This is a genomic window from Pseudomonas sp. GW821-FHT02H06, assembly GCF_059421525.1.
Genome location: NZ_JBWKVD010000008.1, coordinates 57,672 through 109,907 on the forward strand (window position 1 = coordinate 57,672; position 52,236 = coordinate 109,907).

Consider the following 52,236-nt stretch of genomic DNA (forward strand, 5'->3'; position numbering starts at 1 on the left):
ACAGCACTCAACTGAGCAGCGCGAAGATCACGCTGACCGGTATTCAGGCCGAAGACCTGATCGTTTCCCAGTACTACAAAGGCGATAACAGCGGCGATACCGGTCTGGGCATCAAGTACACCCTGAGCAACGACGCCAACGGCAACATCGTTATCGATCTGGTTGGCAACGCTTCGGTCGCCAACTACGAAACCCTGATCAAGTCGATCACCTACGCCGACAACAGCAACAACCCGAGCACCACACCGCGCGGCGTGACCATTGCTGTGACCGACGTGGATGCCAATGGCACCAGCAACCTGACCGTCGTTCACGACAGTCAGATCAACGTGATTTCCGTCAACGATGCGCCGGTGACCAAGCCAGCGACGGCGACGGGCGACGAAGACAACACCGTGGCGGTCAAGCTGACCGGCACCGATGTCGACGGCACCATCGACCACTTCAACCTGGTCAACCTGGGTCAGCACGGCACGTTCTTCGCCGATGCCGCAGGCACTCAGGCACTGGACGGCACCAGCGTCATCAAGGCGACCGGCAACAGCGCCACCGTCTACTTCAAGCCGGTCGGCGACTGGAGCGGCAGCACCAACTTCACCTACACCGCCGTCGACAATCAGGGTCAGGCAGACACCACACCGGCCACCGGCACCATCAAGGTCAATCCGGTCACCGACACCCCTGCCCTGTCCCTCGTGGACGACCAGACCGTGGCTTCGCTGAATGTGAACGGCGCGACCACGACTGTGATCGGCAACATCGGCAGTGGCGCATGGCACACCGACAACAGCGGCGGCACCGTTGAGATCCACACCCCGGGTACCTACGGCGTTGCCGGCAACAGCAACAACAGCCAGGTGCTGGAGCTGGAGCGAAACAGCGGCGACCCGAGCAACCTGTACACCAACATCGACGCCAAAGCCGGCGCGACCTACACCGTTTCGCTCGATTATTCGGTCCGTGCAGGTGCGGTCGACAACTCGCTGATCAACGTCTTCTGGGGCGGCAAGCTGGTCGGCACGCTGACCAATACCGCGGTGGGTCTGAAGACCTACACCTTCGACGTGCCGGTCACCACCGACGGCAGCGCGAAGCTGGAATTCAAGGCTGGCGACGCGAACTCCCTCGGCGGCGTGATCAACAACATCAGCGTCACCGAGCACCTGAACAGCGGCCTGGAAGACAACGCGATTCTGCTGTCGACCATCAAGGCAGCGACCACCGACGTCGACGGTTCCGAAACCCTGACGGTCAGCATGAAGGGCATTCCGGTTGGCGCTTCCCTGAGCGACGGCACGCACACCTTCAACGCCACCGCCGGTGCAACCGCGACTGACGTGACGGATTGGGACCTGAGCAAACTCAAGCTCACCCCGCCGGCCAACTTCAGCGGCGACATCGCTCTGACCGTCACCGCTACCGCCCAAGACGGCGCAGCGGCTCCGGTCAGCAAAGACCTGACGTTCAACGTCCATGTGGCACCGGTGGCAGACGCCCCGACCGTGATCGCGCCTGCCGTCACCGGCCCGGAAGACACGGCCATCCACCTGAACATTGGCACCACGCTGGTCGATACCGATGGTTCCGAGAGCCTGACCCACCTGACCGTTTCCGGCGTTCCGGTCGGTGCCGTCGTCACCGATGGCACTCACAGCTACACGTCGACTGCCGGCGGCAACGGCACTGCGGCGCTCGACGGCTGGGACCTGACCAAGGTCACTATCACGCCACCGGAAAACTTCAACGGCCAGATCAACCTGACCGTCAACGCGACGTCCACCGAACTGAACGGGCCGTCCGCGACGACCCAACAGCCGCTGACCGTCAACGTGACGCCAGTGAACGACGCACCGGTCGTGAATTTCGGCAGTATCACCTACACCGAAAATGACGCCCCGATCGCGATCGTCAAAAACTTCAGCATCACCGACATCGACAGCACCCAGCTGAGCAGCGCGAAAATCACGCTGACCGGTATTCAGGCTGAAGACCTGATCGTGTCCCAGTACTACAAAGGCGATACCAGCGGCGATACGGGCCTGGGCATCAAGTACACGCTGAGCAACGACGCCAACGGCAACATCGTCATCGATTTGACCGGCAAGGCTTCGGTTGCCAACTACGAAACCCTGATCAAGTCGATCACCTACGCCGACAACAGCGATAACCCGAACACCGCGCCACGCGGCGTGACCATCGCTGTGACTGACGCCGATGCCAACGGCACTGACAACCTGACGGTGGTCCACAACAGCCAGATCAATGTGATCGCCGTGAACGACGCACCTGTCATCGGCCACACCGGAACGGGCAAAGAGTTCGGCAACACCTGGAACGAAACTGCCGTGGGTGGCGATGTCACCGCGCCGGGCAAAGGCCCAGGTCAGATCGCTCGCGATTTCACCCTGAACGACGCCGACAGCACCACGCTGAAAAGCGCGACCGTCACGCTGACCAACTTCAAAGACGGCGACGTCCTGAATGTCGGCAAACCGGGCGCCCTGACCTATACCCTGAGTGATGTAAAAGACGCTTCCGGCGCAGTGACCGGCAAAACCATCACCTTCGGTCCGGGCACAGCCGCCCAGTACCAGACGGCGATTCAGTCGATCACCTTCGACAGCACGTCCCATGATCCGTCGAAAGACAACCGCATCATCAACATCACTGTCGATGACGGCAGCGCGGTCAACAACATCGCGTCCACGACCTCGACGATCCACATCACCACGGTCAACGATGTACCAACCGTGAGCACTGCGTCGGTTGCCTTTACTGAAAACGACGCGGCGGTCTCGATCGTCAAGAACCTGAACCTGGCCGATGTCGACAACACCACCCTGAGCAAGGCCGTGGTGTCGGTCGATGTGAAGGCAGGCGACGTACTGACCTTCACCGGCACTGCGCCGAAAGGCGTCAGCGTGGTGGAAACCCACAACGATGCAGGCCTGGTGAACGGCTTCAAGATCAATGGCATCGCGACCATTGACCAGTACAAGGCGCTGATCCAGTCGATCACCTTCAACAGCCCGGGCGACAACCCTCAGGCGGGTGACCGTGCCGTGACGGTTCAAGTGACCGACTCCGGCGCGAAAGGCGACGGTACCGGTACGCAGGATTCGCTGGTTGCCGGCAGCAAGATCTCGGTCACCGCCGTGAACGACGCGCCAGTCATCGGCCACACCGGGACGGGCACAGAGTTCGGCAACACCTGGAACGAAACCCTGGTCGGCGGCGATGTCACCGCGCCGGGCAAAGGTCCAGGCCTGATTGCTGCAGACTTCACCCTGAAAGACGCCGACAGCCCGACGCTGCAAAGCGCCACTGTCACGCTGACCAACTACAAGGCGGGTGATCTGCTGGCGATCGGCAACACCGCTGGCCTGAGCGTCACCACCACCGACATCGTCACCAACAACGTGGTGACCGGCAAGGTCATCACGTTCGGTGCGGGCACGGCGGCTCAGTATCAGACGGCGATCTCGTCGATTACCTTCGACAGCACGTCCCACGACCCTGTCAAAGACGACCGCATCATCAACATCAGCGTCAACGACGGCAGCGCCACCAACAACATCGCCAACACCACGTCGACGATTCACATCACGACGGTCAACGATGTTCCGGTGGCCAACGCCACGACCGGCAGCGGTAACGAAGACAGCCCGGCCATCGCCGTGACGCTGAGCGCGACCGACGTGGACAGCAAAATCGACCACTTCAACCTGGTCGACATGGCTGCACACGGCACGTTCTACGCCGATGCGGCGGGCAAGGTCGCGTTGACCAGCCTGAGCAACATCGTCGCCGTCGGCAACGCTGCGACGGTGTACTTCAAGCCAGCCGCCGATTGGGCGGGCAGCACGTCGTTCACCTACAAGGCCGTCGATGATCAGGGTCTGGCGAGCTCGGTCAAAGCCACCGGCACCATCAATGTGGCGCCTGTCGCCGACCAACCAGTGGTGACGCTGGGCTCCGGCGTCGTTCAGTCGACCGGGCTGGTGAAAGACGTCTACGTCGGCACGCTGAAGAACATGGGCACCGACGGCAACGGCGCCAACGAAGCGACCATCAAGGCCGGCTTCAACACCACCGTTGCATCGACCGCGCACACCGTCGCCACCGCTGCCCAGGACTCTTCCGTCGCGGTCGGCACCGGCACCAAGCTGTCCGGCCTGATCTACATGGAAGCCGGCCACACCTACACCTTCTCCGGTACGGCAGACGACAGCCTGTTGATCACCGTGGCGGGCCAGACTGCGGCCAACGCCACATGGGGTGCGGGCGGCAAGATCCAGAGCGCGGGCTTCACGCCGACGGAGTCTGGTTACTACACCCTGGACATCTACCACTACAACCAGGCGGGCCCGGGCAGCTACAGCGTCAATCTGGTCGACAAGACCATCAGCACCGGCGCGACTCAGACCGTGGCCCTGAACGGCAGCAACGTGCTGCTGTTCGCAACGGTCGATGACCTCAAGGCTTCCGGCCTGAACGTCTCGCCGTTGCACGAAGGCACGGTTGGCAGCGGTGAGGGTTATTACACCGGCTACGAGCTGAACCACGGCACCGAAGGCGCCGCGATCAAGCTGAGCCCGGTCAAAGCGGTATTCGGTGACAGCCTCGACGGTTCGGAGACTCACGTCACGACCCTGAGCGGCGGCGCACCGGCCGGCTCGATCCTGACCGACGCCGCTGGCCACACGGCCACCGTGACGACCCACGTCGAAAACGGCAAAACCGTGATGGACACGATCGACGTCAGCCAATTCGACCTGTCGACGCTGAGCATCACCACGCCTGACTACTTCAGCGGCAAGTTCACGCTGAACGTCACGGCGACGGCGACCGAAGCGACTGTGCCAGGCGTCCCAAGCGCCGTGGCCAGCGCCAGCGACAGCAAGGCGATCACCGTTACCGTCGAGCCTCAGACCTACACTTCGAGTGAAGGCCTGGCCGGCACCGACCCGACGCCAATCAACGGCACCACCGGCGGCGACATCATCGTTGGCGACGTCAGCGGCACGACCATCGTGCAGGGCAAGAGCTACAACATCGCCTTCATCGTCGACAGCTCGGGCAGCATGGGCAAATCCCTCGATACGGCGAAGACGCAGCTGCAGTCGGTCTTCGAGAAACTGGCGAACGGTGCTCAGACGGCCAACGCCGGCAAGATCAACGTGCTGCTGGTGGATTTCGACACCAACGTGCGCTCGACCGTGTCGGTGGACATGTCCGACAAGGCCGCTGCGCTGAAAACATTGGCCGCTGCTCTGGCGACCATGACATCGGGCGGCACCACCAACTACGAAGATGCCTTCAAGACCACCGCAAACTGGTTTGCCGGCTTGAACAGCACCAACCCGACGGGCGAGAACCGCACGTACTTCATCACCGACGGCGAGCCTAACGTTTACCAGAACACCAGCACGGTGCTCGGTACGGTGAACGGCACGGCTGTCACACTGGCGATGGGCCTGGAAAGCTGGCATCTGGGCAGCACGTATTCGGTGAACGGCAAAGTCGCCATCGACACCGTGGGCCATGTTTACAGCTACGCCAGCAGCACGACCGGCAAGCTGATGGGCACCCTCGCCAGCCACGCCGACGGCAAGGGCGGTCAGGAATACAGCCTGAACTCACCTGAAACCAACGGCAGCAGCGTTGTGCTGGCTGAAGCGGACACCGGTTACGCGCTGTTGCTGAAGCAGTCGCCCACCATCGAAGCGATCGGTCTGAACTCGGCCGTCAAGGCGAGCACGCTCGATCACTACGACAGCGACGGTCATGCACTGAGCAACGTCAACGCCGATGACCTGGCGAAAGCGGTTCTGGGCGACCAGAAAGCAATCGCTCCGGGCAGCGACACCCTTAACGGTGGCGACGGCAATGACATCCTGTTCGGTGACCTGATTACCTACAACACCCAGGGCGGCATCACGGCGTTGAAGGCTTTCGCTGCAGATACTCTGCACGTGAACGTGTCGACCATCGATGACAAGACGCTGCACTCGTTCGTGACCAACAACCTTGACGCGGTGGCTCACCTGACCAATTCGTCGTCGACGTCCCAGGACGGCAACGACACGCTGCTGGGCGGCAATGGCAACGACATTCTGTTCGGCCAGGGTGGCGACGACATCCTCAACGGTGGCAACGGCAACGACATTCTGATCGGTGGTAAAGGCAACGACATCCTTACCGGTGGCGCAGGTGCCGATACATTCGCCTGGAAAGCAGGCGACACCAACAGCGGTGGCTTTGACGTGATCAAGGACTTCAACAAGGGCGAAGGCGACCGGATCGACTTGCGTGACCTGCTGCAAGGTGAAGACACCGACACCCTCAGCAAGTACCTGCAAATCACCAACGATGGTCATGACACCATTCTGCAAGTCAGCACCACCGGGCAGTTCGCGTCGAATGTCACTGCGGCTGCCGCGGCGACCACGGCCGATGTGCACATCAAGGTGGAAGGCGTGACCTGGAGCAATTCCATGGTCAACTCGCTGGTGAGCGGTGCGGATCCGACCATCAAAGTCGATCACCACTGATAGCTGAGTCGCGAGAGCTGTTGTACTGTGCTGGCAGCCGTCCCTGACGGTTGCCAGCACCGTTACTCCCTGAGGAATGAGCCATGTTTTACGTTCAGCGCGATGCCGATGGAACGCTAGTTCGCGTGGAAGCAACGCCGTTCGCCGAAGCGAGCGAGCAACTGCCGCCCGATGACCATCAGGTGCAAGCCTGGTTTGCCAACGAAGTGGTCGAGAAAAGCCTGATCCAGCTCAAGTCCAGCGACATGGACATGATCCGGGTACTGGACGACTTGATTCAGGTCCTGACCAGCAAAGGCATCCTCAACATCACCGACCTCCCCGCCGCCGCACAGGCGAAATTGATGGATCGAACCCAGGCCCGGGAAACACTGGGCGGCCTGAGTGACCTGATCAATGATGATGAACAACGGCTGATCTGAGGCCTCTCTTTCTCGCACGCACCGTTTGGCAACGGCGCGCTGTCGCGCGGCAAACCCCGATGCTTGTTTCTGACAGCCTGCTATCCCCCAGCAAATGGTGCACATGTGGGAGTGACCGGGGTGGCGCTCCACCTTGCTCACGAAGACGGCATTTCAGCCGCTGAAGATTTGGCGGATGTATTGACCTCTTCGCGAGCAAGCTTGCTCCCACAGGATCTGCGACGACTGATACATCTCTGGTGGTCATGATTGAGCAGAGCCCATCTTTCAGATGCGCTGCTACTCCGCGGCAAAAGATGCACTTGTGGGAGTGACCGAGGTGGCGCTCCACCTTGCTCACGAAGACGGTGTTTCAGCCGCTGTAGATTTGGCGGATGTACCGGCGCCTTCGCGAGCAAGCTCGCTCCCACAGAATTTGCGGCGACTGATACATCTCTAGTGGTCATGATTGAGCAGAGCCCATCTTTCAGATGCGCTGCTACTCCGCGGCAAACGGTGCACTTGTGGGAGTGAGCTTGCTCACGAAGCTTTCAACCCCAGGTGACGGCGCCGACTGATCAGTACTGTTTCCGTCGGACCTTGATATCGCCCTGCTGGTATTGCTGGTACCCGGTGTAGGGCAGCAGCACGGTATCGGCGACCGCAGAAAGGGCCATGTCCAGTGCAATGGTGGGCGCAGACCAGTGTGGGCCGGAAACCGGCGGGGCGTTCAAGGTGCAGAACTGGTAAACCGCACCGCTGTAGGCACGGGGGATGGACTGGCAATTGGAGCTGTGGCGCGCCAGTGTATCCGCGGCCCCTTTTTCGTCGTTGAGGGTCTTGATCGTGCCGCAACCTGAAAGGGTTGCCACAATTAATGCTGTCGTCCATAGCTTCATACAGGCGCTTCCATTGTTTGATTGATGCGAAAAGATCAGGAGTGCGCCGGCCAGCTTCATTACGTCTCACCGGCCGGCGCATTCCTCAGTCAGCTACCTCCACGGCGCAGGGTCACCGAACAGCCGCCCTTGCACCCCTTCGATGCCCATTTCCAGGATCACCCGGTGTTCGCCTTCGGTCTCAACCCGCTCGGCAATCAGCGGCAGGTCGATACTGTGTGCCGCGCGCTGGACCGCTTCGATAAACAAGCGCTTGTGGCTTTCCTGATCGATGGTGCGGATGTAGCTGCCATCGATCTTCAAATAGGCCAGCCCCAGATGCGCCAGGTTGCCGATCATGCTGAAACGTCCGCCGAAGCGTTGCAGCGCCAGGGAATAGCCGGCTTCCTGCAGACGGCGGGTCAACTTCTCCAGCACCGCCTGCTCGGGCACCTGTTCCTCGCCGATCTCGAAGGTCAGGCGTGCGCCGAGTTTCGGGTGCTGGCGCAGGGCGTTGAATACCTCATTCAGCGCTGACGGATCGTTAAGCGTGGCCGCCGACAAGTTCAGCGCCAGTCGCTCATTGTGCGTGCCCAGATGCGCCAGCACCTGCTGCAACATCAGCAAATCCAGCCGGCTCGACCAGCCGAAGCGTTCCAGCCACGGCAGAAAGCGCCCGGCCGGAATGGTCTCGCCGTCAGCATCGACCAGCCGTGACAGCACTTTGTAATGCAGCACTTTCGCCCCATCACAAGACTCGACCACCGGCTGAAAGAACAGCTGAAAACGCCCGTGCTCAAGGGCATGGTCCAGCGTCCTGTGCCACGCATGCTGATCTTCACCCAGATCGCCAATCGCCCCACGCTCGATGCAATACCACGACTGCTCGCCGCCGCTTTCGGCCTGGGACAGCGCCTGATCCGCCAACGCCAGCAAGGTCAGCGACGCATCGCCCGGGCTGTACGGTGCGAGCCCCATGTGCGCGACAGGCGAGACATCGGAGGCGCCGGTGGCTTCCAGACTTTGCAGCGCCGCCTCAAGATTCTGCACCCACTGCACGGCTTCATCGTGAACCATGCCCGGCGCCAGCACCGCGAACTCCCCGCCACGGCTGCGGCTGATGAGGTTGCGGGTTTCAGGGTACTTCTCACAGTGACGCACCAACTGCTCCGCCACCGCCACCAGCAAGGCATCGGTGCGCTTGCCGCCCAGACGCTGGTTCAAGCCGGCCAGGTCGTTGACGCGCAACATCATCAGATACCCCGCACGGCCGTCTTCCAGATGGCTGACGTGGGCGTTGAGCTGCATGTCGAAATAACGGCGGTTGGACAGCCCGGTCAGGCTGTCCTGATACGACTCGATGCGCAGCTTCTCGCTGCGCTCGGTGCTTTCCTGAAACAGCGCCTTGAGTTTCTCGACCATCTGGTTCATCGCCTGCACCACCCGGCGCAGCTCCGGCGTGCGCGGCAGTTCGGGCAGAACGAGGAACTCGCGACGACCAATGGCCTGGGACTGCGCGACCATGTAATCCAGCGGCTTGAGCTGCCGGCGCAACAACATCGCGCCCAGAATCGCACTGACCACGCCACACACCAGCAACCAGCCGAGGCTGCCCAGCGCGCTCTGCCACAACTTCGCGAGCGCGAACATCGGATGGCTGACCACCTCGACCCGCGCCGTCTGCTGCCAGCCGCGGCTGACAATCGCCTCGCCGCCCGCCGGCTCAAGCCCGATGGCGTTGATGAACCACTGCGGCACACCCTGATTGTCCGGGGTCGCACTGCGCTCGACGATCGCGTCGCCACTCGCCAGATCCACCACCCGGATGCTCGCGTAGTAACCGCTGTCGAAGATCGACGCCACCATCAGTTCGACCATCGCCGGGTCGTCGATATTGGACGTCAGCGACAGCGCCAGCGACGTCGCAGCGTCCTGGGCGTGGGAGCGAAGCTGATTGACGTACTGCGCCCGGGAGCTTTCCAGGCTGACGACAAAACTTCCCGCAAAGGCAACCACCATGAACAGACAGATCGCGATCAACAGTTGTTTGAACAGAGACATCAGTACTCCTAATTCTCGGGCTCGGTGGGGAAGCCTTCTGCGGTCATCTTTTTCAGCACGTCCTGCCACCGGGACAGACGTTTGGTGTCGCTCACTTTCTTGTTGCCCTGCGCACCCGGCAGCCACAGTCCTTCAGCGTTGAAGGCGTACACCGGCAACAGGTCCGTGCGTTCGCTGGCGGGTTTGATGTCGTCGATCAGGCTGTCGAGCACCAGCGGCATCGCGTTCGGGCTCGAGTAATAGGTCAGCACCATGTGCGCGCGGTTCAGGCGCAGCGCCTTGACGTAGGTGATCAGCAGCTTCTCGCTGGGCACGCCCAAGCGGCGCAGGCTGAAATACTTGGCGATCGCATAATCCTCACAATCCCCCGCGCCCTTGATCAGCGACTCGATCGGCGTCGCCCAGTAATCGACTTCATGCCACAGGTCGATGTCCTCGGCGTAGCGCATCTGCTTGTTGAAGAACAGGTTCACGACCTTGAGCTTTTCCATTTCGCTGACCTGCTTCTCGGTCGCCAGCAAGTTCTGCCAGGCATCGATGCGCTGCTTGCCCGCGCCCAACGGTCCGTACAGCGCTTCGGCGCGGCGGCTGATCAGGGAGAAATCCCAATCCGCGCTCAGATAGCCGACACACGCCGTGCACGTCAGTGCAAGCGCCAGAAGCATCCATAATCCAGGGCGCTTTTGAGCCGGGCGTGTCGCCAATTTGTCTAGTCCATCAGGCCATGGATAACGGAAAGCGATGGTGAGGGGTTGAGGGAGGAAACGCAATGGCGCGGTGAGATCATGCGCAGAAGCAAATGCCCGCAAACGCGACTCATGATAGGCTCGCGCCCCTTGATTTCATGACTGGCTGGGATGGTTTGGAAGCGCGTATGGATATTGGTTTGAGCTGCAGTGTTTGGGCTGAGGGTGAGCGCACGGGACATCTGGACGGAATAGGCGTTTACACCCGCTCACTCTGGCAGGCCATGGACGATCTCAAACTGACCGAAGCCGGCGGAATTAACTTCAAGCCCTACGCATTTGGACGTCAGCTCCCGACCCTGGAATGCGGTACGCCTGAAGTACTAGCTGAACGATTCAAACTTCACGCTCTTCTCAGCGGGCTGTTCAATCTTTCCTTACCCAACTCAGCCGCCATTCGAAACGACGTGTCTCTGCTGCATGCCACCGATCACCAGATTCCGAATATTGCAGGCCTTCCCGTGGTGGCAACGGTCATGGACGCCATACCGCTTATCCATCCCGAGTGGATGAGGAAAAGCTTCAGAGGCCTGAAGAGCGCTCTCTTTGCGAGAAGCGTCAGCAAGGCCGACCACGTGATCACTATTTCAGAACACAGCAGACAGGATCTGATACGTCTGCTGGGCATTCCTCCCGCCAAGATCAGCGTTACCCCACTTGGGGTGAACCCTGTTTATTTCGAGCGTATTTCCGGGCCCCGTAAAGAATCGGTCATCAGCAAACACGGCCTCAAGCCGGGCTTTTTCCTTTTTGTCGGGACGCTGCAACCGCGCAAAAATCTTCACCGCGTGCTGGAAGCGTTTCAAGCCTTGCCGGCTTCGGTGCGAAAAGATCACCCGCTTGTCGTTGTTGGCCGCGAAGGTTGGGCAAGCGAGGACCTCATCCCCCAACTGAAAAAGCTGGAGGAGCACGGCGAGGGCAAATGGCTGTGCTATTTGCCCCAAGACGAAGTCATGGCGCTGCTGCAAAGCGCGAGCGCCATGGTGTTTGCGTCTTTGTATGAAGGGTTTGGCTTGCCGGTCATCGAAGCATTTGCGGCACAGTGCCCGGTCATTGCGTCGAACACCACGTCCCTGCCGGAAGTGACCGGCAATGCCGCCTGGGCGGTCGACCCGCTGGACGCTTCAAGTATTTCAGCTGCGATGCTCGACGTGTTGAGTAACGAAGCACTCAGGACCGAACGGGTTGAAATAGGGCTGGAACGCGCCCGTCAGTTCACTTGGCAGGAATGCGCGCGGCAGACGCTGGCGGTGTACCGCAAAGTGTTGGCGGCACCCCCCAAGGCGTAAGTCGCTGCAGGCTACTTAGGGGTTACTTTGGTGTTACTGGGGGCTGAATTATTCAAGTCCTTTAGCGCTTCCGAATCATCGCCGCCCAGCCAAACGTTCACGCTGGCAACACTCTCTTGCGACAGCTTGCCGGCCCAGCGATTCAAGATGAACAGATTGGTGATGAAGTCGTACTGCGATTTCAGCAGATCGCTGCGCGCCTTGAATTCGTTCTGCACAGCGGTCAGCACGTCGACGGCGTTAACCACACCATAGGTAAACGCCTTCTGCGCCGCGATGCTCGACTGTTTGGCCGAGGACAATGCGTTTTGCCCCGCGCGGATCTTGTCTACGGCAGATTGAGCAGTGAGATAGGCGTTAGTGGTTTCCTTCACCACTTGCCGGCGAACCCCTTCAAGATCCTGCTCGGCCGCATATTGCTCGTCATACAGCCCACGCACTCGTGCTGAGGTCGAGCCGCCGCTGTAGATCGGCACTTTCAGGCCAATGGTTGCGACATAGCTGTCGCTTCGAGGGGTCAGCGTGTTGTCGTAACCGACGTCACTCTGTTGAGCGCCCAAGTTTAGACTCAGAGAAGGGTAGTGACCGCCCTTCCCCTCACGAACCGCTGCATCGGCCGCCGCCAGGTTGCTTTCATAGGCTTTCAGGCGGGGATTGCTGTCGAGCGCCTGGGCGATCCAGGCATCGAGCGGCAGCGTAGGTGCCTGCAGCGCGATGTCGTTCCGGATCCGGCTCAAGCGCTCGTTGATCGGGCGACCGACAATTTCCGACAACCCTTCCCGCGACAGACGCACCTGATTGCGCGCTTCAATTTCCTGGGCCAGCAATGAGTCGACCCGTGCCTTGAGATCCAGCATGTCGGTGATCTTGGCCATCTGCTTGGCGTACATCGCATTGACGCGATCAAGGCTGCCCTGGGTGGCGCGGCGCTCGGCCGAGACCAGCTCCAGCGCATCATCGGCAGCGAGCGCCGCGAAGTATCGCTTGGCCAGATCCACCGTTGCTTCGGCCTGCGAGTCCTCGGACTGCGACGCCTTCTGCAATGTGACGCTCTTGGCCTTCTGATAACGCTCCCACGCTTCCTTGTTGTAGATGAACTGGCTGAGGTTCAGCCCATAGCTTTTGTTGTCATAGATTTCCCGCGACTCAGCGTCTTTGCGCAAGATCCTGTTGAAGTTGCTGTCCACCGACACCTGGGGCAACAACCCGCCAAACGCTTCGCGCTCCTGCTGTTCGGCAGAGCGCGCGTGGGCATAGGCCGACAGAATGCGCGGGTCTTCAAGCCGTGACTCTTTGTACAGCGTCATCAGATCAAGGGAATAGGTTGAAGCGCTGACCTGTTGCGGGGCTGCGGGCTGCGCCGCATTGGCGTTAAGTGCAAACAAACCAAACAGCAAACCGGGAAGAAAACGTACCACTGTCATTCCTCGATCATCGACTTGGCGAACATGTTGCGCGCAGGCTTGAGCAGGTATTGCAGCATCGTGCGTTCGCCGGCATTGATCAGCACTTCCGCTGGCATACCCGGCTGCAGCTTGCGATCACCCAGACGCTTCAGACCTTCATCGGTGATTTTCACCCGCACAAGGTAATAGCCCTCTCCGGTTTTCTCGTCGGTAAGACGGTCCGCCGAGATTCGCGTGACCTCCCCCTGAATGACCGGCGTAGTGGCAGCGTTGAACGCGCTGAAGCGGACGTCGGTGAGTTTGCCAAGGGTGATGCGGTCGATGTCATTCGTCGAGACGTGCGCTTCGACTACCAGGTCCGACGATTCCGGCACGATGTCCAGCAACGGTGTTCCCGCGCTGACAACACCGCCGATGGTGTGCACTTTCATGTCCAGCACCATGCCGTCTTCCGGCGCGCGGATCACGATGCGCGACAGCCTGTCCTTGAGCGCGCTCGCCTTCTCCTGCAAGTCGAAGACCTGCGCCTGCACGTCACTCAAGTCCTTGGCGACATCGGAGCTGAATTTCTGGTTGGTCTGGACAATCTGCATTTCGGTTTCGTTGATCTGCAGGCGCGTCTTGGTGATGGTCGACTGGTGGTCGGCGACCTCGGACTTGAGCATGTCCAGCTTGCGCTCTTGCTCCAGCAGACGCTGGTTATCGACGAAACCCTGGCGCAGCAGATCCTTAAGCTCGGTAATCTCGCGGGTGTAGGATTTCTCGAGATTGACCTTGGTACCGATCATGTCGTTGAGGCCAATGATTTGCTGCTTCAACTGGCCGATGCGCTCTTGCTGCACCGAGATTTCACCCAACCGCGCGTCGTGCCGCGACCGGAAAACCTGGGCCTCACCGTCGATGGCCTCGCGGGCACGATCGCTTTCGACACCGTCAATTTTCAATGCCGGGATAGCGGGCAGGTTGTCACGTTCGGCACGAAGACGCGCCTCTTTGGCGCGCGCGGTGATGAGCTGGTTGCGGGTGGATTCGTACTCTGAACTGAGCTGCCCGTCGTCAAGGATGATCAACGGATCGCCCTTGTGCACCGTGTCGCCGTCACGAGCGCGCAGTTCTTTTACGATCCCGCCTTCCAGATGCTGAACGGTTTTGCGGTAGCTCTGTACGGTGACAACGCCGGTGCCGTAGACCGCGTTGCCCAGCGGAGCAAAAGCTGCCCAGGTGCCGAACAAGCCGAAGGTCACCAGAACAATCGTCATCCCGACCCGGCGGATGCCGCGGTCAGAAGTCGGCATATCATCAGACGGCTCGTCGAGCACGGTAATCGCGTTACTGGTCATTCAAGAATTCCTTTCAGGCGCTGGGCTGAATTGCGCCGGTCGCAGCTGGAGCTGGAGCTGGAGCAACACGAGGCGGGGTTTGACCCTGCGTCTGGGCTTGAGCTTTGGCCTGTTGCTGAGCCAGTTCGGCGATCACTTGATCACGCGGGCCATACATCGTCATCGCGCCGCTGTTCAGGACCATGATCCGGTCCAGGCGTGAAAGGACATTGGGACGGTGCGAAATAATGAAAACCGTCGCCCCTGTCTCTTTCATCTTCTGCAGTGCCACGCCCAATGCACGCTCACCGACCTCATCGAGGTTGGAGTTGGGCTCATCCAGCACGATCAACCGAGGGTTGCCATATACCGCACGCGCCAGACCAATGCGCTGCCGCTGGCCGCCGGACAGGTTGACGCCTTCGCTGCCGATCACCGTGTCGTAGCCGTCCGGCAATTGCAGGATCATTTCATGGACGCCGGCAATGCGTGCCGCCAACACGGTTTTCTCGGGATCGACCTTGGTGAAGCGAGCGATGTTATCGCTGATGCTGCCTTCGAACAGCTCGATGTCCTGCGGGAGGTAACCCAGATGCGGACCCAGCTTTTGCTTGTCCCACGTACTGATGTCGGCGCCGTCGAGCCTGACCACGCCGTGCTGCGGCGGCCAGATGCCGAGCAACGCACGGGCCAGCGTCGACTTGCCTGCCGCGCTTGGCCCGACAATCCCGACGATGCTGCCGGCGGGCGTCACGAAACTGATGTTTCTGATGACCGCCGCTTTCGCACCAGGTGGCGCCACAACCAGGTTTTCGACCTGAAGATGGCCTTCCGGGTCCGGCAGAGACATGCGCTCCGGTTCGGCGTTAAGTTTGTCCAGCGTGTCGTTCAAGCGCTGGTACTGCACGCGGGCGGCGACAAAGCCCTTCCAGCTGCCGATCATCAGATCGATAGGTGCAAGTGCGCGGCCCAGCAAGAGGGAACCGGCCATCATCAAGCCAGGGTTAATTTCGTGAGTGATCACCAGGTACGCGCCGGCCGCCAGCATCATCGACTGCGCCCAGTTGCGGAACGTCTTGGAAATGGACGTGATGACGCCGCTTTTGTCGCTGGCATCGGACTGCAGCACCAGGACGCGTCGCTGCCTGACCGCCCACTTGCCCATCAGCGTGTCGAGCATGCCCATGGATTCGATCACTTCAGCATTGCGCAGGCTTTTGGTGGTGTGCAGATTGGCGGTAAGACTTTGCTTGTTGGCCTCTGTCAGCGCCTTGCCGGTGTAGCGGTGATTGAGGTAAGCCAATACCACCAGCACCACAGCAGCTATGACCGTCATCCATCCAAACCAGGGGTGAAACATAAACATCACAGCGGTGTACGCCGGGAGCCACGGCGCATCGAAGAATGCAAACAGCCCGTTACCGGTGAGAAATTGGCGTAACGAGGTCAGGTCATTGAGCGACTGCGCCGAAGCGTCCATACCACCGCTGTTCAACGCCTTCTTGAAACTCGCGCGATACACGTCGCGACTGAGCAGGACGTCCAGCCGATTACTGATGCGCACCATGATGCGCGACCTCACCCATTCGAGGGAGCCCATCGTGATCATCAGGATGGTAAGAATCAGGGTAAGCATGATCAGGGTGGAGGTGCTGCTGCTGGGCACCACCCGACCTGAAATCTGAATCATGTAGAAGGTAGGAACCAGCATTAACGTATTGACGAAAAAACTGAAGAACCCGACGGAGAGGAAGCTTCCGCGACAAGCCTTGAGCGCTGCTTGCAGGTTGTTTTCGTGTGAACGACTCATAGAATCCATTACTGATGAGAAAAAGGCTGCATAGCCGGAGAGTGTACCAGCGGCAGATCAGACAGACAGCATTAAAAGGCCATCAACTGCTGCAAGGGTGGTCGTTTCAGATTAAGTTTTCTTAATGTTTCAATACTGGACAATTTCAGTAGCTCCAGAGCGGTACGTACAATTCAAAAAGTTCAAAGATTCGATACTCAACCGGATGACATGGCATGAATATGAGGGGGCAATGTTGCAGGCATTGCTCACATCCCGCCACTACCGTTGCTCGATTTACCCCGCACTGGCCACTCCTCGATTTGCATGCAGCATCAACGGTCGCAAAGCCGGCGAGAACGAATCGGGCAAAGCGCTGGAACTACCGTTGCAGGTTCGCCAGGAGCGAGGAGTTGAGCGGGCGCCCCAGTCATGCCCATACACAGCGTGCAACATAACCCCGAAGAATTCACCACCCTGACCGTCACATCGCTCAAATGCGCGCGCTAGAGCGGTCGAAATTTTTCATACTTCCAGACGCGCGCTCTGACGCCTCCGTAAAATTGCTACGCGACGGCCCGCTGTTGCTTCCCGCGGCTGCTCTCGCGACGCGCTTCAAGCGCCATGCCCCGGCAGCCGTTGCTCTCAAGATAATGAGAGCCCTGCCGACACACTCTACCTGGACGCATCGGACCAACGGTTCCCACAAACGGGTGAATCCGGATCACTATGTTCCGCACTCGTTTCGCACTGGCAATCCGGAAGATTCCTACATTCCGAATTGACATTTCTGAGGGATCGATTAACCTCGGCCCTCGGCAGATGCCACCAGTGCGCCACTAAGTTAGGCAATACGATTGCAGCGTTGATGGACCAATATTGTTGCTATCAACGGCTGTGGGCTCGGGATAAGAAGGAAACTTATTGAGTGCAGTCGCAAACATTAGATGGCTTGAAGATTAGTTCCCGCGTCACATTGCTAGAACCGGGAATGTATATCTTTCGTTACGCCTCACAGTCCTCCGCAGACAAGCCCGTCTGCATTGCGTTGCAGCAAGCTCCGCTTGGCAAAGGCGCCATCGATTTCTTCCCGGCTGAAGGCATCAGCAAGAATATGCTGGCCAAGCTGGGCGACACCATTGTGGCCCGGGTCAAGGGCGGCATCGCGACAGTCCTGATTACCGAATATCACATGTTCGATGAAAGCATTGATCCCATTGATCTGCGCATCGACCGTATCGACACGTCCCCCGCCATCATGCGCGACTACAGCGTGATCAGCGCTGCTGAACCCAGTCCCGCCATCATATCGAATACTGCACCTGCTTCTTTGACATTGATCGCCCACCTGCAAGGTATCGGCGATGTAAAGTCGCACGAAGGCTGGGCCGGGATGCATGACAGCAAAAAGCGCCTCGAAGGCTTCGAAGTCATCTGGAATGACAAGCCCGTGGGTGTCGACCTGGTTTACACCTCTACAGTGGCAGGCTCCGGCCCGAGTTCAAACGTGCCTGCGGGGACCTTCACCGGTACCCGTGGCAAGCGTCTCCCGTTGGTGTCAGCAGGCTTCAGCCTCGTAGGCCCGAACCGACATCTATACGAATTATCTGGCCACATTGTGTTTACCGGCTCTGCGCCGCGATCCATTGTGCCCAATCAGATGATGCATGGCCCCACCGGCACCGAGCCCTTGGTGGCGCTGCACGTCTGCATTACACCCGTGACGAAGATGAACGCTGCCCGCTATAAGTCTCCGTGGGAAAACTCTGCATTGACGCAGAAACTTAGTAATACAAGCCAGATGGCTTGAAGTAACAGGACTTCCCCATGCAATACGACAGCCCGGTTTCAGCTGCAAATATTCAAGCATTCCTGGACGCTCCAGCGTTCTCCGATACAACAGCGGCCACCATCAGCAGCTTGCTGAGCCTGGACACTGCTCAGACTGTCAACGTTGGCACGTGGGACGGCGTTAACGCTCCTCAGGTACCAGCTGGTCAGACTGCAGACGTTGTAGTAGCCAATATCGCAGGCGCCCAGGGTGACCTGGTTGTTCTGGACGTCCCAGCTTCGTTGAGCTCGGCCAAAGCGTTCGTGTTCCAGAGCGACGCCAACCTGTCCGTGACCATCGATGCCCCAGCCGTTGCCGAGACTGCATCCCTGGCTCGCGCCTTTGTTGCCGCTGATACCACCATCGCACTGGCCGTTACCACCGGCAATGGCGATGACATCATCAACGTCAAAGGCGATCAGAACACCTACATCGACGGCGGCAATGGTAACGACACCATCACCACTGGCAACGGCAACAACACCGTTGTGGCTGGTGCTGGCAACAACACCATCACCACCGGTACCGGTAACGACACCATCATCTTGAGCGGCATTGCTCACGCTGACATCGTCAACGCTGGCGGCGGTTACGACGTTGTTCAACTGGACGGTTCGTCTGCTGACTACACCGTTACTGCTGGCAACAGCAACAATGTGACCCTGACCTCTGCCGCAGTTGGCGTTGGCCAGACCGCAGCAATCACTGATGCCGAGTTCCTGAGCTTCGCCGACGGCAGCACCATTGCACTCGCTTCAAGCGACGCTGAAGCTTCTGCTCTGCGTCTGTACGAAGGCATCCTGGGTCGTGACGCTGATCTGGGCGGCACTCAACACTTCATCAACCAGGTTGACGCGGGTACGTCGCTGACTGATATCGCTAACCAGTTCCTGAACTCTGCTGAGTTTGGTGGCGTGGCGACTGAAGCTCAGATCAACAACCTGTACACCACGTTGTTGGGTCGCGGTGCTGACGCTGGTGGTTCGGACTCGTGGGAAGCCCTCATTGCCAATGGCGGCAGCCTGGCAGACGTAGCCGCGGGTATCGCTGGCTCCACTGAAGCTCAAGCGCTCGACCAGTCGAACGGCACCTTCGTTCGTGACCTGTACACCAACGTGCTGGGTCGCGCTGTTGACGACGGCGGTCTGGATAACTGGGTATCCCAGCTGTTCAACGGCACCAGCCGTGGCGACGTAGCTGCTGCAATTGTTGGTTCGGCCGAGGCAACCGCTAAAGTCGACAGCAACTTCATCGACTCGCTGTATCAGACCGCTACCGGTCGCGCAGCTGATGAAGGTGGCAAAGCCACTTGGACCGAAGTACTGGCTAACGGCGGCACTCACGCTGACGTCGCTATCGGCATCGTTGGTTCCGCAGAAGCAATCGCACACAACGACAACGTTGTTGTACTGCACGGCGCAGTCTAACTAGCCCTGTAGTAGCGATGGATACTCCCGGCCGCGAGGCCGGGTAGTGTGCAAAAAAAGGGGCGACTTTCGGGTCGCCCCTCTTTTATTTTTTTAGTGATCCCGCCAGCTTATGTCCAGACAACCTGACCGTGAGCAAGAAACGCTCATGGACATTTTTCATCGTCACCGGCAAACCGGTGAAGGTGGGCTTGCCGCTTCAGCACTTGAGCGCGCATTGCAGACGCCCGAATACTACCCAGAGGCTTGCATCTGGAAAGGTATAGAAGCGCTGCCCCTGGATCCCAAGCTTGCATTTGTTTTTTTAAACAACGCCGCCCACGCCTTTCCCTTGCGCGCGGATGTTCAGGCGTTGGTCGGGCGCAGCATTCTGGCGCAAGGGCAACCTGCCCTGGCCAGCCGCTTTATAAGCGGTGCCTGGCAAAAACTCCCTGATGAATCTGCGCTGCGAATGATGCTCTGGCAGTCACGCAGTCAAAGTGAACCCCCTGAGCAGCTCAGGCGCCTGATACTCGCGCAATTGCCTGACATCACCGCGCCAGCTGAACTGTCTTTCGTACTTAAACTGTTGGCGGCTCAGAAAGAGCAGGCGGGCTGCGTCGGGGTGGTGAGTTACCTGCCTGACCAGCAGGAAATCCAGGGTTGGGCGGTCAATCTGCATGACCTGCAAAATCCAGTTCAGCTCCTGCTGGAGGCGAACGGGCATCAGATTGAGATGGTCGCCAACTCGCCCAGTGCTGTTCTCGCTGCCGCCGGTCTGCCAATAGCCCATGGCGGCGTGCGTATCAAAGTGCCGAACGCTACAGCTGCCGTAAATGTCCGCTTCGCGACAGGCGAAGCGCTGCAAGGCAGTCCGGTGTATGCGATGCCCGCTTTCAGCCCGCCAACGGCCTCAGCCACTGTGGGCGAGAAGCAGCCAGTGGATGTGCTGATTCCTGTGTTTGACGGACTGGAAGAAACGCTGGCGTGCATTCAAAGCGCAATCGACGCCCGCAAGTCGAACCGTACGCCTCATCGTCTTGTGGTGATCGAAGACATGACGCCAGTGGCGGCGCTGCGCAAGGCGCTCAAGGTCCTGGCAGGCAAAGGCAAAATAACCCTCATTCACAATCCGGTGAATCTGGGCTTCATTCGCAGCATGAACCGTGCGATGGCCCTCAGCCCCAGGCAGGACGTCGTCTGGCTGAATGCCGACACGCGGGTGCACGGCAACTGGCTTGATCGCTTGCGTGACGTCGCCTACAGCGATGCATCTATTGCCTCAGTGACGCCGTTTACCAACAACGGCGAGCTGATGAGCTTTCCCGAAAGTCGCTTCAGCCACCCTATGCCCAGTGCGTTGGAACAGAGCCGGCTAGATGATTTGGCTCGGCTCGCCAATAGCCCTGCGATGGAAATCGAGACCGGATGCGGCTTTTGTCTGTATATCAAGCGCGAAGCCATCGACGAAGTCGGTTATCTCGATGAAGTGGGACTGTCACGGGGTTACGGAGAAGAAACCGACTGGTGCATGCGTGCACGGGCTCTGGGCTGGCGCCACATGGGCGCGCCCTCCGTGTTTGTCGCGCATCAGGGTGGAATCTCCTTCGGTGAAGAGAAAACCCTGCGCGTCGCACACAACAACGCGATCCTCAGGCGACGCTACCCGGACGCCTCTGCGCGGTTTGACGATTTTTGCCTGCGTGATCCCATCAAGCCTGCCCGCCAGGCGCTGCAGCGCACGCGTCTCGAAGACGTGGCGGCGCAGATAGCGGAAAGCCCTCTGCGCAGCTGGCCCGAGCCTGGACTCAAGCAACTGCACATAGGGAAAGCGGGCGCATTCGACGCCCCGCTTAGCATGACTTGGCGCTACCAGAACTCGCGCACGATAGTGACGCTGCAAGCCCAAGTGAAGCCGCTGCTATTCAGCCTTGAATACGAACTGCCCGCACAAACCGAGCAACTGTTCAACGATCTGGCCAGGTTTGCAGTAGATGAATTGGTCTTTCAGAACCTCGCGGGCGGACCCGAGTGGCTGTGCACCTTGCCTGCCCGGCTCGACAAACCGTACCGGGTTGTCTGCCGCGATGACGCACTGTTGCGCCAGGCAGGCGTCGAGAGTTGGGCCACATTTGCGGTTCAGGCAAACAGCATTCATCTGCCGTGGCAGGCAATGCAGCCGCATTACGCCAACGCGTTCCCTGCTGCCAAACTGGCTGTTGAATCCAGGCGACACGTTCAACGCGTCCATGCATCACGCCCTTCATGCTTACTGATTGGCGATGCGCTGCATGATCAAGACATCGGCAATGAGTGGCTGGCACTCGCCAAACGCATCCGGCGCGACCAGCTCCCGATCAAATTGCTGACCCACGTCGACAGCCCCTGGCGTAAAGCGCTGCTGACCTCTGGCGTGGTTCATGCACTGCCCCTGCTGTTCGGCCTGACACTCGAAGACTGCGCGCTGCTGGCAGGTTGCGAAGGTGTGCTCAGCCTGGACACAAACCCTGGCGCCGACTGGACCGCCCCTGATCTCGCTGACTCGCTTGGGATCGGGCTTTACGCGGCCCCGAGCGCGCTCGCCGTGGAAGCAGGTGCATTGCCCCTAGCCCTTTTACCCCTTACCTGAGCCGAGTCTGATGTCTCTTGAAGTTTTAACCACCCTCGCGCTCAACGATCCAACGCAGATTGACGCCCCGATCCAAGGCGCAATCGTCGGGCTGTATGGCGACGTGCTTCAAGGCTGGGCGCTGGACAGCACGCGGCCGGAACAGACGCTGGTCGTGGAGATTCTTGTCGACGGCGCCTGCGTCGCACTCGCCCGCGCCGATCAGTTTTACCCCGATGCAAATGCCGGGGATGATTTTCACGGGTTCACCGTGCAGCTCAGGCAGAGATGGCTGGACGAAGCGCGGCACATCAGCGCCCGTGTCGCCAACACCGATCACAGCCTGGCGGGTGAGATAACTCTGCCTGCTACACCCAATAAAGCGCCGTTGCCTGTAGCCACTCAAGTCTGGCACAGCGGTGGTCTGCGCCTGGGTGGCTGGGCCTGGGATCCTGACGCACCACAACGTCACGTTCAGGTGATTGCCCGCGAGAACGATCGGGTGCTGGCGCAGATTTCTTGCGAGGAACACCACCAGGCACTGGTTTACCGGGCCACCAGCAACCACGGTTTTACCCTTGATCTCCCATGGGAACTGGCCGACGGCAAGCCCCACGTGGTTCACATCGAAAACGACCTCGGCCACCCGCTATCCGGTAGCCCGATACACCTGTGCTGCTGGCCGGAGGGTCTTGAAGGCCTGCTCAGGAATCACGAGCAACAAAGTCCGGATAAAAAGACCTTGGCGTTGCTCAGCGAGGTCGCCAAAGATCATGGAATGCGCCTGCCGAAAAGTGCAGGCTTTCACCACTACCCTCAGTGGTTCGAGGCATTCCAGCGCGACGTTTCCCCGGCAGGTGACACGACGAGCACCAAGGTCGGTCTGCTGCTGATAGCGGAGGGTGAGGCCGATCTCGGCGGGTCAATCGGGACGAGCCGAAACGTCCGTGGTTTACAGCCTTTCCATACCGTAGAGACGCAAAGTGCTGACGTGCTGTCTGCGTTGAAAGAACTGCTTGAGACCGGTTGCGAAGCCATTGTCCCGATCAAGGCTGGCGATCACTTGGCCAGTTTCGCGCTGGATCACTTGAGCCAATTGCTTAGTGACGGAGCTGCGTGGGGTTATGGTGACTGCGACCGCGATGGGCCGCAGGGTGAACGCGCCCTTCCGTGGCTGAAGCCCGTGTGGGACATCGATCTTTTCATCGGCGCAGACATTTTCACGCCAGGGGCGATCTTCAGCGCCGGAATCATCAACGAAGCGATATCACTCCATGCAGCCGCCAACGCGCTGCATTCGCTCAGTTGGGATCAACTGATCGCCGGCGTCGCGCTCGCCACAGAGAAACTGAACGCTCGTGTTGTCCATTTGCCCCACGTGGTTTATCACCGGGATCACCTGGCGCCAGCGAGCCCGGAACAGGCTTCGCCGTCAGATGCTCGTCAGCACGCCATTGCCTGGCTTTGCGACGCGTTGACGCCAGGGTCAACGGTGAGCGCAGTTCCTCGGTTTCCAGCCTTGCTGCGTGCACACTGGCCCCTTCCGTCCACCCTCCCCCGCGTCAGCCTGATCGTCCCGACTCGGGATCAGGTCGGTCTGTTGAGGAGGTGCATTGAAGGCCTGCTGAATGATACGGATTACCCCGACCTCGAAATCATCGTGGTCGACAACCAGTCAAGCGATCCGGAGACACTCGCCTATCTGAGTGAGCTGCCGAAGCGTGGCGTGCAAGTGCTGCCGCATCCGTTTCCGTTCAACTACTCGACGATCAACAACCGGGCAGTCGAACACTCGACGGGAGACATCATTGGTCTGGTTAACAACGACATCGAAATCATAGAACCCGGCTGGTTGAAGGAAATGCTCAGCCAGCTGTTGCGTGAAAAGGTGGGCGCCGTGGGTGCCAAACTTCTATGGCCCAACCGCATGGTGCAGCACGGCGGCGTTGTGGTGGGCATTAACGGTTTGGCAGCACACACAGGCAACAACCTGGAAGAACAGGATGCGGGCTATCTCGCGACGAACCAGATCACCCGTCGGCAGAGCGCAGTGACCGCAGCTTGCCTGTTGGTGCACAGAGCTGTTTTTGATGAAATCGGTGGGCTGGACGAAGAGGCGTTTCCCGTTGCCTTCAACGATGTCGACTTTTGCCTTCGCGTTCAGGCAACCGGACGGAACCTGATCTGGACTGCTTTTGCCAAGTTAATTCATGCTGAATCGGCGAGCCGCGGGAAGGACATCAGCGCCGAAAAGCGAGCGCGGGCGCACCGGGAGCAGCAGGGGTTTATTGAGCGGTGGTCACTTGATGGGCAGGTTGATCCGCATTATCACCCAGGTTTGAGTAATGACTACTTGAGCGGATGCTATGGGGGTTTGGCTTTGCCTCCCAAACATGTCGCTACGCGAACCGGCTAACAGAGGATGATTTCCGTTTTTATGAATGGGTCACAAAAATGCTTACAGTGGTGGGACGGTAGACCGGATGTTGATAGCGCTGCAGCCCAGCCGCTTGTCACACCGGTCACGCTAGAACCGCTTCGTGCAGCCAAAGCCAGCGGATACGCTGGCGTCTATCAATCAAGCGTTCATGGCAGAGCAATAGCGAAAATATGAGAAGTTCCTATCAAGCGCTATACGAGTTTGGCTACAGTTTTTTATCACCGATGCTCAATCACTACACTCGACGACTGATTGACAGATCCAATGATCATAAAGTGGTGTGCCTTGCAAGAGAGGGCTGGGTTTTTTACAAGCTGATCAAACATCTCCAAGACTGTGACCTGATGGATCTGCAGCACGAACCGTTGTATCTGAAGGTATCAAGAACCGTGCTATTTCGCAGCCAGCTTGGCGGTGAACTGGGATGGAAGTTAGGGCTGACAAATAAATTTGAAGGCACCGTTCTGGATTTAATGATTAAACGCTTCGGGCTCAAGCTTTATGAAGCCTACAGCGCGCTGCCGGCAGAATTGCTCGGTTTCGACCTGAAATTGCCCGAAGATGCTGAAAAGGTCAAAAGCTGGCTGAATCCACACAGCCTAAGGCTCGCTGAAGTGGTCGCCCCCACCAGACTTGCGCTGGAAGGCTACTTGGTCAACGTCGGCCTTATCGACGGTCCCAAGCCGCTTATGCTTGACCTCGGTTATGCAGGAACCATACAAAAAATCCTCACAGAGATGATCGGAAGGGACACCTCGGGTTTATATTTTATTGCCACGGACGCGGGCGACACGAAAGTCGAAGAGCACATTGCCTCCATGTCTGGGGTGTTCAGAGAGAACACCAAATGGCAGGAAGGCTATGTGATGCTGGAGAAATCCTTACTGCTGGAAAGCCTGATGACTGCGCCGCACGGAAGCGTAGTGGACCTACGTATCAGAACGGACGGCGATATCGACTTCTTTTATGGCAGAACTGCGGCCCCCCAACGCTTTTACCAAGATTTGGACGCTGTGCTGGAAGGCGCCATAAAAGGGGTTGAGGAGAGTCTAAGATTTAACGTTGAATATTCGATTGAGGAAATTGAGTCTATGTACGCTGCTTTTGCCACACCGCCCAGCGCGATACCAAGGGCCGTCAGGCATTTGTTCAGCATTGATGATGACTTTTCCGGTGGTGGCGAGATAAATCCTATGTTGCTTTTCGGGCTATAGATTTCTGAACTCACCGGCATCCAGCGAATACTCAATATGAAAACCAAACATAAGCTCCAAGAAAAGAAACTCAAGACCCTGACAGCAATCATTAACGCCTGCGGTGCATTCGACAAAATATTCTATAGATCCCAGCTGAATGGCGCCGCCAAAAAACACAGCGATCCAATAGCGCACTATCTCAAAGAAGGCTGGAAAATCGGATTCAATCCTCACCCCTGCTTCGATACAGATTATTACCTGAAAAACAATGAAGACGTTCAGAAACTGAACGTACACCCCTTTTTGCATTTTATTATATTCGGCCATCTTGAAGATCGCAGCACTAGCGAGAACTTCAACCTCACGGACTACCGCAGACTTCATCCAGAAGTGCAATTTGACAAGATCAATCCGCTCAAGCACTTCACCCTGAACTATGGCCAAACAAAACCCACGAGTATAAAGCGGCCGGTGTCCACGCCTGAGTTCGCCACACTTCCAGATGCGTGCGATCTCGACGATGCTCACCTGCTCGAACAGGCTCAACAGACAGGGCTTTTCAATTTCGAGTGGTACAGGGAAATGTACGGCGCTCATTTCCTCACGCCACTTTCAGCGTTTAAAGATTACCTGCACAAGTCTAGATTTTCTCCGGTCAATCCGTCACCCAGCTTCAACAATGAAACTTATCATCGGATGTACTCAGACGTCTACCATGCTCAGATGAGTCCTTTGACTCATTATCTGCTGTGTGGAGAAGCTGAAGGCAGGGAATATCAGCCCGCACACATAAAATGGCAACCTGGGAGTACTGTGGAATGTACGACACAGCTAACGGGAAAAGCGAAAAAGCTGAAAATTGCAATCTGCCTTCATATTTTCTATGAGGATTACATTGAGCGATTCGCCCGAGCCCTCGACAACTTCCCAATGCCGGTAGATGTGCTGGTAACGGTATCAAGCGCTAGCTTTGAGGCCGCTGTCAAAAAGCAATTTTCCTCTCATCCCGCTGTTAAGGATTTGAAGATACGGCCCGTGCCGAATAGAGGAAGAAATTTTGGCCCGTTGCTCGTCGAGTATGGAGACCAGTTAGCAAACTACGATCTTTTCTGCCATCTACACTCGAAGAAATCCTTGTACTCAGGCCGTGAGCAGAACCAGTGGGCGGAGTACTTAACCGAGTACCTGCTCCGCGACACATCTGTCACTACCAGGCTGTTAAATACATTCGCGGAAGACAGTAGCATAGGACTTTACTACCCGACTACGTTCTGGATGATGCCATCTTGGGTCAACCATGTAACGATGAACAAAGGATTCATGAGGGAGTGGCTTGAAAAGTTTGAAATCAACACTAAAACCAGCGATTTTCTAGCCTATCCAGCTGGAGGGATGTTCTGGGCAAGGCCTAACTCCGTCCGTAAATTGCTCGACCTTAGTCTGACTTACGATGACTTCCCAGCGGAACCATTACCCAACGATGGCTCATCTCTGCACGCGCTTGAACGCGTCATAGGGACGCTTGTCGAGGCAAACGGTCAGCGACAGTTATTTTACTACCCTGCCTCGGACACGTTCACCACAGACCAGTCATTCATTACGATGAATTACCACAATGCACTGCAGTCCGTACAGAATGACCTCAAGACATATAGTCACATCAGCTTCGATGCATTCGACACATTAATGAGACGGAAGTACACCGTGTCCGACCATGCCAAGTTAAAGCTTGGAAAAGAACTTACGCAGGCAGGCCTGGTCAGCAGCGCTCACGAGTTTGTCGCTCTGAGAAATAAGGCGGAATTTACGCTGCGTCAGAGAATGAGTTTTCAAGGCGACGTAAAAATCAGCGGAATTTACTCTGAAATCGCCACAGTGCTGGACATCGACGAAACGTACGCCGATAGGCTCATGCGACGGGAGTTTGAACTCGACCTGGATTTGATCCAATCCAAAAACGAGATGGTCGATATCTTCAATGGCCTAGGAGCTGCCGGCCATATACTCTGGGTCATCTCGGACTCTTATTACACCGGCGCTCAAGTAAGCCTTATGTTGCGAAAAGCTGGCATCGCCGCACCTTATCGACTCTTGGTCTCTAGCGAAGAGCAAAAGCGTAAAGATAACGGCAGTATGTGGCACATGATTAAAGCAGACTTGCAGAACGAAGGCATCACTAACCATGTACATGTAGGCGACAACGTTGTCGCGGATTCTCAGATTCCCGGGGACCTCGGCTTGTCAACTATTCACATCCTCCATCCTATGGATAAGTGGCGAGCGCTAGGATTCGCGGACGTCCTTAGTGGTGAATCGGCTTTAGATGAGGGACATATTCATAAGTGGGGCGCTTTGGTAAGCGGTGTTGGCCGTATTCCGTTTTTGGGCGAGTAACACGCTTGAAGACATTGTAGGCGAAACCACTTCAGCGAGTGGTTTCGCCATCGGGTCGACGTTAGCAGGCTGCTGGCAGTCTTGCGCTACTATGGACGAGGGTCCGAAGCCTGAACGATTAAAAGGTTCTGTCCTCGGCCTTTCCATAAAGGATGTAGTGCAGAAGAGGGTTTATGCCGGAGTCGCGAACATCTTGGAAAGCTTTTAAATAAGCGGCCGAATTAAAATCCGCGCAAGGATTTCGACCCTCGTATCCGCCATGCAATAGATAGTGAGCCAGCGGGTCCTGTGAAAAAGCCGGGTCACTCGCAACGTCTTCGTAAAATGCGAGATACCAGTTCTCATCAAACATTCCGCTGTGTCTGATCGCATCTACATAGGGATCAAGAACGCCACTTAAAAATGAAGATGGCAAGCTCTCTTTTCTTACCAGGTTGATAAGCGCGTCAAGATGGGCGGGATCATGTCTAATGCGAACCGACCTCAATAAATAAGAGGCCGCCAGCATGGGGTTTTCGTATTTTATTTCCTCGTACGCAATTTCTGCACACCAGTAGGAACTTTCGTATTGACTAAAGTCCACTGACATCAAGACGTCGTGATTAACGATGCTGAGAAAAAACTCTTTCAACAGGCCGATTTCTAGCAATGCCTCTGCGATCAAGTGACCTGCGTAATTCATTTCCTGCAGGCGAACGTCCGGATAAGCCGGCACGATATAACGATGAATAAATTCGCGATCTACGGATTGCATTGGATCGAAGACCACAATGGGCGTAAACCTAGATCGCTTTGTATCGGCAATATCTGAATGAGCAAACGTAACATGTGCAAAGAACTCATCATTTATCGATGGATGAGCCGAGTTCCTTGGACTTAGCGCAATTGCTCGTGCATCAATCCCACCAGCATAATAAATTGCGCAATAACCTCCCAAACTTGAGCCATAGGTATAGACCTCATAACCTTCGAGCAAGGGCTCAACAAAACCCTTAAACGCATCAAGGCTTAAAAGTTGATACTGACTGTGCAGAAGATGGGATACGAAGATATGATCAAAGCCCGCGTCAATACAGACATCCGTAGCAAACCCAGCGTCACGAAGATCATGCCCGTGCGCATCAAACGTGATGATAAGTTTCTTCGACTTTTCCGCGTGGCTGTAGTGAACTATCCTGAAGCCTACCTCGTCTGCAATTAGGTTCTTAACAACACTTTCTTCATGACATTGCATCAGATGAACCGTCTGCGCCTAATTCAAATCTGACGACACAGTGACGTCGTCTTCGAGCCCCAGTAGAGCACAACTCAGGTCCATCCGTGAAGCTGTAGGCCAAACGTGAATGTCGTGTGCTACATCGCCCGCTGATTCCGTGGACGTCCGACCCCGGTAGTACCCATTCGGACATGGGAATCGTTAGCCGCAAGGCCGCACGCTGAAAAGACGCCTTTGCACGATAACCTTGGCTTTGGGCGGATTCCTGTTCTCTGGTAATCTTGCGACCGCAGCCGCTCCTTCACCTCGTCCTGGCTTCCCTCAACCTGCACCCTCTTCACTCGTTAGCGTTTGTATGATGGATCTGAGAGCTGGATGATTTCCCCGAGCGGCATATTCCGTCTGACAGCATTTTGTATGAGTGAGGATAGCCAGAAATGGATTTAATACCCGTAATTTTGTCAGGCGGCGTCGGCAGCCGGTTGTGGCCCGTGTCCCGCGAGGCCCATCCGAAGCCGTTCATGACGCTTCCCGACGGCCAGAATTTGATCCAGAAGACGTTCCTCCGGGCCGCGGCACTGGAAGGCGTTTCGCAAATCCTCACTGTCACCAACCGTGAGCTGCTCTTCAAAACCGAAGACGAATACCGGACCGTTAACAAGGCGGAGCTGGCTCAAGCTTTCATTCTTGAGCCGTTCGGCCGCAACACCGCGGCTGCCGTTGCGATGGCGGCACTGCAGATCAAAGAACTCAATGGCGCTGACGCCCACATGCTGGTCCTGGCCGCTGATCATCTGATCCAGAATGAGCGCGCGTTCGCGGCAGCCGTTGAAAATGCGGTGCGCCTTTCCGAAAAGGGCTGGTTGGTCACTTTTGGCATCCAGCCGCAATATCCTGAGACAGGCTTCGGCTATATCGAGGCCGGTGGCTCCGCAGGCGAGGCAGGCGGCTTGAAGGTCTCCCGCTTCGTTGAAAAGCCGGACCTCAAGACCGCCGAGACGTACGTTGCCGCCGGCAACTACTTTTGGAACTCGGGCATGTTCTGCTTCAAAGTGGGCACTGTGCTCGAAGAGTTCGCCAAACATGCACCCGACGTTCTAAACGCGGCGGTCGAGTCGATTGCAAGCTCTCGCCTGACCCAGTCGGCGGGCTACCACTGCCTGGCACTGGACGCTGACTCGTTCGCCAAAGTGCCGGATATCTCCATCGACTACGCCCTGATGGAACGCTCTGATCGCGTCGCCACTGTCCCATGCGACATTGGCTGGAGCGATATCGGCTCGTGGAACGCGGTGAGCGAACTGACCCCTCAGGATGACCACGGCAATCGCTGCGAAGGTGAAGTGCTTTCTCACGGCGCTCGCAACAACTACGTCCACAGCGAAGAGCGTCTCACCGCGCTGGTTGGCGTTGAAGATCTGCTTGTGATTGATACCGCAGACGCGCTGCTGATCGCGCACAAGGATCATGCTCAGGACGTGAAACACATCGTCACTCAGTTGAAAAAATCCGGGCACACGCTTCACCAGTTGCACCAGACGGTTCATCGCCCGTGGGGTACATACACCACGCTCGAGAACGGTGAGCGTTTCAAGATCAAGCGCATCGTGGTCAAGCCGAAAGCCTCTCTGTCCCTGCAGATGCACCACCACCGCAGTGAACACTGGATTGTGGTGAGCGGCATGGCGGTCGTGGTCAACGATGATCAGGAGCTGATGCTCAACACCAATGAATCGACCTTCATCCGCGCCGGTCACCGGCATCGCCTGAGCAATCCAGGCGTTATCGATCTGGTGCTGATCGAAGTCCAGAGCGGTGATTATCTGGGCGAGGACGATATCGTGCGCTTTGAAGACGTCTATGGTCGGGCCGGTAGCTGAAGCGTAGCCTTTCGCCCGCGTCTGCGGGCCTGGTTGCGGGGTCGCCTCGAGCGTCTCCGCAACCGGCAAAAGCGCATGGATCATCCGGGCGTATCTACCCTCGATCCCGCACCATCATCAACTCCCTTTTGCTCAATGCAAGCTGCCTCCGCGCGGGCGGCGATTCGTCGCTTCTGGTATGGTGCCGCCACCCCCATGACGTCATCGGGCGCTGGTGGAGGGGAGGCGGTCATCTGCGACAAGGTCTTGTGCATCAGCATAGGGTCGCAAGCGGTGTAAGAGCCAAGACGCCCCACCGATTTCGCACAACTCAGGCGTTACAGAACAGGTCATTGAGGTTTTAGAATGTACGGTATGTTGCAAGGGCTTTGGGAATACCGAAGCTTCATCATCACATCCATCCGCAATGAATTCATCGCACGCTTTGCAAGGAGCAAACTTGGCGGGCTCTGGATGATCATCCACCCACTCTCCCAAGTCGCGATCTACGCCCTTATCCTGTCCAACGTCCTCGCCGCCAAACTGCCAGGCATTGACAACAAATATGCGTACGCCCTCTACCTGATGGCGGGCATCCTGGCATGGAACCTGTTCGCCGAGATTGTCGGACGATGCCTGACTGTATTCATCGAGCAAGGCAATTTGATGAAGAAGATGCGCTTCCCGAGGATCGCGCTGCCGGTGATCGTCGTGGGTTCGTGCCTGCTCAATAACCTGCTGCTGTTCGTCGCAGTTTTCATCGTATTCGCACTGCTGGGTCATATGCCCACCCTTCAGATGCTCTGGTTGATCCCGTTGACGTTGACTGTCACCGCCCTGGCAGTCGGCCTTGGCCTGGTGCTGGGCGTGCTTAACGTCTTTGTCCGGGACATCGGGCAGGTGGTGCCGATCGTGCTGCAGGTCTGGTTCTGGTTTACGCCTATCGTTTATTCGCTGAACATCATTCCAGAAAACATGCGGGGAGCGCTGGAGTTTAACCCCATGTTCCCAGTGGTCACGGCCTACCACGATGTACTGGTTTATCAGGTTGCGCCTAACCTCGCTCACCTCGGCATGGCGATTGGCCTCTCCGCAGCTTTGCTGGTCCTGGGACTGTTTCTGTTCCGACGCGCCGCTCCTGAAATGGTGGACTCACTATGACCCTGCTATCCATCAGCCATGTGGGTAAGGCCTACCGCACGTACACATCAGAATGGCAACGCTTCGCGAACTGGTTTTATCTGCCTGTCAAACCCAGCCATGAACACTGGGTGCTGCGCCATATCGACTTTTCTATCGAGGCAGGGGAAGCAATCGGTATCGTGGGTCAGAACGGGGCTGGCAAGTCGACGCTTCTGAAAATGATCACCGGCACACTCCGCCCGACAGAAGGCAAGATCCAGGTCAACGGTCGGATTGCCGCCATTCTTGAGCTTGGGATGGGTTTCAGTCCAGAGCTGACAGGGCGCCAGAACGTCTACCATGCAGCCGGTCTCATGGGCTTCAACACCCCCCAGATCGATGAGGTTATCGAAGACATCGAAGCATTTGCCGAGATCGGTGAGTATTTCAACGAGCCTGTCAGGACGTACTCCAGCGGCATGCAGATGCGAGTCGCGTTCGCAGTCGCCACTGCGTTCCGCCCCGACATTCTGATCGTCGATGAAGCCCTGTCGGTTGGCGACAGTTATTTCCAGCACAAAAGCTTCAGCCGCATCAAAGAATTTCAACAAGCGGGAACGACGCTATTGATCGTGTCCCACGATCGAGCCTCGATCCAGGCGCTGTGTAACCGTGCCATCCTGATCGACAACGGCACAGTCATCAAAGACGGTCCTCCCGAACAGGTGATGGACTACTACAACGCAATCATCGCCCAGAAAGAAAACAGCACCGTAGAAGTGGTCTCCCTCGAAGGGAAAGGGGTGCAGACGCGATCGGGGACAGGCGAAGCGTCAATAGAAAGCGTGACGCTGTACGAGCGTGGCGCCCCCGTTGAATACGTCGGCGTCGGCGCAGAGGTTTGCCTGACGATCAACGTACAGGCCAACGTCGACCTCCCTGAACTGGTCGTGGGGTACGTGATCAAGGACCGGCTGGGCCAGGATGTATTCGGGACCAACACCCATCATCTTGAGTGCAAGTTGCACGCTGTCAAAGCAGGCACCCGTCTCTCGTACAAGTTTAGCTTTACGGCAAATCTTGGGATTGGATCGTACTCAGTTGCAGTCGCCCTCCACTCCTCCGATACGCACATTGCTGAAAACTTTGAATGGCGGGACCTGGCGCTGGTGTTCAACGTTGTGAACATTTCAGAACATAAATTTATCGGTATGGCATGGATACCCCCTACCGTGGAGTGTGATTGATGGTTGCTCGTTTTTACAGGGCCTTTGAGGATCGTCATCGTGGTTCAAGGGAACTGATACTCGAACGTCTCCAGGCTTACATGCCGTTTCTTGAACCGTTTCTCACATTGGAAAACGGTCCGGTCGCGATTGACCTCGGCTGTGGTCGAGGTGAGTGGCTGGAGATGGTCATCGGCGCCGGGTTTGCTGCGCGCGGAGTAGACCTGGATGAGGGGATGCTTGAAGGTTGCCGATCCCGAGGTCTGCCGGCCGACCTGGGTGATGCCGTAGGCGCGCTTAAAGCGCGTGCTGCCGAGAGCGTGTCTGTCATCAGCGCATTTCATCTGGTGGAACACATACCGTTCCCGGCGTTGCAAGAGCTGGTGAGCGAGGCTCTTCGGGTGCTGAAGCCCGGCGGGCTATTGATTCTTGAGACCCCTAACGCAGAAAACCTTTTCGTCGGATCCAACGGCTTTTACATGGATCCGACCCACGAACGACCGATTCCCCACTTGTTACTGTCCTTCCTGACCGAGTTCTCCGGTTTCGAACGGAGCAAGCTGCTGCGCCTTCAGGAAGAAGCTCGCCTGCATGACCCCGCCACATCGATTGACCTGATCACAGCGCTCGGCAGTTCAAGCCCTGATTACGCAATTGTCGCTCAGAAAAAAGCGGCTGATTCCGTGATGTCACTTTTTGACGAACCCTTCGCCCAGATCTTCGGGATTACCCCTGGCGAGCTGGCTGCCCGTTACGATCAAAGTATCGAGACGCGATTTCAGGCGGTAGGAGCACAAGTGGCGGAACTAACATCGACCTCTGAAAAATTTCTGGAAACCATCGCGGAAATAACGGCGGAGCTAGGTGACACGAAATATAAGAATGGATATCTGGAATACCATAATGGCCTGCTAACTTCGCGCAATGAAGCGCTGGAGCAGCAAAACTTTGCGCTGGTTGAAGAACATCTTACCGTCAGCGATGAGAATAAAAAGCTTATAGCCGAGCACGCGGATCTTGAGGCGGAGATCCAGGATCTTCGTTCTGTCGTGCAGAACCTTCAGGACGGCACGCATCATCTACAGGCGCAATTGGACGGTATCGCCTTGGACAGGCACAACATGGCTGCCAATTTGAACGCGGTTGTGCAGAGCACCTCGTGGAAAATTACGCAACCGCTCAGAAAGCTTTCAAGTCTTGTCTCGCGCAGCAAACCGGTAACTCGAAAGGCAAGCAAGAAGAGAGCGCTGGCCCTGAAGGCAATCAACTTTGTCTCTGCCCGCCCGTTTCTAAAGCGTCATGCGCGGACCGGCATCAAATTTCTACCAGCCTCATTGAGAGCAAAGCTCTGGGCGCTATCTGTTCACTCGGTAGCACCTGTTGCCACAGGCCAAGCGACACCTGCCAACTCCTCATCTCTAAGCTTGCGGGAGGCCGAAATTTATATGGAGCTCAAACAGGCTTTTGAGCGCAAGGAAAGTAAGTGATGCGAATAGTAATAGACCTGCAAGGCGCGCAATCTGAGAGCCGGTTTCGTGGAATAGGCAGATATTCGCTTTCTCTGAGCCTGGCAATTGCCAAACTCGCGCAGGATCATGAGATCTGGATCGCACTCAATGGAAAGCTGACGGAGAGTATTGCCAGCATCAAAGCAGCCTTTGCTCCGCTGATCCCCGCAAACCGCATTCGCATATTCGACGTGCCCGATGACCGCGCGCCGGGACCCTGGACGGCTCAAGCATCCGAAGTCCTCCGCGAACGCTTTCTTGATGCACTGGAGCCAGACGTCGTCTTGGTGAGCAGCGTTTTCGAAGGGCCTTGGGCTGGCGCTGTGACGTCTATCGGCGCCTGTGAGACCCGGCACAAAACGGCGGTCATTTTCTATGACCTGATCCCATTGCTGGATCCGGACGTCTATCTGCCGAATCCGGCATTGCGTGACTATTACTTCAGAAAAATCCAGTGGCTCAAAAATGCTGACATGCTGCTGGCAATCTCTAATTCGTCCAGCAATGAAGGCGCCGAGCACCTCTCGATACCTGAAGCCAAGATTGCGAATATTTCCGCGGCCATTGGCGACCAGTTCACGCCGACGCAGCTTGATGCTGCTGCGTCTGCACTGCTATTTGGTCGGCTCGGAATCACCGGCAAATACATTCTGTTTGCGCCAGGCGGCTTTGATCCGAGGAAGAATTTTGCCAGGCTGATAGAAGCGTACAGCACGCTCTCGCCTGAGTTGAAGTTTTCTCACCAACTCGTAATTGCCAGCAAACTTCATCCGCCTCAGCGCGCCGAACTCGAGCAATACGCACAGGCCTTCGACCTCCAGGAAAACCAGCTGGTACTGACTGGATATGTCGAAGATGACGAGCTCGTTGCCCTTTATTCGATGGCAACGCTTTTTGTTTTCCCGTCGACCCACGAGGGCTTCGGCCTGCCAGTGCTGGAAGCCATGGCGTGCGGTGCCGCCGTCATCGGGTCCAATTGCAGCAGCGTCCCTGAAGTCATCGGGATGGAAGAAGCGCTGTTCGATCCCTTCTCGATCAGCTCCATCGCCGAAAAGATCGAACAAGGCCTTCAGGACCACTCATTCCGCGAGCGCCTGCTTGAGAACGCTCTCGAGCAGTCCAAACGTTTCTCGTGGGACGCGTCGGCAACCAAAGCAATCGCGGCTATCGAGTCCCTTGGCCTAAGGTCTCCGGTAGGTTCCTCCGGTATCGACAAGCACTCGCTGATTGCTGAGCTGGTCGCCATTGACGCTGCTCCGGAGTCTGACGAGGCGGTGCTAAGGGTCGCGAAAAGCATCGCCTATAACTTCAAAGGCAGTGAGGGAAACCAACTGCTGCTGGATGTCTCCAGCATTGTGCATTCGGATGCCAAGTCCGGCATTCAGCGGGTCGTGCGAAGCTTGCTGCACGAGTTCTTGAACTCCGCACCTGCCGGCTACGACGTGCGTCCGATTTACTATCAGGAAGGCTCCTACTACTACGCAGAGAAATTCACTTCAGCGGTGACATCCGACCAAGTCGTCTCCATAGATTCGCTTATCGATGTCACTCAAGGGGATATCTACTTATCCCTTGATCTGAATATGCACCTCGCCAGTCAGCTACTGCCATTACACACCCACATGCAGAACGTGGGTGTGCAGATCAACTACCTGGTTTACGACTTGCTATTGATTCACCGCCCAGACTGGTGGCATGCGCCGAACCCCGATTTTTTCAGAAACTGGCTTGAGAAGATCTGCCTTGTCGGGGACAGACTGATCTGTATCTCTGAGGCGGTAGCGGTAGAACTGCGCAGCTGGCTCGCGGAGAACCCTCCGGCCCGAATCGACAGCGGCCCCGTTATTGAAAGCTTCCACCTTGGTGCCGACATCGATAACAGTTTGCCAAGTGGAGGCATGCCTGATGAAGCGGCCCAGACGCTGGATCTGATTTCTCAGCGCCCTTCCTTCCTGATGGTCAGCACCATCGAGCCTCGCAAAGGCCACGCACAGACACTCTCGGCATTTGAGCTGCTGTGGGAGCAAGGCCATGAGATCAATCTGGTTATCGTCGGCAAGCGCGGGTGGCTGGTGGATGAGCTTGTTGCTCGACTGGAAACCCACCCGCAGATGCACAAAAAGCTGTTTTGGCTGGAAGGCATCAGTGACGAATATCTGGAGCAGGTGTATTCAACGTGCTCGTGCCTGATAGCGGCGTCCGAGGGTGAGGGGTTTGGTTTGCCGCTGATTGAAGCGGCGCAGCACAAAGTCCCGATGATCATTCGTGACATACCTGTTTTCCGGGAAGTGGCAGGAATGCATGCTGCGTACTTCAGTGGATTGGAACCTGTCGCACTTGCCCATGCAGTCGAAAGCTGGCTTACGCAGATGGCTGCAGGAAACCATCCGACATCAGACTCAATGCCTTGGCTGACATGGAGGCAAAGCGCTGAACAACTGAAAAAAGTGCTGATTGACTAAAGTGAACCGGAGTGCGGCGGCAAGGGGCGCTGCCGCACCCGCAAGCGGGCAAGGAGGTAATGCCTGCCCGGCAACGACAGTCCAGCGACCTGACCCCAGCGCCGCGCAAAAAAATCCCGCACGTTAGCGGGCCGATTGCTAAGCTAGCCCCCTTAGCAAGGAGGCCTCATGAAATACACATTGATCATTACCGCAATTGCACTGTTGGGCGGCTGCAATTCCTACTCCAACAGAGGGACCAATGAGGGGGGCAGGGAGGTCACCCACAAGGGATTCACCGTTAGGTGTGACGCATACCCTCCCAACCAGCCTGACTGTTACACGCCTCCACCTAGCTGGAGCTGGTGGGGACAGGACCATATAAAGTTCAGTATGGAAGCCCGGTGAGCAGAGCATCAGATGCCGCGCGTGTCGCCGTGGCTAATAGTCGCGCCACTTTTCTATAACTAAAAAAGATCGGGAGCGGAGCTACCCCGCTGTACTTCGGTCTATCACATTCAATCACGGTGTTTCATGACCCTACCTGGCCCTTTTACGGAACCGACCAGTCGTTCATCTGCGTCACAACCTCCACGCACTCCCATCCACGACGTCTCGCTGGACGCGCTTCGAATCGTCGCGACGCTGATGGTCCTGCTTATCCATATTTCGGGGAAAGGGTTTGCGGGTATTCATCTACCTCACTGGTGGGCAATCAATACCTGGGAAAGCGTTTCAAGGGTATGCGTACCACTGTTCTTCATGATCACGGGTGCGCTGCTATTGCCTCGGGAACACAGTGTGAAGAGCATCTTGAAACGCGCATGGCGTATTCTGTATGTGCTGGTGGCGTGGTCCATCATCTTCTTTACCTATCTGCATTTCAGGCACGGTACCGCGCCTGTTGATACATGGCTTGACTCCATAGCGAAGGGGCCTGTGATTGGCCATCTCTGGTACCTCTATGCTTTGATCCCTGCCTATTTCGTCATCCCGGTACTTTCAAGCTTTCACCGAAATACCGCGCTGCCGATGCAGATTCTGGTGCTGGTGGTATGGGTGCTTGGGTCGAGCATGATCCCGTTCCTTGACCGCTTTACCGGCACTGTCCGACTAGGGCTGGATTTTCACTTTTTCTATATCTACCCCGCTTACATACTCGCGGGTGCGATATTTTACCGGCATGTCCGGATGACACCCGCTCGCGCCGCCCTCGCCTTCCTTGTATGGATTGCAGCGACCGGCTGCACGGCGTTTTGCACATGGTTCTACTCAAAAGACCTTCCGGTAAACACTGAGCTTTTTTACGAGTATTTCGCACCGCTGGTAGTGATTGCTACCTTTGCGCTTTTCTATTCGCTCCGCTGGTTCGCGAGCTTCCTGGCCGATCGCTGCCCGAAATCCAGCCGCGCGCTGACGTTCTTCGGCAGCCTCAGCTTCGGGGTCTACCTCATCCACCCTGCGATCATCTGGGAATTCGAAGGCCAAGGCTACGCATGGAACTTCACCAATCCATGGATCGCGGTCCCCGCGCTCTTACTCGGAGTATCGATAGTTTCCGGCGCAATCACTTGGGCCGTGCGTCGAACGGTCGGTCTACGCTGGCTCATTCCTGGCTAAAGCCACCATTCGCGCCAGTTCACGCTCGGCATGCGCCAGACCATAAGCCGGGCGTGTCACACGCTGACTGCGCCTTTCCCCCGAATCCATAGGTTCCTATCGAGGAAAAGGCCAGAAGGCGCAAGTCTTATTCAGGACGGGACACCTCCCAAAATTAAGCCGGTACAGGTATGATCGGGCTTTTTTTACGCTTGAGTGGCTTGGATTTGGAAGCGTCAGGCTATTGATCGGCACGCGATCTTCTTTGAGCAATATCCGGGGTTAATTGTGATTCTTAGCGAACCAAAAATCGGGGTCGTTATCCCTAGCTACAAAGTCAAAGCCCATATCCTGGGCGTGATAGCGAGCATAGGGGACGAAGTTCATACGATTTACGTGGTAGACGACTGCTGCCCGGAACAGTCCGGAGAGTTTGTTACCCTAAATTGCGTCGACCCTCGCGTCCGCGTTCTCAAAAACCCCGAGAACCAAGGGGTCGGCGGCGCAGTCATGACCGGTTATCAAGCAGCTATCGAGGATGGCATCGACGTCATTGTCAAAATCGATGGCGACGGCCAGATGGACCCTAGTCTGATTCCAGACTTTATCTCGCCCATCTTGCTTGGTTACGCAGACTACACCAAAGGCAACAGATTCTTTGATTTGGAAAAAATCACCGAAATGCCTAAGGTCAGGCTTTTTGGCAATGCCGTATTGTCGTTCATGACAAAACTTTCCTCGGGGTATTGGGATCTGTTCGACCCTACAAATGGCTACACTGCAATTCATATTGACGTAGTCAAACATTTGCCCTTCAAAAAAATAAGTAAGCGTTACTTTTTTGAAACGGACATGCTGTTCAGACTTAACACCTTGCGGGCGGTTGTGCTGGACATACCAATGGACGCCAAGTATGAAGATGAAGTCAGCAATCTAAAGATCTCGGATGTTGTCGGCGAATTCCTAATCAAACATTGCAGGAACTTCGGCAAGCGCATTTTTTACAACTATTACCTACGCGGCATGTCGCTGGCGTCGCTGGAGCTTCCTCTGGGCCTCGCCCTGCTCGTATGGGGAAGCGTTTTCGGCATGTCCCACTGGATTGAATCCATCAGAACAGACATACCAACCCCTGCGGGAACCGTGATGTTGTCTGCCGTGCCCGTCATCATTGGCACGCAGTTTCTGCTCGCGTTCATAGGCCACGACATTGCTTCAGCCCCACAGAGAGCGTTTCATCAAGTACGAAGAAAATTCAAAATAGCCAAGCGGGCAGATGACAAATGATTTACTTCGTAGCCGTACTCTGTGTGCTGGGCATTGCTGGCGGTCAGATTCTATTCAAGTTGTCCGCGGCCTCTCTGCAGCGCTCTGGCACGCTGTTTGACACCCAGACGTTAACGACCCTTTTCATCGCATTCGCGCTGTATGGCGTCACCACGATTGCGTGGGTGTGGGTGCTGCAAAAAATAGACTTGGGAAAAGCCTACCCGCTTATGGCGATGGCGTTCATCATCGTTCCCATCGGCAGCCACTTCGTTTTCGGTGAGAAGTTCAGCGTTCAATACTTCGCCGGGGTCGCTTTGATCATGGGCGGAATCGTCCTGTCTTTACGCGCGTAACTGGACGCTGAAACCACATGGAAAGTAGAAGACCACAATGATACTGACACCCAAGCAGACCAACGTTTTCAGACTTAGCATAAAGACCCTTATTTTTATAAGCGGCATGTTGTTTTTTCTGTTTCTCCAGTTTCGGGTACAGGTCCTGAACGGCTTCACCACCCTTTATGGCGACAGCTACGATGCAGCAATCGTTGTCGCCATTATGGAACACTGGTTAAGCTTCTGGCATGGCAACGCGGTCTGGTCTGAGCTTTATTATTTCTACCCCTACAAGAATACGCTTGCCCAGACCGACGGTTACTTCATCATCGGAATGATTTACTCTGTCATTCGGGTGTTTGATTTCGACCCTTTTATCTCCTCCGAACTCTCAAATGCCGTCATCAAATGCATCGGGTTTAGCGGTTTTTTCTGGATGATGCGCAAGGTCTTCAGCGTTAACTTCCTGTGGTCAGTTCTTGCCGCAGGATTGTTCATGATTGCTAACAATCTGACGTCGCACGGCACCCGGGTACAACTCGCCACACTGGCTTTTGCACCGATAGTCACCACTCTCCTGTGGTCAGCTTGCAATCATCTGCTGGCTAACAACCGGCGACAAGTGGTGATCAACGGAGGCGCTGCCGGCATTCTTCTGGGTGCCTGGGCCATCACGTGCTTCTACATGACCTGGTTTTATATATTTTTTACGATATTTTTCAGCCTGGCGCTGTTGATCGTCAACAATCGCCACAGCACTTACCTGTTCTTCCGCGCAATCATTACCCACTGGGTAGCGGTATTGATCGTGGCTGTTATCACCGGCCTGTCATTTGTGCCGTTACTGATCATTTATTTGCCGAAGGCCGCTGAAACAGGGTTCAGGTTGTATGAGACCGCCCTTCACTACACCGTCCCCCCCATTGGAATTCTTCAAGTCGGACAGCAAAACCTGCTGTTTGGCGATTTATACAATAAAGTAGTGAAGATACTCACATCGAACTACTCAGTTGAGGGTGAGTACTACAACACCGGCATCGCGCCGATCTTGTTTTTAATATTTATCTTTGCAACGCTCACCTTGTTTTCGAAGAATACGCAACCCAGGAACAAAGCACTGCTACGAGCGGCGGGGCTGGCCACGCTGGTGACATGGAGTTTGATCATCCAGATCAATGGGGTGAGCCTTTGGTATTACGTATTCACCTACTTCCCAGGCGCCCAAGCGCTTAATGTTGTGACTGCGTACCAACTATTCCTCACCTTTCCCATCGTGACACTGTCCTTGGTTTATCTCTCACGGATGTCGCCACGGCTTCCTGTTTCTATTTTACTCATTCTGATTGGATTACTCATTTTGGAAGAGCTGAACAGGGCTTATATCAGCCTTGACAGGCAGGCAGAACTTGGCAAGATCGCAAATATTCCTCCCGCTCCGAACACGTGTGACGTGTTCTACGTGAGCGGATGGAAGACCCAAACCACGATGATCGACAAAATCTACGCGCACAACGTCAGTGCGATGTTGATCGCCGAGCTAATTAAAAAACCAACGATCAACGGTTTCGCGTCATTTAACCCGCCCGACTGGAATCTCGCTGATCCTAATGCCGCCGATTATGATGCTCGGGTTGCTGCGTACTTGGCGAGCCACAAAATAGTAAACACATGCAAGCTCGACCTGGACACCAAAACTTGGCGGACCATCGGTCAATGACAGATGCATGACGCACAAAGTCAAGCAGGACGCGGGTTCGCCCACCCTACGTGGGCCCTGCGATACGGCTTAAGCTTTGTGCGTTTACGACCCTCATAGTAAGATTCCGCGTCTGCCCATATCATCTACCCAACACGTGCGGTAAAGCACTAAGACGGAGTTCAAAGGATTCGCATGAAAGCAATCGTTACCGGCATCACTGGTCAAGACGGCGCCTACCTGGCTGAACTGCTGCTTGGCAAGGGCTACACCGTCTACGGCACCTATCGTCGTACCAGTTCTGTCAATTTCTGGCGGATCGAAGAACTGGGCATCCAGAACAATCCAAACCTGCACCTGGTCGAGTACGACCTGACCGACCTGTCGGCCAGCATCCGCCTGCTGCAGACCACCGAAGCCACCGAGGTGTACAACCTCGCCGCGCAGAGCTTCGTGGGCGTTTCCTTCGAACAGCCGATCACCACCGCCGAAATCACCGGCCTGGGCGCTGTGAATCTGCTGGAAGCCATCCGTATCGTTAACCCGAAAGTCCGCTTCTACCAGGCGTCGACTTCCGAGATGTTCGGTAAGGTTCAGGCCATTCCTCAGGTTGAAGACACCCCGTTCTATCCGCGCAGCCCATACGGCGTCGCCAAGCTGTACGCTCACTGGATGACCATCAACTACCGCGAGTCGTACGGCATTTTTGCGACCAGCGGCATTCTGTTCAACCACGAGTCGCCACTGCGCGGCCGTGAGTTCGTCACGCGCAAAATCACTGACACCGTTGCCAAGATCAAGCTGGGTCTGCAGGACTCGCTGGTACTGGGCAACATGGACGCCAAGCGCGACTGGGGCTTCGCCAAAGAGTACGTCGAAGGTATGTGGCGCATGCTGCAGGCTGATCAGCCGGACACTTTCGTCCTGGCCACCAACCGCACTGAAACCGTTCGTGACTTCGTCGCCATGGCATTCAAGGCTGTCGACATCACCATCAACTGGAGTGGCGAAGCGGAAGAAGAAATCGGTACCTGCGCTGCCACTGGCAAGGTCCTGGTCTCGGTCAATCCGAAGTTCTACCGCCCGACCGAAGTTGAGCTGTTGATCGGCAACCCGGCCAAAGCCAAGGAAGTCCTGGGCTGGGAGCCTAAGACCAACCTGGAAGAGCTGTGCCGCATGATGGTCGAAGCAGACCTGCGTCGTAACGAAAAAGGGTTCTCGTTCTGATGAGTATCGCCGGCAAGCGAGCGCTGATAACGGGTATTCATGGATTTACGGGGCGCTACATGGCGGCCGAGCTCACAGCCCAAGGCTGCGAGGTTGTGGGTCTGGGCAGCAATCCGTCCGATGAAGCCAATTATTATCAGGCTGATCTCACCGATCTGGTGGGTCTGAGCAAGCTGCTGGCGGACCTTCAGCCGGACATCGTCGTTCATCTCGCGGCATTGGCCTTTGTCGGACATGGCGCGGCGGATGCGTTTTACCAGGTCAACCTGATTGGTACGCGCAACCTGCTCGAAGCCATCGCCAACTGCGGCAAGGCGCCGGAAAGCGTTTTGCTCTCCAGCAGTGCCAACGTGTATGGCAATGCGTCGGAAGGATTGCTTGATGAGAGCACCACGCCGGCGCCGGCCAACGATTACGCCGTGAGCAAGCTGGCCATGGAATACATGGCCAGTCTGTGGTTCGGGCGGTTGCCGATCATCATCGCGCGCCCGTTCAACTACACCGGCGTCGGCCAGGCGGATAACTTCCTGCTGCCGAAGATCGTCAAACACTTCCGCGAGAAGGCCGGGAAGATCGAGCTGGGCAACCTGGATGTCTGGCGCGATTTCAGCGACGTCCGTTCGCTGGTGGCCGCTTATCGCGGGCTGCTGGAAGCCAAGCCGTTCGGTCAGTACGTGAACGTCAGTTCGGGCAAGACTCACTCGCTGCGTGAAGTGATCGACATGTGCCGCGCCATCACCGGCCACGACCTCACCGTCGAAGTGAATCCTGCTTTCGTGCGAGCCAACGAGGTCAAGACCTTGTGTGGCGACAACAGCAAGCTGAAGTCGCTGGTCCCTGGCTGGCAAACTCCGGAGCTGAGCGAAACGCTTGGCTGGATGCTGGCAGACGCGTAACGCCGCAGTACTCGACCCGAAGCGCTGTGAGGCGCTTCGGGTTTTCCTATATCTTCCGCTCCACACATCCCCGCTCTGCCCGCAACGCACCTATCGCGAGAACAGCGGACGTTATCGTTTCGTCAGAGAATCCTGATGATCAAAGTTTTGCACTTCTTCAAAACCTACTTCCCGGAAAGCAAGGGCGGTGGCGTCGAGCAAGTCATCTTTCAGCTGGCACAGGGTTGCAAGGCCCACGGGATCGAGTCCGAAGTGCTGTCGCTGAGCACACAAGGCGCGGCGCGTAACGAGACGGTCGGCAATCACATCGCACACCGCTCAAAGCAGGATCTGTACGTCGCGTCGACGGGCTTTTCTTTGTCAGGCCTTCGGGACTTTAAAGAGCTCGCGCGCGAAGCTGACATCGTGCACTACCACTTCCCGTGGCCGTATATGGACGTCGCGCACTTCGCCGCGCAGATCAAAAAGCCAACAGTGGTGAGTTACCACTCGGACATCATCAAACAGAAGACGCTGCTCAAACTGTATGCGCCGCTGATGAACCGTTTTCTGGGGAGCGTTGATCGGATCGTCGTATCGTCGCCGAACTATGCCGCCAGCAGTGAAGTGCTAACCCGGTTCAGGGATAAGGTTGAGATCATTCCGTTTGGGCTGGATCGAGCCACCTACCCTGCTCCGTCTCAGGCAAAACTTGAGCAGTGGAAGCAGCAATTGGGCGAACGCTTCTTTCTGTTCGTCGGTGCGCTGCGTTACTACAAGGGCCTGGATTTCCTCCTCGAAGCGGCGCACAAAAATCGCCTGCCGGTGGTGATCATGGGCGGCGGGCACCAAGAGCTGGAGCTCAAGGCGAAAGCCAAGGCGCTCGGGCTTAGTAACGTCGTGTTTGTGGGCAGCCTGCCGGACGAGGACAAGAACGCGCTGCTGATGCTCTGCGAAGCCTTTGTCTTCCCGTCTCACCAGCGCTCGGAATCGTTCGGCATCTCGCTGCTGGAAGCGGCGATGTATGGCAAGCCAATGATCTCGTGCGAGATGGGCACTGGCACCACCTTCATCAACATCGCGGACGAGACGGGGCTGGTTGTTTCGCCACGGGATCCGGACGCGCTGGCGGCCGCGATGAATACGCTTTGGAATGACCGAGAGCGGGCGAAGCAGATGGGGCTGAAGGCGGCGCAGCGATTTGAGTCGATGTTTACGTCGGAGAAGATGGTGCAGGGGTATGCGGATCTTTATCAGGATGTGCTGCGCGGGCGTTAGGCCCTTTTGGGTGTGTCGTTGGGACGTGGACTGGCGAGCCATCTTTCGCGAGCAAGCTCGCTCCCACAATTGATTGCGTCGACCGGGCACTATGGATTGAACGCAGAACCTGTGGGAGCGAGCTTGCTCGCGAATAGGCCGGTCCATCCGGTGGATTTTCTGCGCCGGACAAACAGCTTTGCGAGCAAGCTCGCTCCCACAATAAGCTCGCTGGTCCGGGCAATGGGATTGGCCGGACCGTACTGCAGTTCTTCCTCTTACGGCTTGCGCTTACGCGGTCCGGTGTTGAATACCGGCACTTTGCGCACTGGCTTGATGGACGGCACTTCTGCCGCCGCTTCGCCGCTATCGACCCACTTGCCCAGATTGCGTTTGCCGCCTCCGCCGCTGGTTTTGGGTTTCTTTGGCTTTTTCGGTTTCTTCAGAATCTGCCCGGTCGCGTCGGTGGCCGGCACGCGGTGCTCTGGAATGAAGTCGGGCTCTTCGCGCCGCTGCAGGGTCTGGCGGGTGAGCATTTCGATGGCGCTGAGCAAGTCGACTTCGTCGGCGCACACCAGGGAGATCGCTTCACCGGTTTGCCCCGCACGCCCGGTGCGGCCAATGCGGTGGATGTAGTCTTCGGCAACGATCGGCAGGTCAAGGTTGACCACGGTCGGCAGGTCGTCGATGTCCAGGCCGCGAGCCGCAACGTCGGTCGCGACGAGGATCTGCACGTCACCGCTCTTGAACCGATCCAGCGCGCGCTGGCGAGTGGCCTGGGGTTTGTCGCCGTGAATGCCGTCTGCGTTGAGACTCAGGCCTTGCAGGCGCTCCACCAATTGGTCGACGCCGACGCGGGTTTTCGCGAACACCAGCACCTGCCCCCAGCGATGCTTCTTGAGCAGATGAATGAACAGCTCGCTCTTGCGCTTCTTGTCGACGGTGACGATCCACTGCTTGACCGACGAGGCCGCGACATTGCGCGGGCTGACTTCGATGGTCAGCGGGTTGTCGAGCATCTGCCCGGCCAGCGCGCGGATCGCATCGGAGAAGGTCGCGGAGAACAGCAGCGTCTGGCGGCGCTTCGGCAGCGCGGCGTAGATGTCGCGCAGCTCTTCGGAAAAGCCTAGATCAAGCATGCGATCGGCTTCGTCGAGGATCAGGGTCTGCAGCTGCGAGAACTTCACGGCGTTCTGGCGATACAAGTCGAGCAAACGGCCAGGGGTGGCGACCAGCACGTCTACGCCGCGGCGCAGTTTCATCATCTGCGGGTTGATGCTGACGCCGCCGTAAGCCGCGTACGTGGTCAGCGGCAGGTGCTCGGCGTATTGCGCGATGGCTTCGTGAACCTGCTCGGCCAGTTCGCGGGTCGGCACCAGCACCAGCGCGCGCACAGAGTTGGCAGCGACCTTCGGGCCTTCCATGGTCAGGCGTTGCAGCAGTGGCAACGCGAAACCTGCGGTCTTGCCGGTGCCGGTCTGGGCGGCGGCCATCAGGTCGCGGCCTTCGAGCACGGGCGGAATCGCCTGGGCCTGAACGGGGGTGGGAGTCTGGTAGCCCAGTGTTTCGAGGGCACGCAGCAGGGGTTCGATCAGGCCGAGGGAGGCGAATGTCATTTCAGTACCGTTGGAAAAAGGTCAGCGCACAAGAGTCTGTAGAAGACAATGGCGCGCAGTTTACCCTTTCTCCACCGGTTTCTGCTTGCGCCACTGCGGCAGGCCGATGAGCACGACGGCGCTGATGATCACCGCCATCGCCGCACCTTCGGCCCAGCCGATGTGTTCGCCGGCGAACAACACGCCCAGCAACACCGCCACCGCCGGGTTGACGTAGCAATAGCTGGTCGCGGCGGCGGGTCGCACGTTCTTCAGCAAGTACATGTAGGAGCTGAACGCGACGATGGAGCCGAACACCACCAGATACGCCATCACCAACCAGCCGGACAGGCCCGGGGATTGGGTCATGCGTTCGCCGCTCACGAAGCTGCCGAGCAACAGCACCGCGCCGGCCACCAGCATTTCGCAGGCGCTGGCCATCGGCCCGGCGGGCAAGGGCAGGTAGCGGCTCCACACCGAGCCGAACGCCCAGGTCGCGGCGGCGAAGATCACCAGCGCGGCGCCCATGGGGCTGGCCTGCAGGTTCGAGCCCAGGTTAAGCAAGGAGATGCCGACGAGGCCGAGCAAAATGCCGGCCCACTCCAGCCCGGTATTGCGATGCCCCCAGAACAGGCCGAACAACAAGGTGAACAACGGCACCACGGCCACGGCCAACGCGGCGACACCCGAAGCGACGCCTGCATGTTCCGCCAGGGTCACGCCGCCATTGCCGCAGGCGAGCAGCAGAAAGCCGATCATCCCTGCGGATTTCCACTGCTTCCAGGTCGGCATCGGCGCGCCTCGATAGCGCATGAAGGCAAACAGGATGGAGCCGGCGATGGTGAAGCGCACCCCGGCCATCATCAGCGGAGGCCAGGTTTCGATACCGATGCGGATGGCGAGATAGGTCGAGCCCCAGATCACATAAAGCGCGAAAAAGGCCCCGATAAGCAGCAGGGGGAAACGGCGGACAGCAGGCATGAAGGGCTCTAGTACAGTCGGTTATTGTGGGACTGATTCTAGAAATGTCCGGGCCGCAGGCGTCAGTTACAAATGTGGTTTATTCGACCCGTACAATTTTTGCTGGCCGGTGTTTGCCGCCGCTGACGCGGGAGCGGCGAGATGATCGGGAAAAGTACGCAAAGCGCTCCAAAGCAGCCTTCCCAACCAGAACGCCTCCTCCAGCCTATTCCAGCTGTATTTCATCGACTCCAGGAAAAACCGCCTTAAGTCGCCTGAAAGCATGCCGACAACTTCATCAGGAATGGGCATCGAGAGTCTTCGACCATGCCCTGCCGTACCTTCTCGAAGAGCCTCACCATCGTCAAGACCAAGGCGGGTCAAACGCGCGTGAAGGTCATGCCGCCAGTTTCCAAAACCGGCTCAGTGGCTTGAACTCATCACCGGTCCGTACCCGATTTATGCGTCATTGACCTGGCCAGGCCGGCCTTGCCCCGGAGTTTCTACATGTGTTCGATGTGCGATTCACTCACCCAACTCTGGGCTGACGGAGCGACCAGCCAGGGTGTGAGCCAACAGACGGCCACCAGCCAAGCGACGCTTGAGCACCTGACGTTGGACCAGCAAGCCAACTACCTGACTGATGGCTATTGGCACGACGCCTATGGCGGTTCCCAGCACCACTTTGACGTGCGCGCCGGGGGCTCGCTCACCGTCAACCTGGCAAGCTTGAGCGCCAACGCTCAGGCTGTTGCCAGATACGCGCTGCAAACCTGGACTAACGTCAGTGGCATCCACTTTGTGGAAACCACCGCTGCCGGGGCGATCAATTTCAGCGAAAACAAGAGCGGTGCGTACACCAGCTCCAATTACGCAGGCAGCGTGATCTCGGACAGCAGCGTCAACATCGCTTCCAATTGGGTGAATTACGGTTGGTATTATCAGCAGACCTACATTCATGAAATCGGCCACGCGCTGGGGTTGGGCCATGCGGGCAATTACAACGGCAGCGCGACCTTCCCCAACAATGCCTTCTACCAAGAGGACAGCTGGAAATATTCGATAATGTCCTACTTCAGTCAGGACCAGAATACCTATTCCAATGCCTCTTTCGGCTATGTCGCTACCCCCATGCTGGCGGACATCGTCGCCATCCAGGCACTGTACGGCACCGCCGTCACCCGCACGGGTGACGACACCTACAGTTTTAACAAGGCTTCCATAAACACCGGAACCGACTTCGTGACCGGCCTGGTGGCCACGCTCTATGATTCGGGCGGCAACGACACGATTAACGTCAGCACCTATGTCGGCGCTCAGACAGTCGATCTAAGAAGTGAAGCTTTTTCCAGCGTATACGGCGGTCTATCGAATATCGCCATCGCGCGCGGTACGGTTATCGAGAACGCCATAACGGGTGCAGGCGCGGATACGCTGATCGGCAACGCCAGTGACAACTTTCTCAATGCAAGCGCGGGCAATGACCAGCTGTTAGGCGGCGATGGCAACGATCGGCTGATGGGTGGGGCCGGCTCGGACGTACTCGATGGCGGCAACGGCTTCGACACCGCTTTGTATACCGAGGCCGGTGCTCGCTACTTTGCAACCTACGATGCCGCGCTTGTGAGCAATGCCACCCTCAGGGTTCATGATGCGCAAACGTCCGATGTGGACACGCTTTTAGGCGTCGAAAAGCTGGCTTTCAGCGACCACGATGCCGGTCTTGACGAACTGCTCATGGCTTTTCGCAGCCAGTATGGCGCCTTCAACGCCCAGAGTGATGCCACTGTTTCGTTGAGCTTTGGCAGGGATCTTCATCACATTGCGCTCACCGAGGATCAGGCTTACGTTGCCAGGCTCTACTCACTGTTCGGTCGGACGCCCGATTATCAGGGCTTGGATTACTGGCTGACGCATCAAGCGATGGGCAGCTCGGATGCAGAGATTCGCGATGGCTTTCTGAATTCCGCTGAAGGGATACAGCGCTACAGCGTGCTGGGTAGTCGGGACTTTGTCCTTGAGCTCTATCAGACCGTACTGCATCGCACAGGCGATGATTCAGGTGTGTCGTACTGGAGCACGCTGCTGCAGGAGGGTTTGAGTCGAACGGCGGTTGCTGATGGCTTCCTGAATTCGCGTGAGAGCCATGACCTCTCGGAGGGCGAGACAGGCTACGTCAGGATCGTGGATCATAACGCCTGGAACAATCTGGATATGGTGGTGGGCAACGGCGTGGCCACCGGCACGGCTGGCGACGATCAGATCAGTGAGCAGGAAGTCAGGCTTGACGGCAATGGGGCTTCGCATCTGGCGGGCAACGCCGGTATCGACACCTTTATGTTCAACGACGCTGCATCCGCCTACACGATCAACGCCCTCGATACCGACACGCTGTCAGTCAGTCGTTCCACGGGAGCTGCGGCGACATTCGAACTGAGTGGCTTCAATCTGCTTGATTTCGCAGATCGCGAGCTGTTCGTCCTCGACGCGGCGCAGGCAAACATCGGGCGTCTGTATACCATTCTGGATCGTGCGCCCGATATCGAAGGCCTGAAGTTCTGGCTGTCTCACGCCGCAGCAGGCGAAACCGGTGCCCAGATTGCGGATGGTTTTGTGCAATCTGCGGAATTTTCCCAACGCCTGCCCGATGGCGGCAACGCAGCCTTTGTAGAAAATCTTTATCAAAACGTCCTGGGCCGAGGCAACGACGCTGCCGGCCTTGCCTATTGGGTCCAATCGCTGGACGGCGGCACAAGCCGTGGGCAGGTCGCATTCAATATCGCCAACTCCGCGGAGTCTGCTGCCCTGACTCAAGGCGATGCCGGCTTCATTCATTTGATCGGGCATGCTGATTGGGCTTGAGGCACCTGCGCCAAAGACTGACTAGAGCCCCCGGTGCTTGCTGATCGCATCCGCAATCTTCTTCGCCGGGACTTTTTGCAGGGTGCACAGCAACTGATGGGAGACACCGGCGAGACCGTGGGTGTCGCGCAGTTGGTGGCCCAGGTGCAGCGTCAGGTTGGCGGCCATTTCGGCATCGGCCATGGCCCGGTGAGCCTTGCCGGTGTGGGGCAAGCCGGCCCAGCTGGTGAGGGTGCCGAGTTTGTGGTTCGGCGCGTGGGGCAGAAGACGTCGCGCCAGCAGCATGGAGCAGGCGAAGCTTTGCACACGACTACGCTTGATGCGCGACAGTTCGAAGTCCCAGAACTTCTGGTCGAACGAGGCGTTGTGCGCCACCAGCGGCGTCAGGCCGACGAACTCGGCAACTTCATTCATGACCCGTTCAGCCGGCGGCGCCGTGCGCAGCATGCTGTTGCTGATGCCGGTCAGGGATTCGATGAAGGACGGGATGCGCACGCCGGCGTTCATCAGGCTTTGATAGCGCTCGACGATGACGCCCTGCTCCACAATCACCACCGCGATTTCCGTCGCGCGGCAGTAGCTGCTGGGGGAAATGCCGGTGGTTTCGAAGTCGATGACGGCGATGCGTTCTTGCATGGAGGTGGCCTTAACAGTGACGATTTTTTTCGGAAAACGCGTGATGTTCAGGCATCACACTGTTCTGCAGCAAACTCAATTCCTGTGGGAGCGAGCTTGCTCGCGAAGACTTACTTTCAGCCCCAGAGAAAGTGGCTGAATGTCCCGGCCTCTTCGTGAGCAAGCTCACTCCCACAGGTCCTGCAACAACCGGCGATTTTGAGTCAGCCCACCGTCATGTGGGAGCGAGCTTGCT

The 52,236-nt window shown here is 57.2% G+C and carries 33 protein-coding genes (1 of these 33 cut by a window edge); 22 read left to right on the forward strand and 11 right to left on the reverse strand.

Going from position 1 to position 52,236, the window contains the following annotated elements:
* Both AC07VF_RS14770 and AC07VF_RS14775 read left to right on the forward strand, forming a co-directional pair.
* Positions 1-6,554: the final stretch of a retention module-containing protein gene (locus tag AC07VF_RS14770; protein ID WP_495009207.1), read on the forward strand. 9,745 nt of this gene lie to the left of the window's left edge; only the last 6,554 of its 16,299 coding nucleotides appear in the window; the start codon falls outside the window, past its left edge; its stop codon occupies positions 6,552-6,554.
* An 83-nt stretch (positions 6,555-6,637) separates the two neighbouring features.
* Positions 6,638-6,976 (forward strand): tryptophan synthase subunit beta, encoded by a 339-nt coding sequence (locus AC07VF_RS14775; RefSeq protein ID WP_346627709.1) that lies wholly within the window; start codon positions 6,638-6,640, stop codon positions 6,974-6,976.
* A 557-nt stretch (positions 6,977-7,533) separates the two neighbouring features.
* Here the strand turns inward: AC07VF_RS14775 and AC07VF_RS14780 are convergent.
* The 3 genes from AC07VF_RS14780 to lapG are packed head-to-tail and all read right to left on the reverse strand — an operon-like array spanning position 7,534 to position 10,598.
* Complete coding sequence (locus AC07VF_RS14780) at positions 7,534-7,914, reverse strand: YceK/YidQ family lipoprotein (RefSeq protein ID WP_495009206.1); 381 nt, start codon at positions 7,912-7,914, stop codon at positions 7,534-7,536.
* Positions 7,915-7,947: 33 nt separating this feature from the next.
* The gene (gene lapD / locus AC07VF_RS14785; RefSeq protein ID WP_495009205.1) at positions 7,948-9,894 is read right to left on the reverse strand and encodes a cyclic di-GMP receptor LapD; all 1,947 of its coding nucleotides are present in this window, start codon (positions 9,892-9,894) and stop codon (positions 7,948-7,950) included.
* An 8-nt stretch (positions 9,895-9,902) separates the two neighbouring features.
* Positions 9,903-10,598: a cysteine protease LapG gene (gene lapG / locus AC07VF_RS14790; protein ID WP_495009204.1), complete on the reverse strand. Its 696-nt coding sequence runs from the start codon at positions 10,596-10,598 to the stop codon at positions 9,903-9,905.
* 170 nt (positions 10,599-10,768) lie between these two features.
* On the opposite strand from lapG, the gene AC07VF_RS14795 reads away from it, so the two are divergent.
* Positions 10,769-11,929, forward strand: a complete 1,161-nt coding sequence (locus AC07VF_RS14795; protein ID WP_495009203.1) for a glycosyltransferase family 4 protein — start codon at positions 10,769-10,771, stop codon at positions 11,927-11,929.
* Between the two features lie 11 nt (positions 11,930-11,940).
* Here the strand turns inward: AC07VF_RS14795 and AC07VF_RS14800 are convergent, their stop codons facing one another.
* From AC07VF_RS14800 to AC07VF_RS14810, 3 genes are read right to left on the reverse strand one after another with little or no spacing between them, the layout of a single operon-like run.
* Positions 11,941-13,353 carry a TolC family outer membrane protein gene (locus AC07VF_RS14800; RefSeq protein WP_346627705.1) on the reverse strand — a complete coding sequence of 471 codons (1,413 nt, stop codon included), beginning with the start codon at positions 13,351-13,353 and terminating at the stop codon, positions 11,941-11,943.
* Positions 13,350-14,675 (reverse strand): HlyD family type I secretion periplasmic adaptor subunit, encoded by a 1,326-nt coding sequence (locus AC07VF_RS14805; RefSeq protein WP_346627704.1) that lies wholly within the window; start codon positions 14,673-14,675, stop codon positions 13,350-13,352. Before AC07VF_RS14805 ends, AC07VF_RS14800 begins: the two co-directional genes overlap by 4 nt.
* 13 nt (positions 14,676-14,688) lie before the next feature.
* On the reverse strand, positions 14,689-16,464 hold the full coding sequence (locus AC07VF_RS14810; protein ID WP_346627703.1) for a type I secretion system permease/ATPase: 1,776 nt from the start codon (positions 16,462-16,464) through the stop codon (positions 14,689-14,691).
* Positions 16,465-17,434: 970 nt separating this feature from the next.
* On the opposite strand from AC07VF_RS14810, the gene AC07VF_RS14815 reads away from it, so the two are divergent.
* From AC07VF_RS14815 to AC07VF_RS14840, 6 genes are all read left to right on the forward strand, one after another.
* Positions 17,435-18,253 (forward strand): hypothetical protein, encoded by an 819-nt coding sequence (locus tag AC07VF_RS14815; protein ID WP_495009223.1) that lies wholly within the window; start codon positions 17,435-17,437, stop codon positions 18,251-18,253.
* A gap of 17 nt (positions 18,254-18,270) precedes the next feature.
* Positions 18,271-19,701, forward strand: a complete 1,431-nt coding sequence (locus tag AC07VF_RS14820; protein ID WP_346627701.1) for a DUF4214 domain-containing protein — start codon at positions 18,271-18,273, stop codon at positions 19,699-19,701.
* A gap of 148 nt (positions 19,702-19,849) precedes the next feature.
* A complete protein-coding gene (locus tag AC07VF_RS14825; RefSeq protein ID WP_495009202.1) occupies positions 19,850-22,309 on the forward strand; it encodes a glycosyltransferase family 2 protein in 2,460 nt (819 codons plus the stop codon).
* Positions 22,310-22,319: 10 nt separating this feature from the next.
* Entirely contained in the window at positions 22,320-24,704 is a 2,385-nt protein-coding gene (locus AC07VF_RS14830; RefSeq protein ID WP_495009201.1) for a glycosyltransferase family 2 protein, read from the forward strand.
* 194 nt (positions 24,705-24,898) lie between these two features.
* Complete coding sequence (locus AC07VF_RS14835; protein ID WP_346627698.1) at positions 24,899-25,942, forward strand: HAD family hydrolase; 1,044 nt, start codon at positions 24,899-24,901, stop codon at positions 25,940-25,942.
* A gap of 36 nt (positions 25,943-25,978) precedes the next feature.
* Positions 25,979-28,318 carry a rhamnan synthesis F family protein gene (locus tag AC07VF_RS14840; protein WP_346627697.1) on the forward strand — a complete coding sequence of 780 codons (2,340 nt, stop codon included), beginning with the start codon at positions 25,979-25,981 and terminating at the stop codon, positions 28,316-28,318.
* Between the two features lie 118 nt (positions 28,319-28,436).
* Here the strand turns inward: AC07VF_RS14840 and AC07VF_RS14845 are convergent, their stop codons facing one another.
* The gene (locus tag AC07VF_RS14845; RefSeq protein ID WP_346627696.1) at positions 28,437-29,552 is read right to left on the reverse strand and encodes a hypothetical protein; all 1,116 of its coding nucleotides are present in this window, start codon (positions 29,550-29,552) and stop codon (positions 28,437-28,439) included.
* A 419-nt stretch (positions 29,553-29,971) separates the two neighbouring features.
* Between AC07VF_RS14845 and AC07VF_RS14850 the strand changes: the two genes are divergently transcribed.
* The 12 genes from AC07VF_RS14850 (at position 29,972) to AC07VF_RS14905 (ending at position 45,969) form a co-directional block, all read left to right on the forward strand.
* Complete coding sequence (locus AC07VF_RS14850; protein WP_346627695.1) at positions 29,972-31,414, forward strand: mannose-1-phosphate guanylyltransferase/mannose-6-phosphate isomerase; 1,443 nt, start codon at positions 29,972-29,974, stop codon at positions 31,412-31,414.
* 345 nt (positions 31,415-31,759) lie between these two features.
* The gene (locus AC07VF_RS14855) at positions 31,760-32,554 is read left to right on the forward strand and encodes an ABC transporter permease (protein WP_346627694.1); all 795 of its coding nucleotides are present in this window, start codon (positions 31,760-31,762) and stop codon (positions 32,552-32,554) included.
* Positions 32,551-33,762 carry an ABC transporter ATP-binding protein gene (locus AC07VF_RS14860; protein WP_495009200.1) on the forward strand — a complete coding sequence of 404 codons (1,212 nt, stop codon included), beginning with the start codon at positions 32,551-32,553 and terminating at the stop codon, positions 33,760-33,762. Before AC07VF_RS14855 ends, AC07VF_RS14860 begins: the two co-directional genes overlap by 4 nt.
* Positions 33,762-35,228 carry a methyltransferase domain-containing protein gene (locus tag AC07VF_RS14865; RefSeq protein WP_495009199.1) on the forward strand — a complete coding sequence of 489 codons (1,467 nt, stop codon included), beginning with the start codon at positions 33,762-33,764 and terminating at the stop codon, positions 35,226-35,228. Before AC07VF_RS14860 ends, AC07VF_RS14865 begins: the two co-directional genes overlap by 1 nt.
* A complete protein-coding gene (locus AC07VF_RS14870) occupies positions 35,228-37,711 on the forward strand; it encodes a glycosyltransferase family 4 protein (protein WP_495009222.1) in 2,484 nt (827 codons plus the stop codon). Before AC07VF_RS14865 ends, AC07VF_RS14870 begins: the two co-directional genes overlap by 1 nt.
* A gap of 513 nt (positions 37,712-38,224) precedes the next feature.
* Positions 38,225-39,310 carry an acyltransferase gene (locus AC07VF_RS14875; protein WP_495009198.1) on the forward strand — a complete coding sequence of 362 codons (1,086 nt, stop codon included), beginning with the start codon at positions 38,225-38,227 and terminating at the stop codon, positions 39,308-39,310.
* Between the two features lie 267 nt (positions 39,311-39,577).
* Entirely contained in the window at positions 39,578-40,576 is a 999-nt protein-coding gene (locus tag AC07VF_RS14880; protein WP_346627690.1) for a glycosyltransferase family 2 protein, read from the forward strand.
* The gene (locus AC07VF_RS14885) at positions 40,573-40,911 is read left to right on the forward strand and encodes an EamA family transporter (protein WP_346627689.1); all 339 of its coding nucleotides are present in this window, start codon (positions 40,573-40,575) and stop codon (positions 40,909-40,911) included. The genes AC07VF_RS14880 and AC07VF_RS14885 overlap by 4 nt, the downstream gene beginning before the upstream one ends.
* A gap of 37 nt (positions 40,912-40,948) precedes the next feature.
* Positions 40,949-42,610, forward strand: coding sequence for a hypothetical protein (locus AC07VF_RS14890; protein ID WP_495009197.1), 1,662 nt, complete (start codon positions 40,949-40,951; stop codon positions 42,608-42,610).
* 174 nt (positions 42,611-42,784) lie between these two features.
* Complete coding sequence (gene gmd, locus AC07VF_RS14895; protein WP_192174574.1) at positions 42,785-43,816, forward strand: GDP-mannose 4,6-dehydratase; 1,032 nt, start codon at positions 42,785-42,787, stop codon at positions 43,814-43,816.
* Positions 43,816-44,712 (forward strand): GDP-mannose 4,6-dehydratase, encoded by an 897-nt coding sequence (locus AC07VF_RS14900; RefSeq protein WP_495009196.1) that lies wholly within the window; start codon positions 43,816-43,818, stop codon positions 44,710-44,712. The genes gmd and AC07VF_RS14900 overlap by 1 nt, the downstream gene beginning before the upstream one ends.
* Before the next feature lie 135 nt (positions 44,713-44,847).
* Positions 44,848-45,969, forward strand: a complete 1,122-nt coding sequence (locus AC07VF_RS14905; protein WP_495009195.1) for a glycosyltransferase family 4 protein — start codon at positions 44,848-44,850, stop codon at positions 45,967-45,969.
* A 257-nt stretch (positions 45,970-46,226) separates the two neighbouring features.
* Here AC07VF_RS14905 and rhlE1 read toward each other — a convergent pair whose 3' ends face one another.
* The 3 genes from rhlE1 to AC07VF_RS14920 all read right to left on the reverse strand — a co-directional run bounded on the left by rhlE1 (position 46,227) and on the right by AC07VF_RS14920 (position 48,815).
* A complete protein-coding gene (gene rhlE1, locus AC07VF_RS14910; protein WP_192133561.1) occupies positions 46,227-47,564 on the reverse strand; it encodes an RNA helicase RhlE1 in 1,338 nt (445 codons plus the stop codon).
* 60 nt (positions 47,565-47,624) lie between these two features.
* Positions 47,625-48,524 carry a drug/metabolite exporter YedA gene (yedA, locus tag AC07VF_RS14915; protein ID WP_346627685.1) on the reverse strand — a complete coding sequence of 300 codons (900 nt, stop codon included), beginning with the start codon at positions 48,522-48,524 and terminating at the stop codon, positions 47,625-47,627.
* A 66-nt stretch (positions 48,525-48,590) separates the two neighbouring features.
* On the reverse strand, positions 48,591-48,815 hold the full coding sequence (locus AC07VF_RS14920; protein ID WP_495009194.1) for a hypothetical protein: 225 nt from the start codon (positions 48,813-48,815) through the stop codon (positions 48,591-48,593).
* Between the two features lie 204 nt (positions 48,816-49,019).
* On the opposite strand from AC07VF_RS14920, the gene AC07VF_RS14925 reads away from it, so the two are divergent.
* A complete protein-coding gene (locus tag AC07VF_RS14925; protein WP_495009193.1) occupies positions 49,020-51,365 on the forward strand; it encodes a DUF4214 domain-containing protein in 2,346 nt (781 codons plus the stop codon).
* 21 nt (positions 51,366-51,386) lie between these two features.
* Here the strand turns inward: AC07VF_RS14925 and AC07VF_RS14930 are convergent, their stop codons facing one another.
* Positions 51,387-52,001, reverse strand: coding sequence for a 3'-5' exonuclease (locus AC07VF_RS14930; protein ID WP_192174568.1), 615 nt, complete (start codon positions 51,999-52,001; stop codon positions 51,387-51,389).
* Between the last annotated feature and the right edge of the window lie 235 nt (positions 52,002-52,236).

Coding starts and splice junctions, on each gene's coding strand:
- AC07VF_RS14775 (WP_346627709.1), top strand. CDS start 6,638: ATGTTTTACGTTCAGCGCGATGCCGATGGAACGCTAGTTCGCGTGGAA.
- AC07VF_RS14780 (WP_495009206.1), bottom strand. CDS start 7,914: ATGAAGCTGGCCGGCGCACTCCTGATCTTTTCGCATCAATCAAACAAT.
- lapD (WP_495009205.1), bottom strand. CDS start 9,894: ATGTCTCTGTTCAAACAACTGTTGATCGCGATCTGTCTGTTCATGGTG.
- AC07VF_RS14795 (WP_495009203.1), top strand. CDS start 10,769: ATGGATATTGGTTTGAGCTGCAGTGTTTGGGCTGAGGGTGAGCGCACG.
- AC07VF_RS14800 (WP_346627705.1), bottom strand. CDS start 13,353: ATGACAGTGGTACGTTTTCTTCCCGGTTTGCTGTTTGGTTTGTTTGCA.
- AC07VF_RS14805 (WP_346627704.1), bottom strand. CDS start 14,675: ATGACCAGTAACGCGATTACCGTGCTCGACGAGCCGTCTGATGATATG.
- AC07VF_RS14810 (WP_346627703.1), bottom strand. CDS start 16,464: ATGAGTCGTTCACACGAAAACAACCTGCAAGCAGCGCTCAAGGCTTGT.
- AC07VF_RS14815 (WP_495009223.1), top strand. CDS start 17,435: ATGTATATCTTTCGTTACGCCTCACAGTCCTCCGCAGACAAGCCCGTC.
- AC07VF_RS14820 (WP_346627701.1), top strand. CDS start 18,271: ATGCAATACGACAGCCCGGTTTCAGCTGCAAATATTCAAGCATTCCTG.
- AC07VF_RS14825 (WP_495009202.1), top strand. CDS start 19,850: ATGGACATTTTTCATCGTCACCGGCAAACCGGTGAAGGTGGGCTTGCC.
- AC07VF_RS14830 (WP_495009201.1), top strand. CDS start 22,320: ATGTCTCTTGAAGTTTTAACCACCCTCGCGCTCAACGATCCAACGCAG.
- AC07VF_RS14835 (WP_346627698.1), top strand. CDS start 24,899: ATGAGAAGTTCCTATCAAGCGCTATACGAGTTTGGCTACAGTTTTTTA.
- AC07VF_RS14840 (WP_346627697.1), top strand. CDS start 25,979: ATGAAAACCAAACATAAGCTCCAAGAAAAGAAACTCAAGACCCTGACA.
- AC07VF_RS14845 (WP_346627696.1), bottom strand. CDS start 29,552: ATGCAATGTCATGAAGAAAGTGTTGTTAAGAACCTAATTGCAGACGAG.
- AC07VF_RS14850 (WP_346627695.1), top strand. CDS start 29,972: ATGGATTTAATACCCGTAATTTTGTCAGGCGGCGTCGGCAGCCGGTTG.
- AC07VF_RS14855 (WP_346627694.1), top strand. CDS start 31,760: ATGTACGGTATGTTGCAAGGGCTTTGGGAATACCGAAGCTTCATCATC.
- AC07VF_RS14860 (WP_495009200.1), top strand. CDS start 32,551: ATGACCCTGCTATCCATCAGCCATGTGGGTAAGGCCTACCGCACGTAC.
- AC07VF_RS14865 (WP_495009199.1), top strand. CDS start 33,762: ATGGTTGCTCGTTTTTACAGGGCCTTTGAGGATCGTCATCGTGGTTCA.
- AC07VF_RS14870 (WP_495009222.1), top strand. CDS start 35,228: ATGCGAATAGTAATAGACCTGCAAGGCGCGCAATCTGAGAGCCGGTTT.
- AC07VF_RS14875 (WP_495009198.1), top strand. CDS start 38,225: ATGACCCTACCTGGCCCTTTTACGGAACCGACCAGTCGTTCATCTGCG.
- AC07VF_RS14885 (WP_346627689.1), top strand. CDS start 40,573: ATGATTTACTTCGTAGCCGTACTCTGTGTGCTGGGCATTGCTGGCGGT.
- AC07VF_RS14890 (WP_495009197.1), top strand. CDS start 40,949: ATGATACTGACACCCAAGCAGACCAACGTTTTCAGACTTAGCATAAAG.
- gmd (WP_192174574.1), top strand. CDS start 42,785: ATGAAAGCAATCGTTACCGGCATCACTGGTCAAGACGGCGCCTACCTG.
- AC07VF_RS14900 (WP_495009196.1), top strand. CDS start 43,816: ATGAGTATCGCCGGCAAGCGAGCGCTGATAACGGGTATTCATGGATTT.
- AC07VF_RS14905 (WP_495009195.1), top strand. CDS start 44,848: ATGATCAAAGTTTTGCACTTCTTCAAAACCTACTTCCCGGAAAGCAAG.
- rhlE1 (WP_192133561.1), bottom strand. CDS start 47,564: ATGACATTCGCCTCCCTCGGCCTGATCGAACCCCTGCTGCGTGCCCTC.
- yedA (WP_346627685.1), bottom strand. CDS start 48,524: ATGCCTGCTGTCCGCCGTTTCCCCCTGCTGCTTATCGGGGCCTTTTTC.
- AC07VF_RS14920 (WP_495009194.1), bottom strand. CDS start 48,815: ATGCCCATTCCTGATGAAGTTGTCGGCATGCTTTCAGGCGACTTAAGG.
- AC07VF_RS14925 (WP_495009193.1), top strand. CDS start 49,020: ATGTGCGATTCACTCACCCAACTCTGGGCTGACGGAGCGACCAGCCAG.
- AC07VF_RS14930 (WP_192174568.1), bottom strand. CDS start 52,001: ATGCAAGAACGCATCGCCGTCATCGACTTCGAAACCACCGGCATTTCC.